We start from the raw sequence: 57,154 nt of genomic DNA, 5'->3' as shown, positions 1-57,154 counted from the left end.
AAAAATCAGAAACATTTACCTCTTGCAGAAAAAAATTCGCTTCCTACAGAAAGTAAGCTGCCTCTTACAGAGAATACTCTGCCTCTTGCAGAAAAAAATTCGCCTTTAGCAGAGCAGAACGTGTCCTACACGCAGCGAAATCTGCTTCCGATAGAGGAAAAGAAGCAGGAAATCAATGAGGAAGAGTTTGAGGGTATCCTCTATGTGGCGCAGTATTTGCTGCCGGGTGGTGTGAGCCGCAGCCATATTCAGAAGTTTGAGTATATGGTGGAGTATTTGGGGATGAGTTCAGAGCTCATCGAGTTCTTACTGGATTATTGTGCAAGCATTGATAAGACGAGCCCTCGCTATATCGAGAGTGTTGCGCTGGACTGGCATGAGAAGCGCATTCAGACAGTAAAGCAGGCAAAGAGCCTGATAGAGCAATTTGATTTAACGAAGAAAAGCAGGAAGCAAAATGCGCGGCAGGATGCGGGAAAGCCGGAAGAGAAGAAGAACCGCTTTGTGAATTTCAAGCAGGATGAGGTGGACTACGATTCTCTGGCAAAGGAAAAGGCCTTACAGCTACTGAGGCAGGGAGGTAGTACGGAATGGCATTAACTGCGGAGCAATTTCATGAGATTCAGGAGATTCTTTCCGAAAGACGTTTTCGGGCGGAGAAAGAAGCTCTGGAGAAGCAGAGAGAGGTACTGGAGAAGGTGTCGGGCTACGCGGATTTGGACGAGAAGTTGCGTACGCTTTCCATTTCCGCAATAGAGAAGGCGCAGGAGGGAGATGCGGAAGCCATTCGCGCACTGCGCCCCGCGATACAGAAGATTCGGGAGGAGAAGCGTGTGCTCCTGGAGAAGGCAGGTTTTTCCCCGGAGGACTTGGAGGCGCATTACAGCTGTACTCTTTGCCGGGACAGCGGTATCTTTGAGGGAAAGAAGTGTCGCTGTTTTTTGAAGTTGCAGGGGGAGATTCTCTACAAGCAGTCCAAGATGGGAGAAATTTTGGAACGGGAGAATTTTTCCCGTTTTCAGCTGGAACGCTTTGACAATACGGAGAGGAAGGCACAGACCGGCAATAAGACGGTTAGGGAATATATGAAGGACATCCGGGATTATTTTTACGGCTACTGCCAAAATTATCCCGAGAATCAGGGAAACTTTATTTTCACGGGAGGAACCGGAACGGGAAAGACCTTTTTCCTCCACTGCATTGCAAAGGCACTGCTGGATCGGGGCGTAAGCGTGCTGTATTTCACCGCGGAAGGGCTGTTCAATCATTTTTCCAGGCTGATGCGGGAAGGGATAGAGGATGAGTTTGTGGAAGAAGTGGATGTTTTGCTCCTGGATGATTTGGGGACGGAATTTTCGAATTCCTTTACGGCATCCCGTTTCTTTAATCTCTTAAACCAGCGGATTTTGACCAGAAAAACGATGATGATTTCCACCAATTTGAATTTTAAAGACCTCCGGGAGCTTTACTCGGATCGTGTGGTTTCCCGAATGATGTCGGACTATGAGATTATTCCCTTATATGGCAGGGATTTAAGGCTCGGATAGGGAGAAAGGCATGGACATTTCCGTATCTTTCCTGTATTTTTAAGGAGTATGCCGCATAGGCAGGATGGAACCGTGTAGGAAGCATAGAATATAGTGTTGTGAATTATCATGGATAGGGAGGATTAGCATGGCAGATTCTAGAACGTCTCAGTTTATTGAGCGGATTCCGGTGGGACCCTTGGCATTGATGCCGCTTCAGTCTATTGCACCGCTTGGAAAGAAGGTAAACGATTATCTGGTTTCCTGGCGTACGAAGAGGGAGAGTGAGCACAAGCAGACGCTGGCCTTTTCCGGTTATCAGAAGTCGGATTATATCGTACCGACCAAGATTTCCCGTTTTGGAACGGGAGAGGCAAAGGGCGAGATTTTAGAGACGGTTCGCGGTGTGGATATTTATTTACTGGTGGATGTGATGAACTATTCCATCACTTATTCCATCTTCGGTCATGTGAATCACATGTCTCCTGATGACCACTATGCGGATTTGAAACGCTTGATTGCCGCTACGACGGGAAAGGCAAAGCGTATCAACGTCATCATGCCCTTTATGTACGAGTCCAGACAGCACAAGCGTTCCGGAAGAGAATCCCTGGACTGCGCGATGATGCTGCAGGAGCTTCATGAGATGGGCGTGGAGAACTTCCTCACCTTCGATGCACATGATCCGAGAGTCATGAATGCGATTCCGAGAGATTCTTTTGACAATGTTTCCTGTACCTATCAGTTTATCAAAGCTCTTCTTTTGAATGTGAGAGATTTGGATATTGATAAGGATCATATGATGGTGATTTCCCCGGATGAGGGCGGAATGAACCGTGCGATTTATTATGCAAATGTTCTCGGCGTAGATATGGGTATGTTCTACAAGAGAAGAGATTATACACAGGTTGTGAACGGCAGAAACCCGATTGTGGCACACGAATTCCTGGGAACCGACGTAGAGGGGAAGGATGTTATCATCATTGACGATATGATTTCCTCCGGAGAGTCCCTGATTGATACCGCAAAGGCGCTGAAGGACAGAAAGGCAAAGAGAGTGTACGCCTGCTGTACCTTCGGGCTTTTTACAAACGGCCTGAACAAGTTCGATGAAGCCTATGCTGCGGGCGTTTTGGAAGGGGTTTTAACCACGAATCTGATTTACCAGTCGGAAGAGCTCTTGAAGAGAGAATGGTATATTTCCGTAGATATGTCGAAGTATATTGCGCTTCTAATCGACAATATGAATCACGACATTTCCATTTCTTCCATCCTTGATCCGGTAGGAAGAATCAATGCGCGTGTCAATGAATACAAGGCACACAGGGGGACTACGGGAAATGCACAGTTTACAATCGAGTTTGACGATATGTAAGAATCGGTCGGAGAGTGCACTTGGGCGGTCAGGTTCGCTTAGGTAATAAGATACTCTTGGACAATAAGATACTCTTGGGCAATGAGGCCCTCTTGAGCAGTAAGGATATAACGCTTAGAAAAAGGGGTAGTGATGGAGAGCACGAAGGAAAAAGGCGGTCGTTCCGCTAATGCGGAAGGAGAGGAGAGACGCTTACTTTCTTCTGCCCATCCCTACTTTTCCTTTCTGCCGTCCTACACCCTTTTTTTGTCTGTTCTGGTCATTTTTGTGCATAGCACACACTTTTCTCTTGCGTCTCTGCAGGCTGTTCCGCATTCGGGCTTTTTTTCCACTTCTTTTTTGATCAAGATAGAGTTTTTCTTTTCGGAATTCTTGGGGCAGGTTGCTGTACCGGGCTTTTTTTTCTTAAGCGGCTTTCTCTTTTTCCGAGGTTTGGACGATGTGAAAAGCTGGGGCAGAAAATTAAAGTCGAGAGTATTTTCCTATGTCCTTCCTTATCTCCTTTGGAGCAGTGTCATGACGCTCCTCTACCTTTCCTTCGGAAAGGCGGAGTGGAGCCTGAAAAACCTGTGGGAAGGAATCTTCCTCTACCGCTTTAATCCGGTGTTTTGGTATTTCTATCAGCTGATACTGCTCAGTTTCTGCCTTCCGTTTATGGCAATTTTAGTGATCCTTATAAGGGGGAATACCGCTATAAACAGAGCGGGTACCGAAAGTGCTATGTCTCCGCTCTTTCTATGTTTTCCGCTCCTTTTTCTCCTTCTGGTGTATTTTCAAGTGGATGTTCCTTTCTTAAACGAAGATGCGGCTTTTTACTATTTTCTGGGAGGAAGTCTCGCCCTTTTATGGGACGGAAGAAAGCTCTTTTTGCCTTCCTTTCCGCTCCTCGTCTTCGCCCTATTTTGCTACGCGCAGACACTCCTGCCTCATGCCATCGGCATTTTGCTGCTGGCAACCGTCTTCTATCGCCTCGGTATGGCACTTTTTTTCTTAAGTCTCTTTATGAAGAAGGAGGGAGGCATCCTGCCTATGAAGAGGGGGAAAAGCATTCTGCAGACCCTCAGTGACATGAGCTTTTATATCTATGCTTCACATTATCTCTTTCTCCGCCTGTGGTTCTTTCTGCAAGGCTTTTTGGAGACGAGGACGGCAGCATTTACAGGAGACGCGGGGAGGGACGCATTTAAACTTTTCTTTTATCTCTTGAGCCCGGTCTACTGCCTCTTCCTTGCCTATTTTACAGGAAAGGGAATGAAGGGACTGTCTCCGGGGCTATGGAAGCTATTGAATGGGGGAAGAGGATAGAGGAAGCTTACAATGTAAGTGTGGAAAAAGATTATGCAAAGTTTTTTAGACAGTCCTATAAAAACCTTATCCGAATATGGAGTATAGGCCTAAGCGCTATTCTTTGGTAAAATGAATCCTAAGAAAAGTACTTAGGTCTTTTTCGTTTTTAGTTTTCACTTTTATTCTTTATTCTATGTTCTTTCTTTTTTCATTGTTCTATGAACTAAATTCTCAAATCTTTTTTTTCAAAGGAGGCAGTACATGAGTGCTACCGGAGTACATACAAAAAGACGAAAAAATTGGAAACAGAAGCTTATTCCCAGACTGATTCTCATGGATGACGCTTTTATACGAGTGGTTTTACTGGATGTAAAATGTACCGAGTACATTTTACAAACCATACTCGGAAAGCCGGATCTAAAAGTAAAAAAGCAATCCTTGCAAATGGATTTGAAAAATTTGCAGGGGAGATCGTTAATCCTGGATTGCTTTTGCACGGATAAAAATGGCACAGTATACAACATAGAATTGCAGAATGGGGCTAAGGGAGCAAGTCCCAAACGGGCACGTTACCATTCCGGACTCATTGACATGAACCTTTTAAAAGCAGGAAAAAAGTTTGAGAATTTGCCAGAAAGCTATGTTATATTTATCTGTGAGAAAGATGTCCTAAAAGAAAACAGGCAAATCTATCATATTTCCCGAAGGATAGAAGAAAGCGGTAATTCCTTTCCGGATAAAACGCATATTATTTATCTGAATACGGGAAAAACGAGTCAGGATGAATTGGGAGAGCTAATTGAGGATTTTTATGCGGAAGACCCGAGGAAGATGCACTCCCGCATTCTTTCTCAAAGAGTGAAGGAACTAAAGGAGACAAACTATATAGAGGAAGGAGAAGGGAATACGATGAGCAGTTATCTTGAACGGTTAAAAAGACAATGGAAGAAAGAAGCGGTGGCAGAAGGACATGCGGAAGGGCGTGTAGAAGGCCGTGCAGAAGGTCGAGCGGAGAGTGAAGCCAGAATGGCGAAGCTGATGGGGATTCTGGCAGAAGAGGGGCGGATTGCGGATATTAAAAAGGCTTCCGAAAGTGAAGCTTATCGGAAGTCTTTACTGCAGGAATTTCAATTGATTTAAGGCCGCAACGGAACCGGCTCTTCCCGGATGAACTTTCCTTTTAAACGATAAATTGTCTTATGAACGGCAGGAATCAGTAAGACAGCGATGGTCACAGCCGCTTCGATACTGATATAGCTGATGTTGTAGAGGAAAGAGTACCATGCCGGATTCATGCCTTCCGGAGCATATGCGGCGAAGAAGAGCAGGCCGGACAGGAAGGCGAAGAAGAAACGTCCAAGGCAGGCTACGATATAGCCGATATACAAACCGTGTTTCTTACGACTGAACAGGCCGGAAAGACCGAGCGCGGAAAAAGCAAAAATATAGTCTACAACGAACTGTGCGGGACTGTAGAATTCCGGCTTTAAGAAGAAGCTGATTAGACCGTAGGCGAAGCCCGAAAGCAGACCATAGCCCGTTCCGAAAAAGAAGCCGGGCAGAGTGGCAAAGAGCATGGAGCAGGCGGTCACGGATCCGCCCATGGGAAGGGAAAATACCTTAACCATTCCAAGAACCATGGACAGGGCGATGCACACCCCTGAAAATGCGAGTTTCTCTGTACTTTGTTTCATAAAAAAAACCTCCTTTATGCCAAAATGGCTGGGAGGGGCAAAGAGTATAGCTTCCCTACGCCGGCATTATCCGGGTCAGGTTAAAGGGTCGGTTTTCACCTCTCAGCATACAGCGCCCCTAGCGACCTTTTCATAGTAGGACGAATTCCCGTTTTCGTCAAGGGACACCGGATAAGAAAAATAAAGGGAGGCCATAAGATAAAAAAATGAGGTATCAGGCAAGTTCTGCCGATACCTCAAGAACTGTTTTCATTCTTAACAAGTGACGCAGGCGAAGCCTAAGACATCTTGCTCATAACGAGTATTGCGCGCAAAGCATACGATATCTCGTTTAGCTGATGTCCGTAACGGCGGGGGAGAGCAATTCTACCGTGTCCAAGCCTTCATCCAGGGTGATCACACCGCTGGCATTAACGGACCACTTGCTTCCGTCTGCATCTCTATACTTGGTTCTGGACTTCATAATCCTTCCGGACTCGTTAATGACATAGCTCCGGTTCTGCCCGGGAAGCGTAATCTTCTGATAATGTGTTCCTTTTTCCGCCTTCTGCAGACGTCCGTTATAGTAAACGTAATCCTGCTTGACACCGGTTACGCCTTTACCGCTATTTTCAAAATAGCAGGTAATGACTTCGCCTTCTCCATCTACCAGATTCATTTTGCCGGTCTTCACGGAACTGTCGTCTTTATTTTTTCCGCAATAGTAGAAGGCTTCAGCGGCATTGGAAGAGGTCTTTCCCTTCTGAATGCCGTATACGGGATTGCCTTTCTCGTTAAAGAGATAACGCTTGTCTCCGATACGCTGTACTTCATACACGGAACCGTTTCCTGCAGCAGGGTGGCCGTTATTTTTAAAATAGAACCATTCTACATTGCCGGTGGAAAGGCTTGCACTGTCTCCTTCGGGACCGACGGTGGCATACCAGCTTGCAGAGATGCGCTGGCCGAGCTTTAAGTTTCCTTCCGTCTTATCCGCAAAATAGGAATAGCCTGCGATTTCGGGATTTCCGTCGGCGGTCTGTGCCCAACCGATGACCATGATACCATTTTCATCGAAGCCGTAGGAAGCAGTACCGATGGTCTTAATGACCACGCGTTCATCTCTCGCGTAGAGCTTTTCGCCGGTACTTTCATTAAAATAGAACCAGTAGTTGTTGTTGATACTCTTTCGGCCTTCTGCAGCGCTTACCCCTTCGGGAAGGGGGAGCAACTTCCAACCGGTCACCATTCTCCCGCTTGACGGGTCACAGTAATATTTATCGTCCTGTACCCAGCCGGTCTGCATCATCCCGTTTCCGTCAAAATAATAATAGCTGTCTCCGATTTTCTGCCAACCGTCCTGTTTCAAGCTTCCGTTTGCGGTAGCGTAATACCACTCGGTGCGTCCGTTCTGGTTCATCTTAATCCAGGTATTCGTGGCAACGGAGCCGTTGTCATTTTGATAAACCTGCTGTCCGCGCTCGTTGACAGTCCATCCGGCCGCAACCGCCGTTCCGGAAAATACGGAGGCTGCGGTCAAACTAAATAAAAGAGCTTTAAATCCCTTGTGCATGAATTGAATCCTTTCTTTCGCCGAACTGATCAGTTCGCCGCTTATATTTTTATAGGAAAATAGCTTTCCGATAAAGCCACGTCCCCTCATACTTGATACTCTTAATACTATCCGCTCTTATAGGGAAAAACAATAAAGTTTTTCTGACAAAGAACGCCAAATGCCTTACGATTCAGCTTTTTCCCACCTTGCCGCACAACCGCAGGGAAGCACCAGACCGTTTTCCGCTACGGGGAGTCCGATTTCATCGGAAGAAACTTTTCCGTTTCTCCCTTTTCCGATGAGCTCTTCCAGCATATACTGCATGACACCTGCCTGCAAGCCGGTTGTGTAGGAGTTTAGCAGGAAGAAGAGGGCATCCTTCTTCAGGATTTTCTCGCTAAGCTTTAGGAAGGGATAGATGCTGTCCTCGATTTTCCAGATTTCACCCTTCGGGCCTCTGCCGTAAGAGGGAGGATCCATAATGATGCCGTCGTAGAGATTTCCCCTTCGGATTTCTCGCTCGACGAACTTCATGCAGTCGTCGACAAGATAACGAATGGGAGCGCCGGCAAGTCCTGAGCTCTCCGCATTTTCCTTTGCCCAGGAAACCATGCCCTTCGATGCATCCACATGGGTAAGCTCCGCACCGGCTTTTGCAGCGGCAAGGGTGGCCCCTCCGGTATAGGCAAAGAGATTTAAGACCTTAATCGGGCTTTTGTCTCCGCTTTTTTCTCGTCTTTCCTTTTCCTTTTTAATTAAGCGGTAAAACCATTCCCAGTTTACGGCCTGCTCCGGAAAGATGCCGGTGTGCTTAAAAGCAAAGGGCTTTAAATGAAAGTTCAGCCTGTCTTCTCCATTTTCTCCCAAGGGATAGGAAATCTGCCACTGCTTGGGAAGGGAGAAAAACTCCCAGTCCCCGCCGCCTGCCTTGGAGCGGTGATAATGGCCGTTCAGCTTCTTCCAGAGGGGATTCTTCTTTTCGCTCTGCCAGATGACCTGAGGATCCGGGCGACAAAGGATATACTTTCCCCAGCGCTCGAGTTTTTCGCCCCTAGAGCAGTCGATGACCTCATAGTCTTTCCAGTTTTTTGCAACGAACATGAAAGCCCTCCTAAATATCTTTAATCAGTTGATTAATGCGCCTGAGAGTTTTCTTGTCTTCTGTTTGCCAAGAAATATACTCCTCCAGCGCATTTTCTGTAAAAGTTACCATCATTTGGCCATGTCCTCAAGCTCTTCCATGCTTTTTGTGACCGTTCTTCCCTGATTTACTTGTTCTATAGAAGCATCAATTTTTGCTAGATATTCGCTATTTTTTCGAATTCTTTCCAACTCATTATATTCCTTTTCGCTCAAGATAACCAGATTTTCATTACGAGGGCGAGAAATCAAGACTTTTTCACCGGTATGTACCATATCGCTTACTTTTTTAAATTCATTACGAATGTCGGCAGTTTTTAAGGCAACCATTTTTGCTCCTTTCTGTTTAAAATTTAGATGGGCTAAAACACTTATGCAAGAAAAATATATAAAAATAAGCAAAGAAGATTTTTGTACTTATTTTTGTACGAATTTTCATACTCATAGATATATTAATATGAATTTTCCAATTTTTCAAGAAAAAGAAAAAATGAAGCGGTAAAGAATAAATTAGATAAAACTGCTATGTAGAAAAAACTTGAGTAAATCTATAAGTGGGGGGCTTTAGATGCTCTAAAATTTCCTCCAGGGCTCTTCGTCCCTGTCCTGAATTGCAAAATGCAGTTCTTCTCCGCTTTTTGGATCCGGGAAGGAGAGGGTATAGCAATGCAGGGCAACATTCCCCTTCTGACGGGAACCGTATTTTCCGTCTCCGAAGAGGGGAAAGCCGTGTGCGGAGAATTGCGCGCGAATCTGGTGGAAACGCCCGGTTTCGAGTTCCACATCCACAAGGGCGAGGCCGTCTTTTTCTTTTAGAACCTGATAATGGAGGACAGCTTCTTTCACCCCCTTACGGAGCTTTTTTACAGGAAACATCTTCTGCTTCTTCACATCTTTATAAAGATAGTCGGAGAAAGAGCCTTCTTTCGGAAGCTGCTTAGCTTCGGAAGAGCCTTCTTTCGGAAGCCGCTTAGCTTCGGAAGAGTCTTCTTTCGGAAGTCGCTTAGCCGTGGAAGAGCCTGTATTCTTCGTGCTGTTTGTTTTGACGGACAGAGCTTCGTCATCTTCTTTGGAAGTATCGCCGGCACTTTCCACAATAATATGGTATCTCTTTTTGATTTTCCCCTCTTGGAGGGATTCGGAAAGCTTTTTTGCACTGCGCGGATTTTTGGCATAAAGAAGAAGCCCGCTTGCGACCTTGTCCAGACGATGCACAGGAAAAAAGCCCTCGCCCGGTGCGCGCTCCGAATCCATTCCGACCGGCTTATTTACGAGGGCGAAGTCTTCATTTTCCGAGATAATAAAATCCTTTGCAGTAAAATCCATGCTATTCTTCCCTTAAAACGTACTACTCTTTCCTTTAAGCGCTTATGAACGAATATCCTTTATAAGAGCAATACTCTGGTCTTCTCCGATTGGCATCTTATAGATTGTTCTTCCAATTTCTTTTTCATAATCTTCAATGGCATCCTTTACCCCGGGTAATCCGATATTGTAGTAATCGTGAATCAGAATGACGCTTCCCTCAATCATTTTGGGATAAAAGAACCGCAGGCCTTCCAGGATCGGAAGGTACAAATCGAAGTCTAAATGTACGAAACAAAACTGCTCATCAATTCCTTCTGCGGTTTCCGGAAAGAAGCCTTTTCGGAGGATGACATTTTCGGGATGCTCCATTTTGGACATCACCAAATCGATGGAAGTATTGGAAAATTCATGGGCATTCAAGCCGAAGGAATAATTTTTCGACTCATATTCCACATCCCGGCTATCAAAGCCTTCAAAGGTATCAAATAAGTAGAGCTTGGAATCAGGGAAGGCCTTGTTGATGAATTTGGCAAATTCTCCTCGGAACACACCGCCTTCCGCGACGGATACAGTAGTGCCCTTATATAGCTTTGCATAGGAGGCCAACCAGGTATTCCGAATATCCGAAATGGGATCTTCCGGGAGATCGATTACAATCTTGTCCTCCGAAACACCGCTGTCCAGCAGGGCCTTCCGGATATTTTTCCAAAAAAGAGAGCCGATATAAATACAATCATAGTCCAGTTCTGAAAGGCTCTCCACCCCTCCGAAACAGAGTAATCCATCCGTAACAGTCTGTCCCTTTTTCTCAGGGTTTCCATCTAAAAAACCGATGACTTGGACATCATTTTTGATATTTTTATAGATTTGCCTTCCTGTAAGGCCAACTCCGTAAATCAGTACCTTCATAAGCATCCTTTCTTTGAGCCTTTCGATTTCCTATCTCCCTTGGAATAATCGACAGGAAGATTCTATAGCATTAGCTTCAGGCTTTGGAAGAATGCAGCGGGGGAAATGTTTATTTTCTGACCTTCCAGCTGACCGCCTCTTTTCTTTCCTGAATGAAATCCCTGTACAGGCCGTCTTCCTTAAGCAGCTCTTCATGGGTTCCTCTTTGCACGATTTTACCGTGATCGAGGACCAGAATCTGATCCGCCTTGGAAACGGTTTTTAAGCGGTGGGCAATCAGAATCACGGTCTTCTCTTTCGTGAGAGAGGAAATGGCGTGCATCAGCTCGTTCTCATTTTCCGGATCTACGTTCGCGGTGGCTTCGTCCAGGAAAATGACGGGCGAGTCCTTCATCATGGCGCGGGCAATGGAAATTCTCTGCTTTTCTCCGCCGGAAAGAGAGGCGCCGCCTTCTCCGATTACGGTGTCATAGCCGTCAGGGAGCGCAGTGATAAAGTCGTGGCAGCAGGCCTTCTTGGAAACCTCGATCACTTCCTCTAAAGATGCTTCCGGACGGGCAAAGCGGATATTGTTCAAGATGCTGTCGTGGAAGAGATAGACATTTTGGAAGACGAAACTGAAATTCGCCATAAGGCTGTCCATGTCGTAGTCCTTGACGTTTCGCGCGCCGAGCAGAACTTTTCCCTTTTCCGGATCCCAGAAGCGCGCAAGTAGACTGACTAAAGTGGTTTTTCCGCTGCCGCTCGGTCCGACAATGGCTGTGGTCGTGTGTTCCGGAATTGCGAGAGATATTCCATCTATAATTAAACGCTGATCGTAGGAAAAGGCAAGCGCTTCCGCAGAAAGTTCTCTTTTTTTCGGCTGGATGTCCTCTCCCGAAATACTCATTTGCGGGGTGCGGAGAATTTCTTCCGCTCTATCCACACTTATATCCACGATACGGAGGAGGGCGGAATAGCTTCCGGCACTTTCCAGACTCGCATTTACAATAAAAGCGGAGATGACCATGACAATGGCATTTAAGGTGGTCATACTGCCGCTGCAGTAGAAAAGGCAGGAAAAGAGCACCATGGCGACGCCGCTGAGCTTTGCAATAAGGCTTTGCAGAGCCATTATCGGAATAAAGGAGAGCTCCATTTCCGTGTTGATCCGCACATTTTCATGAATGGCCTCGTTTAGCTCCCGGCTCTTTTCTCCGCTTAAATGGTAAGCCTTGACCTCCGCCATCCCTTGGAGGTACTCGAGCACCTTTTCCACAAGAGTGGATTCGGCTTCGATTTTCCGTCCGGAAAGCTTCCCGGCTGTCCTTTGCAAAGCGCTGTTACAGAAGAGGAAGAGGACAAAGCCGACAAGCAGAACGAGAGCGATACGGTAGTCAAAGAAAAAGAGCATAAGAATGATAAGACTTGTGGTGAGCAAGCCTTCCGAAACCTGCATAATCACGCGGGTAGCCACATTTTCCAGCATCTGCATGGTATTCGTTGTGACAGAGCTGATTTGCCCGAGGGAATTCTGATTGAAATAGCCCATGGGAAGGTAACGGAGGTGCTCCGCGATTTCCACTCTTTTTCTTGCGCAGGTATCATAGCCCGCTTCGGTTTGCAACATCATGCTTTTCGACTTGATAAGACTGATACCGAGGATGCTGAGGAGCATGATGCCGAGGCTTAGGAAAATGTCCTCCATGCGGATTTCGGAAGCGAGAAGAGCCTTTAACATCACGGCAATAGCGGGAATTTTTAAAGCGTTGAAAAAAGCGTCACCAACTCCGAGAAAAAGGGAAAGGGTAAATTTCCTGCGGTTTTCCACTCCGCAAAATTGAAAGAAATGACGAATGATACTAAGCATTGTCCTTCACCTCCTCATGCGCTTTCCACATCGCGCTGTACAGTCCTCCTCGAGATAAGAGTTCTTCATGGGTTCCGGAGTCATTGATTCTTCCGTCCTCTATAACGAAGATTTTATCTGCATCAACGATGGTGCTTAGGCGGTGCGCAATGACAATCAAGGTCTTTCCCTCGGTGAGCTTGGAGACAGAACGCTGAATCAGGGCTTCATTTTCCGGGTCGGTATAGGCGGTCGCCTCGTCAAGAATCACAATGGGAGCGGCTTTTAACATGGCTCTTGCTATGGAAATTCTCTGGCGCTCGCCGCCCGAAAGATGGCCGCCTGCGTTTCCTACGAGCGTATCATAGCCCTTCTCCAGAGAGAGGATAAAATCATGGCAGCCGGCCTTCCTCGCAACTTCTTCCACCTCACTGTCCGTTGCGGCGGGATTTCCCAGTCGGATATTTTCCCGCACGCTCCTATTAAACAGAAAGTTATCCTGAGAGACAAAGGCGAACTTTTCGGCGTAGACCTCCTGCGGAATCTCCCGGATATCCTTTCCTCCTAGGAAAATACCGCCTTTCTCTACATCCCAAAGCGAGGCAATCAGCCTTGCAATCGTGCTCTTTCCGCTACCGCTCGGGCCAACCAGGGCAACGAAGCTTCCTTCCGGAATCTCCATGGAAATGCCGTGCAATACCTCTTTTTCTTTGTAGGAAAAATGGACATCGCGAAGCGCCAGGTCGTTTTTCTCCGGAGAATCTCCCTCTTTCGGGCGCTCCATTTCCGGGGCATTCAGAAGAGCTCTTACCTCGCCCATAATGGTTCCCATGGTTTGGAAATCATCGCCATAGCTCATCAAAGTGATAAGAGGGGTAACAAGTCCTACGGAAAGAATGAGAATCATCACAAAGTGATTGCTGCTAAGCGTTCCGCTACGAACCAAAATTCCCCCAATCGGAAGAACGGGGAGGAGGGTTGCCGGCATGACGGCAAGAGAAAAGGTCATAGGGAGAATATAGTATCGCATCCAGGAAATATAGCTGTTTGCCGCTTCATAGGCGTCTCTTACAAAGCGTGCGTAACTGGACTTTGTTTTTCCGAAGACTTTGATGACTTGAATCCCTCCGATATATTCCACGGAGGTATTGTTCAAGGTTTTCGTGGCTTCCACGGCATGCTCATAAAACTTCTGACTGCCGCCCATCATGACGGCAAAGCTTACGAGTCCGACAGGAAGAGTAAGGAGCTCGGCAAGCCCCATTCTCCAATCCAGACTAAAAATGTATAGGAGAATGCAAAGGGGAATCAGAAGGTTCGCCGTGAATTCGGGCACAATATGCGCGAGCGTGGTTTCCATACTGTCAATCCGCTCGATGATTGTACTTTTTAAGGCTCCGGAACTTTGTTCCTGTACGGCACCCAGGGGCATACGGATGAGTTTTTCCGTACAACGTTTTCGAATCTCCCCGAGAACCGCAAAGGTCGCCGCATGGCTTTTCCCTGTGGAAAGGGAATGGAAAAGGACCCTCCCTATCCAAAGGAGTGCTGTAATAAGACATTTTCCAAGGTAGAAGGAGAAGTCCCGATTGCCGCTCATCAGGCCATCTACTATTTCTACAATGACAAAATACGGGGCAAGGGAAAAGGCCACGCCGATGACGGCAAAAAGTACACTTTTTATATATTCCCCTTTGTGAGAGCCGGTCTGAGACAGAGCCCAAAGAATCGGAGAAGGGTTTTTTTCCTGATGAGAACAGTTCTTAGCAAGACACTCATGGTCCTTTTTTTTCTTCATGATATCGCCTTTCTCTCAAATAAGTTAGTTTAAACTAATATAATCCTAGTACTAGGCTTCTTCGCTGTCAAGAAATTTGCATGAGGATACAGGGGTATTTTAAACAAAAAATAAAACATCTATTATTTATTTTTATTAAAAATGCACACAATCTACTTCTCTTTATTTGTTGAGCTTTACATAATTTGTATAAAATAACAAAGAAAATAGGCTTTCTTTGTGTTTATAATCAATACAATTCGGAACTTGATTTTGTTAAAATTAAAACAAGTTGAGCGGGATAAGCGTGCGACTTATCCCATAGTTACCGACATCATGAAGGAGGAGAATTTATGGATCATGTAAAAATTTCCAATCTTCCGATATTCTGGCTTCTGGCGGGCTTTACCGTGTTTATTTCCGCCCTCCAGACATTCCTCTATATCCGGGAAGCAAAAAAGGCAACCAAGGTTTGTAACGTGGATCCGGAGATTCCGAAGAAGGCGTTTAAAATCGGCTTGATTTCCGCTATTGGACCGGCACTCGGAGTATTCATCATCATGGTAGGACTGATGTCCGTTATCGGCGGACCGATGTCTTGGCTTCGCCTTTCGATTATTGGTGCGGCTCCGACCGAGCTCACTGCGGCAACCTACGGTGCACAGGCTTGCGGCTTGGAGAAAGGACTTTCCGACCCCGGCTACAACATAGAAGTGCTTGCGGTTTCCTGGTTTGCCATGGCTTTAAACGGTGCAGGTTGGCTTCTTTTCACCGGAGTTGCCACACCGGGACTTGAGAAAATCAGAGAAAAGATGTCCGGTGGTGATATGAAGTGGCTTGCCGCAATGTCCACAGCCTGCTCCATCGGTATTTTTGCCTACCTTTTTGCAAATCTCATTATCGGAAAAGGCGGCCTTAGCGACTTGAACATCGGAAACGCCTATGCTTGCTTTGGCGGTGCGATATTTATGATTCTTCTCGGAAAATTCGTTGTGCCTAAGGTTCCGAAGCTTGCGGAGTATTCTTTGGGAATCGCTATGATTCTGGGGATTGCGGTTGCCATCCTCTTCGGGAAATAAGGGAAAGGAGACAAAGTTATGGATAGCAAAGAATATATGCCGATTTGGAGAAAGAAAAGTATCTTAATAGGAAGCCCTACGAATATTTTGGCGGCAATTACCGCGTTTATCCCGGTGCTTTACCTCTGTATTCGTTATAACTGTTGGCCTAATCCGAAGTTCGTTCTTGAAGCCTGGGGAATGCTTCTGATTTCCTTCGGAGCCTTCTATGTAGTAGAGCCGGTTTCTTATTATGCGGCACTCGGCATGTCCGGAACTTACCTTAGCTTCCTTTCCGGAAATATCGGAAATATGCGTGTTCCCTGCGCGGCTCTTGCACAGGATGTGACGAAGAGTGAGCCCGGAACCATTCAGGCGGAGGTGGTTTCCACCATGGCAATCTGCGGCTCCATCATCACGAACCTCATTGCCACTACGGCGGCGGCCTTTGTGGGAGCAGCAGTAGTTACCGTTTTGCCTGCAGTTGTAAGTGAAGGCTTAAAATCCTATGCTTCCGCAGCTATTTTCGGTGCAACACTCGGAAATTTCGGAATAAAGAACCCGAAGCTCGCGCTGATTGGTTTGGCAATTCCCATTTGCTGCAAGGCTGTCGGCGGACTTCCGGCTTGGCTCATTATCCTCTTATCGGTATTCGGAACGGTTATTTTTTCCAGAATTTTCTATGTCATGGATAAGAAGAAGGCACAGGCGGCATAAAGGATGGAGAAAGAAATAAGAATAGAACTGCATAGATAAAAGGAGGAAAATATGTGGTGGAAAGAGTGTAAAGATTTGCAAGAGGAAATTGTGGCTATGCGAAGAGAATTGCATAAGATTCCGGAGCTGGGCTTTAACTTACCGAAGACTCGTGAGTTTGTTGTGAAGAAGCTGGATGAAATCGGCATTCCCTATACACTTTCCGAGAAGGACAGCAGCGTTATTGCGACTATGAAGTGTGGAAAACCGGGAAAGGTTCTTGCTCTTCGCGCGGACATGGATGCTCTTCCGATTACGGAAGATACGGGTCTTTCCTTTAGCTCGACGCATCCGGGATGCATGCATGCCTGCGGACATGATACGCACGCGGCTATGCTGCTCGGGGCAATCAAGGTGCTCTACCCGCATAGAGAAGAGCTTTCCGGCGAGATTCGTTTCTTCTTCCAGACCGCAGAGGAGCTGGCTAAGGGATCCGCTATTGTGATTGAGAACGGCGGAATGGAAGGCGTGGATGCGGTTTTCGGAATCCACATCGGAAGCATCTTGGATAAGACGATTCCCTGCGGAACCATCGCTTGTATTCCGGGACCGATTATGGCCTCCTATGATCGTTTTGTACTGGATGTAAAGGGCGTGGGCTGTCACGCTTCCACACCGGAAAAAGGAGTTGATCCGATTAATATTGCATCCCACATCGTCCTCGCATTGCAGACCATCAATGCCAGAGAGATTGCTGCAACGGATGCGGGGGTAATCACCATGGGCATGATCCGCGGAGGAGAGCAGTACAATGCCATTCCGTCAACCGTGCATATTGAGGGAACAACCCGTGCTTTAAAAGAAGACATCAGGCAGAAGCTGGCAAAACGAATCGGTGAAATCGCAAAAACCACTGCGGAGGCTTTCGGCGGCAGTGTAGACTATACCATGGACTGGGGTGCACCTCCCGTTATCAATGATAAGGATATGGCGCTCTTTGCCCAGGATGCCATCCGGGATATCTTCGGAGAGCATATGGTTACTTATAGAGAGAGCCCGAACATGGGCGGAGAGGATTTTGCTCTCTACCTGCAGAAAGCGCCGGGAGCATTTATGTTCTTAAGCTCCACGAATCCGGCCAAGAAGACCGATTATCCGCATCATAATCCGAAGTTTGACGTGGATGAGGATGTATTCTGGATGGGTAGCGCAAGCTTCGTAGCGATTGCGGAGAAATTTCTGAAGTAAAATACAGAGAAATTTCTACAGTTAAAAGAGCTGAATCCTCGAAATACAGGTGATAACGCTTGTTTCCTCCACGTTTTCGAATGGGGAGGAGGCTCGCGTTTCCATAAATTCCTGCCTCTGTAAAAGTGGCTTTCGTTTAGGGCTTTGTCCCTTTCGGGAGTCACTTTTACTTCGTTCGGTTCGCTGTATTGGTCGGCTCATACTTTGTTATATTGTCGCATCCGTGCTGCAGCGTATTGCACTGTATCACTGTATTTGCAGTGTATTGTCTCATGCAATCCTACATCGTATTTGACAATCCTCTTTCGCGCTTCGTATAATGAAAGTCACGGTTTGTATCGCTTGCAGAAAATAGGACTTATTATGAAGATACAGGATGTTTTAAAGGACAAAAGATTTTCCGAATTTTCTCTGATTGCCGGCTTGTCCGGTGCAGGAAATGCCATCAGCACGGTGACGGTCATTGACACGCCGGACGGTGCCAAATGGCTTTCGGGCGGAGAGTTCGTCATTACGACCGCTTATATGTTAAAAGACGACGAAGAGGCGCTTCTTGCCTTTATTCATACCCTGCATCGGCGAAAGGCCAGTGCGCTCGGGATAAAGCAAGGGCGTTATATCGAGAACATTCCGGATTCTGCAGTTTCACTTGCCGATAACCTCGGTCTTCCTCTTCTTTTGATTCCGCAGAAGTTTCCCTATGCGGATATTATCAATCCTATTTTAAGTGAACTGGTGAATCAGCAAACGAACCGTCTGATTCAGGCGAATCTTATTCATACCAAGTTCACGGAACTGGCCGTGAGCGACGCCAGTATCCCCGATATCCTTGCGACTTTCATGTCGATAGTGGGGGTTCCAGCAGCGTTTTTGGATTTTGAAACGGTGCAAATCTGGTATTCGGATTCGGACAGCAGCCTTGCACAGCACTTGCAGGCGGAAAGAATTCTTTCTCATCGAGATCTTGACCGGACACGGTATGATCTTCATCTGATTGCCAACCAAAGTCGAAGCTTCGGCGTACTTATTTTTGAAAAAGGGGTCTTGGAACGGGAGACGGAAGAGGAAAGTGCTAATGCATTATTGATGCAGGAAAAAGATCCGGGTTTTAAGATTGCACTGGAAAATACAACCACAAATATTATCTTGCGAGAGCAAACCATCATCTCCAACCGGCAGGTTGCGGAACGCTATAAAGGGCTTCTGATTCAGGATATTTTGATTCACAATATTAAGAGCGAAACCGAAATTCATAATCGTGCGGAAATCTTCGGCTGGGATTTTCATCATGGCGGAATCGTCTTGGAAGTGGATATCAACAACATTAAGCAACGCTTCAAAAGGAATTTCAGCAACAACACAAGTAAGATGCTGGAGGAAATGAGTACGGAAATCTTTGACATTTCCATTCGGGAGATTTTGAAACTCTACCCGAATGCCCACTATGTGAAGCTGAGCGACATCATTATTTTTGTTCTGAGCATTCGGCCGAAGGAACGGAAGCTGATGGAGAAGAATATCGCCGAAGCCTTTTCTCGGATTCAGAGATGCATTATAAATATCCCCTTTACCATTTCTTTCGGAATCGGCAGATATTACGAGAATATAGAGCAAATTCATTTGAGCTATCAGGAGGCCCGTGAAGTCATTCGCTTAAGCTATATTTTTTCCTGGTTTAACCGTATTTTGTATTATGAAAAAATGGATTTATTCCGGATTTTTCTTCCGATTTTGGACAATCAGGAAGCTTTGGAGGCCTGTAGAAATTGTTTGCAACCTCTACTCGACTATGACCGGAAAAACGGGAAAAACATGCTGGAGACTTTGCAGGTTGTTTCGGAGTGTGACTGGAATCTGAAGCTTGCCGCGGAGAGGATGTTTCTTCACCCGAATTCGGTGAAGTATCGAATGGAGCAAATCGGAAAATTAATCCATAGGAATTTCCGGGAGCATAGCGACAGGCTCTTCCTGGAAATTGCCATTCTGACCTATACCATGAGTAAGAAGCTGCCGGATTGGACGGAATAAAAAGGTTGTTTGCAAGCCAGAATGGTATAATATTGTTAAAAAATTACCTTGTCAAGTTAGGAGAAAAGCGGGAATGAAGAACGGGGAAATGGCGGTGAAAAGAAAGGCAAAAAGGCCGGGACAGCAAAAAAGGAAAACAGATTCTGCAGTGTCGGGAAGGGAGCAGACGGAAAGACAGGCGACGCAACAGGCGGAAAGACAGACGGTGCAGCAGGCGGATAAGCAGCGCTTACGGCAGCAGGGAAGAGAGTCTATACATGCGGATTATCGCACAGAGGCCTGCATGGAGAGCTTCTCCTGCGCGAATTGCGGAAAGGAGATTCATCCGGATGGGGCCGGCTCCAACCACAGAAATCATTGCCCGTATTGTCTCTACAGTCTCCATGTGGATGAAGAACCCGGGGACCGGAAGGCATCCTGTCACGGGAAAATGGAGCCGATTGCGGTTGTTTCCAGAGAGGACGGAGACTGGAGCATTCTTCACCGCTGCAACCGTTGCGGAAAACTGAATTTAAACAGAGCGCTTGCCGATGACAACCCCATTCTTCTGATGCAGCTCGCGGTAAAGCCTCTTGCTTCACCGCCTTTTCCGCTCAGTTATTTAGAGCATTTTCTGCAAGAAAATGCCGGATCGGAAAAACAGTAGGCGGGATGAATTTTCAGAAAAGCAAATCTGTGCTAAAATGAAAGGTAGATTAAGAAGGAAAGAAGGAACCGGTTATGCCGAAAAAGACGAAAGTCATCCACAAAGAAGACCAAAAGAATAGTGTCGGAAGACTGCTTTTTGTGGTGTTTGCCGTTCTTCTGCAGATTGCCTGGTTCTACCTTATACTGGTTCACCTTGTTGATAATTATATCTTTATTTCAATCGGTTTTAGGATTCTTTCCGTTCTTTCCATTTTTTCCATCATCGGAAAGAGAACGAATGCTTCCATCAAGATGACTTGGGTTGTTTTTATTATGGCGGCACCGATTTTGGGATGGGTACTTTATATTTTGGTATACGGCACCAATTTCAGAAGAACCATGCAAAAGCGTTTTGAGCTCGCGGACGGAATGCTTTTTCCCTACCTGGATCAGAGTCACGGTGTTTTAGAAGCGCTACGGAGAGAGAGCCGGGTAGCAAGAAATCAGTTTGCTATGCTGGAGCAATATGCGGGCTTTCCGGTTTACAGAAATACGGAGGTAGTCTTTTATAAGGAGGCTACTCTGGGCTTTGAAGCGCAGATAGAAGCGCTTCGGGGAGCCAAAAAGTTTATTTTCATGGAGTATCACGCCATAGAAGACCGGGAAAGCTTCGGAGAAATGAAGGAAGTCCTTCTTGCAAAGGCGAAGGAGGGCGTAGAAGTGCGTCTCTTCTATGATGATGTGGGGTCTGTCGGTTTTGTGAATCCGCGCTTCGTGCAGGAGCTGGAAGACGGCGGCATTCAGTGCCGCATCTTTAATCCCATTGTGCCGATTGTGAATCTTTTTATGAACAACCGGGACCACCGGAAAATCACCGTTATAGATGGGCAGATCGGATTTACGGGGGGATACAATCTTGCGGATGAGTATTTTAATATCCATTCTCCCTACGGCTATTGGAAAGACACGGGCATTCGGTTACGGGGCGAGGCTGTCGGAACGCTGACCTTGCTTTTTCTGGAGATGTGGCATGCGATGGACGACAGTCTGGTGCGCGGGATTTACAATTACCTCCCGAGACACTGGGATCGTTTTCCGGGGGAGGGATACTGTGCCCCCTACGGGGATTCTCCTATTGACAATAAGGCGATCGGGGAAGACGTTTATCTTAATCTGATCGCTTCTGCGGAAGACTGCATTTATATCACGACACCCTATCTCATTATCACCGACGAGATGAGCCGTGCGCTTACGAATGCGGCAAGGCGCGGAGTGGATGTTCGCATTGTTTTACCGGGAATCCCGGACAAAAAACTGATTTATGCAATCAGTCGCTCTTATTATGCGCAGCTTCTTCGGGCCGGGGTGCGCATCTATGAATATACACCGGGCTTTATCCACTCCAAGCAGGTCCTGGTGGATCATCGCATTGCCACAGTGGGGACAATCAACTTTGACTACCGTTCCCTCTACCATCATTTTGAAAATGGAGTGCTGATTTATGAAAGTCCCTGCATTTTTGACATTGCGGATGATTTCTATGAAGTCTTCCGTGTTTCCCGGGAAGTCAGCCCGGAATGGGGAAAGAAAAGAAGCCTCTTGAAAAGAAGCGTTCAGGGCTTTCTGCGTTTTATGGCACCGCTGCTCTAGCGGTGCTTTTTCTATGGGTTCTCCGCATAGACGGAGGACTTTTTCTTCATAACGAGTATCGCTCGCAAAGCGTGCAATATCCCGTTGGTTCTTAATCGGTAGAAATTTTCTTAAAATATTTATAAATTTGAAATAAATTATGTCCTATGTTATGCTACCATGAGATTGTTTTAGGCAGCTTAGTGTTCATCATCAGATGAGTTAGGGGAGGAATATATGAAAAAATGTCCTAATTGTGGAGAAGATTTACAGGATCAGGATGTATTTTGCACGTATTGCGGAGAAAAGGTGGAGTCCGAAACAGCGCCGACGCCCGTGACGATTGAACCCGCCGCGGAGCCTAAGGCTGCGGAGCAGACAGTGGACGAGAGTCCGGCGGCAGTAGCGGCGGCACCTGCGGCAGCAGAACCGACAGCGGAAGCAACAGCGGCAGTAGCGGAGCAGACACCCCCTGCAGTAGAGCCGACACCTGCGGCAGCAGAACTGAGAGCGGAAGCAACGGCAGCAGTAGCGGAGCCGATACCTCCTGCAGCGGAGCCAACGCCGGTTGCAGCGGAGCAGGCACCGGAATATGCAAGATATACGGTAGAAGAAAAGAAGAAAAAAGGAGTTTCACCGCTTATCTTTATCGGTCTGTTCCTTTTGCTTGCCATTGTTGTGGCGGCTGTCTTTTCCTTCGGCAAGAATTTATTTTCCGGCGGATTGAACTTGAGCCCGGAACAGAAATTCTTAAACTACCAGTATGATTACCTCGAGAACAAGTTTAAAGCCTTGGAGGATCTCGGTTTCCTTAGTACGGAAGAGAATCAGGAAGCAACACTGGTTCTGACCGGAGAAGTGGAAGGGAACGAAGAGATTAATCAATATCTGGAGGATACAGCGCTGACTCTGGAAACGAAAACCGATCTGGATAAGGGCAGTCTGCAGATGAACATGGGCTTAAAGCTCATGGGAAGTGATATCCTGGATGCCTATGGTGAGTATGTTGACGGAAAAATCGGCTTTTCCGTTCCGACGATAGACGAGAACTTTTATAAGGGTGATTATAAGAAAATTTATGAGAATCTGACCGGTGAAAAAGCGGATGAAACGCCCGATTTAAAGCAGGTTAAGGAGAATAAGAAAACGCTGGAAAAGCTGAGAAAGAAGTACGGCGCTCTGCTCTCCACACTGATTACCAAGGATAATCTTACAGTGGAGAAAACGAAGTTTACCCTGGACTCCGTCAAAAAGGACTATAAAGGAGAGGTTTATACCTTTAAGCCAAAAGCAAAAGACATACAAGCCTTCATGGAAAAGCTTGCGACGATGGTGGAGAAGGATAAGGATTTAGAGACCCTCTTGGAGCAGGGAAGCTATGGTAACGGATTCGAGGCGGCTATGGGGCTCGGAGAAGAACCGGATGCAAAGGAGCAGCTTGCAAAGTTTGCGGAGAATCTCCGGGACAATGCGGAAGAGATGGGGAAGACAATCGAAGAAGCAAACTTCACTTGGGAGATTGCCGTAGAAGGAAAAGAGCTTCGCCAAATTAAGATTTCCTCGGATCAGGGAGTCTACAGCCTGGAGAGCGGAAAAGACGGCGCAAAGACCGTGGAACAGCTGAATGCACAGCCTGCCGACAGTGAAAACTATTATCTTACCAACACCTACACAAAGAAGGGTAAGACATTGAAGGGAAGTATTTCCGGCGGAAACGGTATCATTAATATTCAGGGACTGGAATATTCCATTGAAACGGATAAGAAGTCTGTTCTGATGCCTTACGGTACCTATTCCGTAAAGGATCCGACCGGAATGGGAGGAGAGGCAAATTTGACCGTTAAAGAGGGGAAAAACGGCAGTACGGATCATGAACTGGTTATCAGCGGGCTGCAATCCTATTACCTGGGATTTGATTCCCTGAAAATCAACTTGAACAGCTCGGACAAGACAAAACTTTCCGCACCGAAGGGAAAGGCCGTGGATATCTCCGATTACTCCGAAGAGGAATTGTCGGAGCTTGCTGAAAAATTCGGGCAGGGCTTCGAGCATATTTTTGAGAGTTTGGAAGATGTAGTGAAGTAAAAAATAGGATTCCGAAAGAAAGGGATTAAGAAAGGGAGAGAGTCGTTTGAAGGCTCTCTCCTTTTATGTTATGCTACAAGAACAGGAGAAAAACAAAATAACGCGGTACGTTTACTGTTTGAAGGGAGAAAGTACATGAGAAACTGTCCTAATTGCGGAAATGCGGTACAAGACGGCTGTTTGTTTTGCACGCATTGCGGAGAGAAGCTGGAGGAGCATCCCGTAGGAGAGGGAATGCCGGTGCAGGAGGCCGTGGGAGGTGAAGAGCCGGTGCAGAATAGTGTGAATGCGGCGCAGGCGGCTTCGGCTGGCGCTACTTTGCAGGAAAATAAGGAGAAAAAGGGAGGGAAACCCTATTTTCTCATTGGCGTAGCGGCTGTTTTCATTGCGGTTCTGGTCGGTGTTTTGGTCTTGGGAAAGACGGTTCTTTCCATGGGACTTTTCTTAAGTCCGAAGCAGAAATTTCTAAAGTATCAGGCGGATTACTTTAATGAAAAGCTTAACGATCTCGATAAACTGGAAATCTTCCCGCTAACGAAAAAAAATATCACTTTTACCATAAACGGAGAGGTGAGGGGAAACAAAGAGGTAGCCAAATATCTGGAAGACTCTTCCATCGTGGTGAAGACCAAGACCAATCCGGAAAAGGGAAGTTATCAAGCGAGCCTGCTCTTTAATATCATGGGAGAAGATGTGCTGGATGCCTATGGCGAATATGCGGACGGAAAACTCGGCTTGGCGTTTCCCTCTCTGGAAAAGAAGTTTTATCAGGGAGAGCTTCAGTCCATCCTGAGTAATTCATACGATAAAGAGATAGAACTTCCGAACTTCAATAAGAAGAAGGAAAACCGAAAGCTTGCCGAAAAGTTATTCAAGAAATACGGAAGTCTGCTTTCCGAGTTTTTCACCGAAGAGAATTTTACGGTAGAAAAGGGAAGCTTTACGATGTCGATTTATGGGGAGGACTTCAAAGAGAAAGAATTTGAGGGTACAATTTACAGATTTAAGCCAAGCGCGGAAGATCTGGAGAGGATCGTAGAGAAATTCGCCGATAAGCTGGAAAAGGATGAAGACTGTGCAAAACTGCTGATACAAAGTGGACTCGGTATCATGATTTCAAACCAAATAGATTATTATGGATTTATAGATGAGAGTCGCTTGTCAGACTTTGCCGATTGGCTTCGTGAGAATGCGGAAGAACTCGCAGAAGAGCTTGAAGAGAAGCATATTATGTGGGTACTTACCATGGAGGGGAAGGAAGTCCGGAAAATTCAAATAGGAACTGATCTAGAGGATGATGGCGAATTTAACTTGGAATCTGGAGATAGAACATTCTTTGAATGCATTAGTGGGAGGTATAAAAAAATAAGAGCAGAGCTTTTCGGCTTCGGCGATGTCCAAGGAGACCAAATTGGTTTTGATATTTGGAACGTATATAAGGATAACGGGAAAACGCTGGATGGAGATTGTCATCTTTACGTAAGAGGTTTTAGGTACTATGCAGGTGTGGAATATTCTGTGGAAAAAGGGAAGAAGGATAAAATCTTAGCTTTACCGTACGGTGAGTATGATTTTAGCGATGCTTTAGGCTATGATGGGCCTCGAGGTAAGATGACGGTAACAGCCGGAAAGAAGAACAGTACGGACTATGAAATAAAAATTAGTGGATTAGAAGAGGATTATTTACCCGGAATCAAAACCCTCAGCATCCATGTCAATGCGAAGGAAGGGGCGGATCTTTCCAGACCGAAGGGAAAGACGGTAGATATTTCCGACTACACTTTGTATGAGGTGAAGGAGCTGGGAGAGGCATTCTCGGAGGAGCTTTCGAATGTTGGAGAGGAAATATTCGGTAACTAAAGCTCGGAAAGTCTATCGAATCAATAAAGTAAATAGAAGGTGATGCACAAAGAAGTGTACAGAAAAAGGGGAATTAATAGGTATTGACGGAGTGAACCACATGCATTATGCTATATATAGCATAAAGGAGATGCGATTTGTTTAGTGTGAATTTTTATCGAGAAGAAGATGGAAGTAAACCGGTTGGTGATTTTATTCGAACGCTTGACGTGAAGATGAGATTATTATTGCGACAAATGGTTTTGTCAAGAAGCAGCAGAAAACGCCGCAAAGTGAGATCCAGCTAGCAAAGCAGAGGAGAGCGATTTACTTGAGAAGGAAGGAGAGCATACGATGAGCGATTTACAGGAATTGACTAACGAACTCATGCAGGATGCTGCGTTTAGAAAGGAATATGAAGCTCTTCAGCCGGAGAGAGACATCACGATGTCTTTGATTCGAGCGAGAAAGGAAGCAGGACTTACGCAGGCGGAGTTATCTGAGAAAACCGGAATCAGTCAGGCAGATATCAGCAGATTGGAGAATGGCACAAGGAATCCCAGTTTGGCCTTACTGAATCGTATCGCCGAAGCGGTGAATTCGACGCTGAGAATAGAGTTTGTACCGAACCAGCACCTAGCAAAATAGTGCGAAATCGGAAACTCTGATAACATCTCGTGATAACAAATATTGAGCGAGTTTCACATGCGATACTTATTTCTCAATGAACAATTAGGTGAGAAATAATAGTAAGCCTTCCATCATTTCGATGGGGGGCTTTTCTGGAAAATAGAAAATGGTAGATTAGAAGTTGTGGAGTATGAATGAATATAAGAATTAGAAAAATGACAGTCAGTGATTTGGAACCGCTTTACAAACTTTTGTCGAATTCGAAAGTAATGCAATATCTCGAAGCACCCTACACAAAAGAGCAGACCGAGCAATTCCTCTTTCGATCCGGTCTTTCTGAGACACCATTGATATACGCAGTTGAAAAAGATAACGACTTCATCGGATATGTGATTTATCATGATTACGATTCAGAGAGTGTCGAGATTGGATGGGTTTTAGAACCTTTCTTTTGGGGGCTAGGGATTGCATCATGCTTGACATCAGGTATGATAGCAAAAGCTAGAAACTCAGGTAAACAGGTAGTGATTGAATGTGTACCTGAACAAAAAAGTAGTATTCGGATAGCTGAAAAATATGGATTTCAAAAGTGTGGTATTATCGATGGACTGATGATATATCGTTTGTAGAGGTAAATCCCTGTCTGTCGGGATAGGTAAATTAGAAGCTTAGATTAAGTGGTAACAAAGTGTTTTGGCTGTAAAACTATTGAAAGTACAGTAATTTAATGGCTTGAGAAAAATATATTCTGAGAGATACAATACTTTTTTGATAGTACAAGTAAACGAAGTGGGGTAAAATATGAAGATGAAAAATAGAATTCTAATTGCTTTGGCTGTTGGATTTGTTATTGCGATGCTGCTTATGAGCGTCAAAATCTATTTTGGTTTTACTAATGCATATAGTACAAATATAAATGTACTAACCGTCAAAATACTTGGAATACCTATCTATGAACTTACAAAGTCCGGATCAGAGTATTTTGGTAAATCAATAGGAACTCATATGGGGGCAATATGTGGTATTTGTATGGCGCTGAGTGTTATTATTGAAGAGATTTTCTTTAAAGTAAGACAAAAATAGAAGAGGCGATAAAATATGCTCCCGGCAGTTCCTGAAGAAGACGGTATACCGAGTTCATGTGCAGAGTCGGAACAAGAGACTCAAGTTCCGGGAACAGGATGTTTACAAGCCTAGATACTGAAGTTTTCAGTTTCGCACGTTCTTTGACAAGCTCAAAACGATAGCCATTTGAAGGCTCTCTCCTTTTATGTTATGCTACAAAAATAGGAGAAAAACAAAATAACGCGGTACGTTTACTGTTTGAAGGGGGAAAGTACATGAGAAACTGTCCTAATTGCGGAAATGCGGTACAAGACGGCTGTTTGTTTTGCACGCATTGCGGAGAGAAGCTGGAGGAGCACCCTGTAGGAGAGGGAACGCCGGTGCAGGAGGCCGTGGGAGGCGAAGCCCCGGTGCAGAATAGTGTGAATCCGGTGCATGTGGCTTCGGGTGGCGCTGCTTCACAAGAAACGAAGGAGAAAAAGGGAGGGAAACCCTATTTTCTCATTGGCGTAGCGGCTGTTTTCATTGCGGTTCTGGTCGGTGTTTTGCTTTTGGGAAAGACCGTTCTTTCCATGGGACTTTTTTTAAGTCCGAAGCAGAAATTCCTAAAGTATCAGGCGGATTACTTTAATGAAAAGCTAAAGAACGTAGAGGCCTTGGAAATCTTTCCGCTAACGAAAAAAAATATCACCTTTACCATAAGCGGAGAGGTGAGGGGAAACAAAGAGGTGGCAAAATATCTGGAAGACTCTTCCATCGTGATGAAGACCAAGACGAATCCGGAAAAGGGAAGTTATCAGGCGAGCCTGCTCTTTAATCTTATGGGAGAAGATGTGCTGGATGCCTATGGTGAATATGCGGACGGAAAACTCGGCTTGGCTTTTCCCTCTCTGGAAAAGAAGTTTTATCAGGGAGAACTTCAATCCATCCTGAATCATTCATCGGATGAAGAGATAGAACTTCCGAACTTCAACAAAATGAAGGAAAACCGAAAGCTTGCCGAAAAGTTATTCAAGAAATACGGAAGTCTGCTTTCCGAATTTTTCACCGAAGAGAATTTCACGGTAGAAAAGGGAAGATTTACGATGCCGATTTATGGGAAGGGCTTCGAAGAGGAAGAATTTGAGGGTACCATTTACAGATTTAAGCCAAGCGCGGAAGATCTGGAGGGAATCTTGGAGAAAATCGCCGATAAGCTGGAAAAGGATGAGGACTGCGCAAAATTTCTGATACAAAGCGGACTCGGTATAATGATTTCAGAGCACATAGCTTATTATGAATTTATAGATGAGAGCCGCTTAGCAGACTTTGCCGATTGGCTTCGCGAGAACGCGGAAGAACTTGCAGAAGAGCTCGAAGAGAAGCATATTATGTGGGTACTTACCATGGAGGGGAAGGAAGTCCGGAAAATTCAAATAGGAACAGATATAGAGGATGACGATGAATTTAAGTGGGAAGATGGAGATAGGATCTTCTTTAACTGCATTAGCGGGAGGCATGAAAAAATCAGAGCAGATCTTTTCGGCTTTGGCCTAAGGGAGGACGCGAAGGCTTTTTTCATTAAAAATGTATATACGGATAAGGGTAAAACGCTGGATGGGAATTTTTATCTCCTTAGCCCTATTTTTCCTGTATCACCGTTTAGACACATTGAATATTCTGTGGAAAAAGGGAAGAAGGATAAGATGTTAGCTTTACCGTACGGTGAGTATGATTTTAGCGATGCTTTAGGCGATGGGCTTCGAGGTAAGATGACAGTAAAAGACGGAAAAAAGAACAGTACAGACTATGAAATAAAAATCAGCGGCTTAGAAGAGGATTATTTACCCGAAATCAAAACCCTCAGCATCCAGGTCAATGCGAAGGAAGGGGCGGATCTTTCCAGACCGAAGGGAAAGACGGTAGACATTTCCGACTACACTTTGTATGAGGTGAAGGAGCTGGGAGAGGCATTCTCGGAGGAACTTTCGAATATTGGAGAGGAAATATTCGGTAACTAAAGCTCGGAAAGTCTATCGAAAAAGTGTGAAGAAGACAATGCACAGAGCATTTCACAGAAAAAAGGGGATAGCCATTTGAAGGCTTTCCCCTTTTATGTTATGCTACAGCTTATAAGACAGGAGAAAAGGCCGGCAATGTCCGTGCCTGCTTGAAGGGAGAAAAGACATGGCAAAATGTCCGAATTGTGGAAAAGAAGTTAGTGAAGGATTCCGGTTCTGCACAAACTGTGGAGAAAAGCTGGAGCCGGTAGAGCCTGTGCAGAGTGTCGAGCCTGCTGCGGAGACAGTAGAGGAAGCACCCGTGACCGAGCCTAACGCAGATACAGTAGAGGAAGCCCCCGTGACCGAGCCTGCTGCTGAAGCGGTAACGGAGCCGGCAAAGGAAGAGCCCGCCTCCGAAGTGCCGGTATCTGTAGCAAACGAAGTGCCGGTATCGGAGGCAGTGAATGAAGTGCCGGTATCGGAACCGGCTGTAGAAGTGCCGGAGGAGATTCAGGCTGCGGAGCCTGCTCCGGAACCGGTTTCCGAAGTACTGATTGCGCCGATGATGGAAGAGGCGGTATATAGAGAGCCTGCCGGAGCGCCGGGGGATAACGGGCAGAGTCGGGAGACTCCGGAAGAAAAGAAGAAACAGCCCCCATATTTTCTGATTGGGGTTGCGGCCGTTGTATTGATTGTAATCATCGGTTTTGTGGCATTGGGAAAAGTATTCGGCGGCTTCAATCCGATGCAGCTTTTGGGAGGCGGAACTCCGGGACAAAAGTTCCTTGGCTATCAGACGGATTATTTTAACGGCAAACTGAAAGCCATGGAGGACCTTGGACTGCTTCGCATGGAAGACAATCGGGCTTTGACTTTCACTGTGACCGGAGAAGTAAAAGGCAATAAAGAGGTTGCGGAGTATCTGGAAGACAGTTCTCTGGTTCTTAAGACAAAGACCAATCTGGATAAGGGAAATCTCCAGGCAAGCTTGCTGGTCAAACTGACGGGAAACTCGGTACTGGATGCTTACGGTGAATATGATAATGGAAACTTTTCTTTTGCCTTCCCGTCCATCGATAAGAAGCTTTATACAGCGGATGTAAAGACCTTGCTCGAAAATAATACGGGAGAAGAGGTGCAGATTCCGGATTTGAAGAAATCAAAGGAAAATCGGAAACTCGGAAAGAAGCTTTTAGCGAAGTACGGGGTACTCCTTTCCAAGTCGATGAACAAGAAGAATCTCACTACGGAGAAGGGAACCTTCACAATAGAGCATCTGGATGAGGATTTGAAAGATACAAAATATAAGGGGACAAGGTATACCTTTAAGCCTAAGGCGGAAGAAATTGAGAAATTTGTAGAGAAGCTCGCCGATATGATGGAAAAGGACAAGGACCTCGAGAAGTTTATTGAACAGGGCGCTTACGGGAAGTATCTTGAGTTAATCTCCGGATACGGAAGAAATGAATCCACTGCCGAGCAGCTTTCCGACCTTGCCGAAAGGCTCCGTGATAATGCGGAAGACATAGGGGAGGAGCTGGAAGACAATAACCTTACCTGGGTAGTGGGAGTAGAGGGAAAGACCCTGCACGAAATCTATCTTTTCGCTGACAACGATGACAACGGAGAACTGGACACGGAGGAAGAATCCTACTTTGTGCTGGCATCGGGGAAAGACAAAGAGGAAGTGGCGGAATTCTTTAATATTTCTCCGGACGGTTATTCTTCGGTGGTCTATCTTTGGAATACGTATAAGAAAAAAGGGAAAACACTGGATGGAACGATTACCGGAATGTTGGACACTCTCTATTTAAATAAAACGGACTATACTATCGAGACGGGAAAGAAGTATCAGATTCTTCCTTATGGAGAGTATAAGTTTAGAGACATTGAAGGGGATAACGGAAAGGTAACCCTTACCGTAAAGGCCGGAAAAAAGAACAGTACGGACTGTGAGTTGAAAATGAGCGGGCTGTATGACTTAGACTACAATGATATCCGCTCGATGACTCTACATATTAACGTGAAGGAAGGCGCGGATATATCCAAGCCCAAGGGAAAGACGGAGGACATTACCGATTATTCCACCGACGAGCTCTATGACTTGATGAGCGAGTTTTCTTCTGAAATCCGGAATATTGGGGAGGAAGTTTTTGGCGGATAGTAATGGAGGAAAATCATAGATGGAAGAGCAGATTTGCGAGATAAGGAATCTGGGACTTCACTACCAAAGAGGGGGGAGAGCGGTTTTGAAAGGGCTCTCCCTTTCTTTCCATAAAGGGGAGATCCTGGGCATAAGGGGAGAAAACGGAGCCGGAAAGAGTACGCTTTTAAAGGCTCTAGCAGGGCTTCTTCCTTATGGAGAGGGAGAGATTCGCTTTGCGCCGAAGGTCCAAAAAGAGCTTTCCTATCTGCCGCAGGACCTTTCTCTTTATGAGAGTCTTACGGCCATGGAGAATCTGTATTTTTACGGAAAGATACAGGGGCTTCCGAAGAAGGTGATTTTTACAAGGGCAACTTGGCTTCTTAGGGAACTGGGGTTGGAAGAGAAAGCCGGAGAGCGCCTCTCCACCCTGTCCGGCGGAATGAAGAGAAGAGTGCACTTAGCCTCTGCGCTCATGAAAAGACCGGCTATTCTCCTTCTGGATGAGCCGACTGTAGGGTGCGACAACGAATCTTATGAGAGGATTTTGTCTCTTCTTCGGAAAATGAAAGCACAGGGCACGGCCATGCTTCTCATCAGCCACGGTAGAGGAGAATTGGAGGAAATGGCGGATCGAATCGTGTATTTAGAGGATGGGAAGATAAGAGAATGAATGGCTTTCTGGCAGCCTTAAAAAAGGATATGTGTTTGTTCTTTCGAAAAGGGGGACTCTTCTCCCTTCTATTTCCGCTTCTCTTACTTCCCCTCTTTCTCTTTTTCTTCCGGGGAAACTCCGGCGGTCTGCAAGCTTTCCCGGTCTCGGTGATTGACGAGGATGAAACCCTGATGTCGAAAACCCTCATTCGGCAAATGGAAGAGGTGGAGCTTTTTTCGGAAGTGCATAAAATCAGTCGAGAGGACATTTCGGAAGAATTGGAAAAGGGAAGTGTCGGCGTTCTGCGCATTCCGAAGGATTTCTTTTATACGGCTTATCGTTTTCAGGGAGAGCCCGTGGAGCTGATTTTAAACGAAAGAAGAGCTACGGAAAGCGCTATTCTGGAATCGGTTTTCACCTCCATTATGAAAATCATGGAAAAAGAACAGGAGATGAGTCTTGCTGTTTTTCATACGGCTTACGGGGAGAAGCTCTCCGCTTCGGAAGAGGAAGAACTCTATCACAGGGCTTCGGAACGATTGCTTAATTCGGTTTTAAAGAGGCAGCTTATTTTTCAGAATGAGGAAGTTGGGGCAAATGTAGCGTTTGCGCTGGTTATGCGGATTGCCTCCGCCCTGCTTTTCCTTTTTCTATCCTTTATCAGCCTGTCTATGGTGTCCGCCGTTCCGGAGGAGGAAAAGAAGGGCATTGTTTCCCGCTTCAGGCAAATGGGAGGAAGGGGCTTTTACCTCTCAAAATTCCTGCTTCTGTTGCTTCTTGCCCTTCCGGTTCTCGCGTTATCGCTTCTTTTTCTTTACAAGGCTTTTGCCTTGTCACCGGAATTGCTTCTCTTTTTTGCCCTGTATTACAACCTTTCCTTACTCAGCTTTTATCTCTTCTTTTGGGGGCTTTTCAGTCTTGTAAGAGAGGAACGACTGGCGAAAAACTTCTCTGTTTGTCTGATTTTCTTGCTCCTGCTCTTTACGGGGAGGCTGTTTAGCGCGGGAAGGCTGCCTTTTTCTCTGGCGCGTTTCTCCCCGATCAGCATCAATGCCGTCCTTTTGGAAGGCCTGCGGCGCGGATACAGTCCGGTGCGTTTAATGCCTTTCGTCCTGCCGCTCGGGCTGTTCCTCCTTTTGGGAATTCTGCTTCGCTTTATGCACAGCTTTACGGAGAAGAGAAGTTCGCTAGAAAAGGAAAGAGTGCCGGAGAAGAGAGGCCTACTCGAAAAGGAAACGGTGTTTCCTAAGAGAAGGGGTTTTGAAGAAGACAGAATCCGGGGAAAACAATTCCTGATGCACTGCCTTCCTTTCCCTTTGTGGAGAGGCTATATTCTGCTGGGTAGAACGGTCGGAGTGCTTCTTTTTCTTCTGTTTTTCCTCTGTCTTGGAAGATATGCCGGGGATAAGACGCAGGAAAAAATAGCGTTTTATCTTGTGAATGAGGACGGTGGAGAGTGGAGTCGGGAACTGCTTAGAGACCTGGACGCGGAAAAGAGCCTGGAGATCCGGCTCATTCCGGAAAGGGAAAAGGAGGAAAAGCTCCTCTATGGCGATAAGGAAGGTGTACTGACGATTCGGAAAGGCTATACCGGAGATAAGGAAGAAAAGGGAAAGCTCCTCTATGAGAGCGGTAGCGCCTCCCTTTCGGAAATGGGGCTAAGAGAAATCGTAGCGGCTGTCGTGGCCGGCGAGAAGATTGAAAGAGGGGCGAACGACTATCTCTCCTCTCTTTTGGGGCGGGAAATCCGTGCGGATGAACAAGACTTGCTTACGAAAAATCAAAAACAATATAAAAGAACGAGTCCGTTATATACGGTGAGAAAACAAAACGGTGCAACGCGGGAAGAGCTCTTCTCTCCGCGAAGAGAGGCGGTTTATGCCTTTTTGCTCTATTTCTTTCTGTTCTCCCTGGCTTCCGTTGCCGGAGAAGGAGAAGAAAAAAGAGTCGGCGCCCGACTGCAAAGTATAGCCGGTGCAAGCAGAAGATATCTGATCGGGCTCTTTCTCGTCTTTCTGGGCATCAGTCTTTGCTTTTTCTTTGCCCTCCGGCTCGACTTCAGTTTTAATGCGTTGCTGTCCCTTCTTTCTTACACGCTCTTCCTCTTCGGCTTCTCCCGCTTTCTTTCCGTAAGAGTGCTCGGAGAGGGAGCGGAGACCGGACTCAGCTTGAATCTGGGCCTGTTTTTCTGCCTTTCGGGAGGCGCTTTTATGGATTTTAGTGCCCTAAGCGGATGGGTAAAGTACCTGCCTTATCTCTCTCCCGTCGGCTTATTCTTAAAAGGCACGGAAGGAGATCTTGTGGCACCTGCCATCCTTCTGGCAATCGGCTTATGTACCTGCCGTTCTTCTTATGACAGGCCTATGCGCTCGCCTTTCTTCTTATGACAGACCTATGCGCCTGCCTTTCGGGAGTCCGTCCAAATCTCCCATAAGCCCGTGAGTAGCAGATTTTCATCTACGATAATGGAATGTCTGCAGTAGGGACAAATCAGATGGGAAAGCCCGCCGGTTGCAAGAAGGGTGGCTTCTTGTCCGAGTTCCTTTAAGAAGCGGTCGATGAGGCCGTCCAAGGAGCCTGCCGTACCGTAAATAATACCGGAACGCATGGCATCGACGGTATTTAAGGAAATCAGCTTCTTCGCGGGAGCAACGTCAATAGAAGGAAGGAGCGAGGTTTCTTTTGCCAAAGCATTCATGGAAATACCTACGCCGGGGAGGATGACGCCTCCCATAAATACCCCTTCCCGATTCACTACAGTCAGGGTGCTGGCGGTACCCATATCGATGATGATGGCGGGAAGCGGATAGCGTTTCTTGGCCGCAACAGCGGAAACAATCAGGTCCGGGCCGACGTCCGCGTAGGATGCGGCGGAAAAGGAAACGGCGGAAACATTTTCCCGGTTTACAATGAAGCACTCACGAATGCCTAAAATCTCGGCGGCTTCCTGAAAAGAGCCGGTGAGCTCCGGTACAACGGAGGACAGCACCATGGCCTGGAAGTCGTGGGCGGAAATCTTAAGAAGAGTACAGATTTCATCGATGTCCGCCGCATACTCGTAGCTGGTCTTTTTGCGATTACTTTCCATGCAGAAAATCTGTGCAATTTCTCCGCTTTCCCGGATGCATCCGAAATTGGTGTGGGTATTTCCGCAGTCAATGGCTAAAATCATGGCTTCTCCCTTACTGAATTTGCGAAGAAAGTTCTATTTTGCTGAATATTTTCGACTTCTTTTCGCTAAATACTTTTGCTTTTTTGCTAAATACTTTTGCTTTTTTTGCTAAATATTTTCTACTTCTTCTTTGGTGAAACGGATTCCCTGTAAGATGCGCACAATGACGGGGGAGACAAGCAGATTCACCAAGAGTTCAATCAGGAAGTTCACGCCCAAAATGCTGAAAACTAAGAAGTGTACGACGGCGTCCTGCCCGTTCGCCCAAAGAGCAAGCGTCTCTTGAAAGAAGAGCACTAAGCCCAGAATAAATATCCCGGTGTTTACAACGGGGGCAAGGACAGCCGGCAGAAGAATCCGGAGAAGCTTTTGCTTCGTGCAGTGCACACTAAGCCCCGCGAGGTACCCTGCAAGGGTGCTTTTCAAAAGACAGAGCAGAAGGGTGATCAGCGGCCTTTGTGAAAATAAAATATAGCCGCCCGCATCATTTCCCGAAACAACGGAAAAACAGACCATGATTCCGAAAACGGCACCGAGAAACGCAGCACTCAAGGAACCGTATAAAATTGCCGCCAGGATAATGGGGATGAGTGTAAAAGTGATGTTGAAAGGGCCGAGTTTGATGCTGCCCAGAATAAGCTGAAGACTGATTACGACGGCGGCCAGTATGGCGGTACCGACGAGCTTTTGAATAAATAATTTGTTTTTCATAAAAACTCCTTATTCCATGAAAAAAATAATTCTGTTTTTCTGATACTACAAGGAAGTTTCCGAACTGTCAATCGAAAGCAAATCGTCTTAAATATTTAAGTATTGAGAGGATGTGACACTTGCAAAGAAGGCGGGGATTTTGTAAAATAAAAAGAAGCTTTATGGTAATTTTTAAGTTTTTTTAAATAAAGGGGTCCGCTTTTGGCGTGGCATTTAATACGGATATAGAATCGAGACGATAAGATATGGTAGAGAAAGTTATACAGGAAATGGGGCTGCCCTTACTTTTTACAGTCCTATTGCTGTATTACGCAATAAAGTTAATGGTTTTTCAAGATGTGGAGAGCATTCGTCCGAAGGGGCGGGCTCCCGTTCAAGATAAGAAGGGATATGGCAGGGAAGCCGGAATATTGGTTCTTATTTTTGCAGCTATTTCGTTAGTAGCATCTTTTTGTATGCTTATTCATCCATTTTTAGGGATATCGCTCATTTTGCTGGGATTTATTCTGGTCGCTATGCAATTTCGGCGTTTGGAGGAAAAGTATAGTGGGGATAGAAAATGAAGAAATATTCCGTACTCTTGGTCGATGACGAAGAGGATGTAGTAAAAGCAATCATGCAGAAGATTGATTGGGACGGCCTCGGCTATTCGCTTTTGGGCTATGCCAAAAACGGCTTGGAGGCGCTGGAAATTGCCGAAGAAAAGCAGGTGGATGTCGTCCTTACCGATATTAAAATGCCGTATATGGACGGGCTGACTCTGTCACACAAATTGAAGGAGCTGTATCCTTCCATTAAGATTGTTATCTTCTCGGGATTTGATGAATTTGAATATGCCAAAGAGGCGATTCGACTCGAAGCGGAAGAATATGTATTAAAGCCGGTAGACAGCGGAGAACTTTCCCGCATTTTTCGTACGGTACACGAGAGACTGGACAAGGAATTCGACGAAAAACAGAATATTAATCACTTAAAGAATTACTATTTGGAGAGCCTGCCCATTTTGCAGGAGAGTTTTTACACCTCCCTGATTGAGGGAAATGTCCGGCAAGAGGATTTGACGCGGGCGATGTTGGACTACCAGATTGACTTGACGGGAAAGTTCTATTCCGTGGTGATTTTGCATAACTCCATAAGCCTTTCGCCGGAAGGCATCAATCCGGTCTTAATCAGTATGTCTATTCGCAAGCTTGCGGAAGAGCGGATGCAAAAGGGATGGAGAGCCTGCTTTTTCACCTATCTCGGAAACACGGTCATCCTTACACAGTTAAAAAGAGAAGAAGAACATTACCGTTTGACGGATGAGATGGAAACGCTCTGCCGGATGGCGAAGTATGTCTGTAATGCCACGATTACGGCGGGTATCGGAAAAACGGTAAGCTCCTTATTGGATTTACCGCTCTCTTATCTGGGGGCACGCGACGCGGTAGCGTATCGTGTTCTCTACGGGCGCGGAAAGGCCATTGCGGTTTCCGACATCAACCCGGAGGAACGGGAGAATCCGTCTTTAAATCGGGAACTTCTGGATGAGGAAAGGCTTCTGGACGTTTATCGAAGCATCAGGATGGCATCCAAGGAAGAGCTTTTCAAGGACATCGATCTCTATATCCAGAACAGCCGCCTGGAGAAGCCTTCCCTGCAGGAGTATCAGTTTTTCCTGATGGAACTTGTGACCAATATTCATAAGTTCCTTTTGTCCAATCAGGTGGATGCGACGCTTATTTTTCCGAAGGACGAGGATGTGTACCAGAAGGTGCAGCAGTTCAGTTTGGAAGAACTTTCGGCTTGGATGAAGCGGATTTGCGAAAGGATTCAGGGCATTATTCAGGAAAAGAGAAGTGACAAGACGAAGTCTTTTGTTAAAAAGGCGGTGGAGCATGTACACAGTCATTACATGGATAAAAACCTTTCCGTAGAGGGACTTTCCATGGAGCTCCATGTTTCGGCGGCTTATTTTTCGACGGTGTTTAAGAAGGAAACGGGAAAGAGCTTTATCAATTACCTTACGGATTATCGCATGGAGAAGGCTTTGCGTCTTCTCATTGAAGAGGAGGAAAAGACCTATATTATCGCAGAGTCGGTTGGCTATGCGGATCCGAATTACTTCAGCTACGCTTTTAAGAAAAAATTCGGGATGTCTCCCTCCAAATATAAAACCAGCGGGATGAAGCAAGAGGGTGTATGATGAGGATATCGGAAAAAGAAGAGAAGAAGCACTTCCTACAGGACATCTTTTTTAAGAAAGGTGCTTTCCTGCCCCTTTCTTTAAGGAGCCCATTTCGCTCTTTTCACAATATGATTCTCATGAGCTTTATGCTCTTATCGATTATCATTATTCTCTTCTTATCCTCGGTTCTGTATCTGCAGTTTTCCGCACGGCTGAAGGAAGAACGGGAAACACAGGCGGAACAGCTCTTAAAACAGGGCGGAAATCGCCTGGAAGAATACCTGATCAGCATGCGACAGATTTCGGATGCGATGTATTATGATGTGATTAAGGGTTCCAATCTGAATTTATTGAAAGTGAATACCGAAATGAACCTCTTATATGAGGCGCATAAGGAAAGTCTTGTTTCTGTTGCCATTTTTTCGGGAGGAGGAAAGCTTCTAACGGCGGTTCCGAACTCAACGGAGAAGAAGAATCGAAAGGTGGTGGAACAGGACTTTTTTACGTCTGCCGTGCAGCAGGTGGAGAATCTGCATTTTTCCCTTCCGCATGTGCAGAATCTTTTTGATGACCCCTCTTTTAGGACACACTGGGTCGTTTCTCTCAGCCGCGTTGTGGAACTGAGTGAAAATGGAGCCAGCAGCAACGGCGTTCTGCTTGTTGACATGAATTTTAATACCATTGAGAGAATGATGGAGAAGCTGAACGGGGAAGATCAATATCGTTACTTTTACCTTTGTGATAAAAAGGGCAATCTGATTTACCATCCCAGGATGCGGGAAATTTTACGAAATGATTTTCAGGAGAATACGGAGGTGCTTTCCGAGCTGGATGACGGGATCCATCATATCAAGGCGGGGAGTAACAGTAGGGCAATCATCGTGGATACGATAGGTTATACCGGGTGGAAGATGGTTGCCGTTCTGGAGGAAGGCAATCGGATTTTTGCCTCCGGCGGAATGTTATATTATGTCTTCATTCTGATTTCGTTAACTTTATTAATCTCGCTTTTGTTTAACCAGCTGGTATCGCTACGCCTGTCCTATCCGATTCGTAAGTTGAATGAGGATTTGGAGAAAATGGGGGAGCGGCGACTTTCTATGGAAGATATCGCCCACTACGGCAGCACGGAGATCATTCACCTGGGAAAAACCCTGGTGCAGTCTTTCCGGCAGATAGACAGACTGACGGAAGAGAAGATAGAGCAGCAGGAAGAGAAAAGACAGACCGAGATGGATGCCCTGCAATCCCAGATTAATCCCCATTTCCTCTATAATACCTTGGAGTCCGTGGTCTGGATGATTGAGAGCGGCAAGAAGGATGATGCGGTATTTATGGTAACCGAGCTGGGAAGCTTTTTCCGCATCAGTCTTTCCGGCGGGAAAAATATCATCCCTCTTTCTCAGGAACTGCAGCACGCCAAGAACTATATGAATATCCAGCAAATCCGTTTTAAAGATAAGTTCAAGGTGGATTTTACGGTGAGCGAGGAAGTCTTACGTTGTCTGACCGTAAAGCTTATTCTGCAGCCCATCCTGGAAAATGCCATCTATCACGGTATGGCGGGCGTGGATGAGGATGGGGAAATCCATGTCAGAGGTGAAATGATTAAGGGAGAAAACACTTCCATGGTCCTTTTGTCCGTGGAAGACAACGGCTTCGGCATGACAGAGGAAAAGGCGGAGTCCCTGCTCGATACGGAGGCGGAGATTTCCGATTTCTCCGACCGGAAGAAACGAGGTTCCGGTGTGGGACTGATTAATGTACACAGAAGAATTCAGTTGCGTTTTGGAACTCGTTTCGGCCTCAGGATCCACAGCGAACCGGATGAGGGAACCAGAGTGGAAGTTCGACTTCCCGCGATAGAGTATACGGAAGAAACACAGAAAAGTCTGGAGCACGGTAATATGCACAGCAGTACAGACGGATTTCACGGAGGGGGCAAAGACAATGAAGGAAAATCGGATATTCACGGTGGCGGTGGCAGTCATAGCGATGATTCTTCTGCTGCTCTCTCTGGGAAGATTCCTGGGGGAGAATAAACCCGAAAAATATAAGATCTCCATCGTGGTGGACCGGAGCAGTTCGGCATCCTGGGACAGCTTTCGGAGAGGCTTAAATGCAGCAGTCAAACAATACAACATGGAATATAATTTTGTGACGACAAGCCGCTTCAGTTCCATTCAGCAGGAATATGCAAGTCTTACCCGGGAAGTCAAGAACGGAACGGACGGCATTATTACGGAATTACGCGCGACGGAGGGGACGGGAGAAATTTTGGATGAGCTTGGGAAGCAGGTGAAGATCGCCCTGGTGGAAAGCGAGCGGGAAAACGTGAGACCCGACCTTTTCATTCCGACCTTTTCCGTGGATGAAGAGGCGCTCGGAACGGCGCTTGGAACGGAGGTTTTACAAAGCTCCTTACAGGCAGAAAAACTGAGTATCGGGATTCTCGCCGGAAATCAGAGCAAGGGCAATATGAAGAAACGCCTGGATGCCCTAAAGAAGGTTTTGGAGAGCGGAGAGCAGGAAATTGCCTGGGTGATTGAGGACCGCGGACAGTATCGAAAGGACCTTGATGAGGAAAGCCATAGGAAGAGTGTGGATGTCATCATTGCTCTGGATAACGACAGCCTGGAAGCGGCTGCACACTATACACAGGAAACCGGAAGAAGCTTTATCGAGCTCTACGGGGTAGGAGATTCCGAGGAAGTCATTTATGATTTGGATACGGGCGTGATTCGGAGCCTGATTGTTATCGACCATTATGATATGGCCTATTCCGCGGTGGAAGCCTTGTGGAAACAATTGTCCGGGGGGCAAAAAACCGGAGAAACCCACCTTGTGGATTTTTATGTCGTGAAGGCCGGCAATATGTACAGTAAAAAAATGGAACGGATTCTGTTTCCGACAGATTAATAAGCCGACGGCCGCTTTCCCCTCCGGGAAGAGCGGGAAATTTTCGGAGCAGCTTTCGAAAAGAGAGGACTTGAAAGAGGGACCGTTCAAGCCGAAGGAAAGGAGAAAAGAGATGCGTGTGAATAGGAGAAGTTTTCTGACTTGGATTTCGGTTGTTCTTCTGCTTTTTTCTTTATCTGCCTGTAAAACGAGTGAGAAGAGAAGGGAAAAGAAGAAAATAAAAATCGGCATCACCCTGTATGACAGTCATGATACCTTTATCACCGGCTATATGAGCGCCTTTGACAAGGAAGTGGCGGAGAAGCGTGGAGAAGGCTATGAGGTGGATGTTCTCCGTTTCAATGCGGAGGGAAGTCAGTCCGTGCAAAATGAGCAGGTAGAGGAAATGTTGCAAAATTCCTGTGATGTGCTTTGCATCAATTTGGTGGATCGGACTGCACCGTCTGAGATTATTGACATGGCTAAGAAGAAAAATACACCGGTTATTTTCTTTAACAGAGAACTTGTGGAAGAGGATTTGTACCGCTGGAATCAACTCTATTATGTCGGGGCGGATGCTAAGCAGTCCGGGATATTACAGGGAGAATTGGTAGCGGAGGATATATTGGCGGAGGCGGAGAAAGAAGCTTCCGGAAGAGAAGAAGGAAAGGAAGGAGAGCTTTCGGCAGAGCCGGAGTCGAAAGAAGAGTCGATTTCTTCTGCGGAAGAACCGGGAGAGGCAGAAACGACAAGGAAGCCGGAAGAAGAAACGAATCCGGAAGAACCGGCGCCGGAAGGCGTTACAGAGTCGGAAGACATTACGGAGTCGGAAACGGAATGGGCAGGAGAACTTGGCGGGAGACTCTTAGGGGAAGAATTCGATACGACAGTACAGTCGAAAACAGAGTCGAGAGAGTCTGTAGCGTTGCCTCGAAGTGTAGACAAAAACGGAGACGGTAAGCTGCAGTATGTCCTCTTTGAGGGAGAGGCGGGACATCAGGACGCCATCATGCGGACCGAGTATGTGGTCAGTACTTTGCAAAAGAAGGGGATTCCTCTGGAAAGACTGGGATACGGCATTGCAAACTGGAGCAGAGCGGAAGCGCAGAGTAGGATGATGCAGCTTTATTCGGAATTAGAGGATAAGATTGAATTAATTCTTTCTAACAATGATGATATGGCTCTTGGCGTATTGGATGCGTATGATAAAATAGGGGTGCAAAAGGATGCGCGCCCATGGATATACGGCATTGACGGAACCATGGCAGGCATCAATGCTGTTAAAAAAGGAGCAATGAAGGCGACGGTGTATAATGATGAGATGGCACAGGCCAAGGCTCTTTTCAACATTGCCTTTCAGCTTGCGACAGAGGATGGAGGAAAGGAAGGGGATAGGGATATCCAGAAGATTACCAAAATTCCCTACAGGAAGGTAACCGGTGAAAATTATGCAGAATTCAGAGCAGAAGAGTAATAGCGAAAAAGAGAGATTGGATTTTGGTATCAGCGGGATTCCCCTTTTGGCGATTCTCCTGATGTGCTTTTTCTTTTTCCGTTTTCCGGAGAATTCGAATCGGGGTTTATCCGCGATTCGCAGCTTTTTGGGTTCGGAATTTGCCGTATATTACCTGGGCTTGGGGCTCTTTATCTTTCTTCTCTCTTTGTTTATTGCCTTTTCTCCCTATGGAACGATTGTTTTGGGAAAGCCGGACGAGAAGCCGGCCTATTCTTTTTTTACCTGGGGAAGTATGATGTTCACTGCGGGGCTCGCGGCGGATATCTTGTTTTACTCTCTCTGTGAATGGATTTTGTATGTGAGAGAGCCTTATATTCAAAGCCTCGGTAATGCGGAAGAGTGGGCGACCGTTTACACCCTGTTTCACTGGGGCTTTATTCCCTGGGGCTTTTATCTGGTTCTTGCGGCGGCTTTCGGGTTCATGCTTCATGTTCGGAAACGGAAGAGGCAGCGTTATTCGGAAGCTTGCAGATCGATTCTCAAAGAAAAGACGGACGGAATACTGGGACGCGGAATAGACCTTTTGGCTGTTTTTGCATTACTTGCGGGGACCGCCACGACCTTTTCCGTAGCGACGCCGCTCATGGCCGAAATTATCAGAAAGGTTCTGCCGGGCTTTTCCACAGTGAGCTTGACCATTTTGATTCTGGTTATTACCTGCGTGGTTTATACCTACTCCCTCTTAAAGGGCATGGCGGGGATTTCTCTTTTGGCAAAAACCTGCACATGGCTTTTTTACTCGCTGTTATTTTATGTCTTCTTTTTCGGAGGGGCCGGCAATTTTATTTTGAAGCACGGCTTTTCTGCCTTTGGGAAAATGGTGGAACACTTCCCGAGCATGGCGACCTATACGGATGCACTCGGGGAGAATCATTTTCCGGAGAATTGGACAATCTTTTACTGGGCCTACTGGATGGTTTGGTGTGTGGCATCTCCCTTTTTTATCGGAAGTATCAGTAAGGGGAGAACGATACGGCAAACCATATTGGGAGGCTATGTCTTCGGAGTGGGCAGTACTTTTGTGAGCTTCCTGGTTTTAGGAAATTACAGCCTGTCTCTGGAACTCTTCCACAGAGTCCCGATTCTTTCGATTTATGAAAAGACACAGTCTCTTTATGAGGTGATCGTACAAGCCCTGGAGGCCCTTCCGCTGGCACCTTTGGTACTGGCTCTGCTCTTCCTTACCATGCTTGCTTTTTATGCCACATCCTTTGATTCGATTGCTTTGGTGGCATCGCAGTACAGCTATAAGAATTTGGAGGAAGGAGAAGAACCGAATAAGAAGGTGCAGGGATTCTGGGCGGTTCTCTTGATCCTTTTACCGCTTGCTCTGGTTTTTTCGGAAAGCTCTATGGCAAACCTGCAATCGGTTTCAATTATTGCCGCTTTTCCGATCGGATTTATTATCCTCTTAATCAGCTTCAGCTTTCTGAAAGATGCCAAGGCGTATTTGAAGGAGCTGGAAAAGAGGAAAACGGGAAATAGCGAGGAAGAAGCGGGAAAGGAATAAAACGAAATGTTACAAGGCTTTTTTAATTATGACAACGATATATGGCGTTTTGTGGGCAGACTTGCGGACATCATGGTACTGAACTTACTTTGGATTGTCTGCTCGCTTCCGATTGTGACTTTCGGGATTTCCACGACTGCCCTGTACTATTGCACTTTGAAAATCGTGAAAGATGAGGATGACGGAAATTTTCGTATGTTTTTCCGTTCTTTTAAAAGGAATTGGAAGGAAGGGCTGATTATCTGGCTGATTCTTCTTCCCGTCCTGGGCATTTTGCTTTTGGATCATCGATTCTTCACCGTGCTTTTTCAGAATCATGCCGTCCTACGCTTTCTTCTGCAAGGAATTACCGATGCACTGATTTTGCTTTGGATTTTCGTATTTCTGTATGTATGGCCGCTTCTCTCCCGCTTTGAAAACAGTTGGCAGAAGGTGATGCTCCATGCCTTACTGATGTCCATTCACCACCTTCCCTATACCTTGGGAATTCTGGCTTTGGACTTTGCATCGGTCATTCTGATTTTCTTTTTACTGAGACTTGTTCCGATGTTTGTTCCCGTCTTCTTTATTTTGGGATTTCCGCTGCTGGCTTGGATGAATTCCGCTTTTTTCAGGAGGATTTTTGCCCGCTACGAGAAAAAGAAGCCGGAAGAGCAAGAGCCCGAAGAGGAAAATGTACAAAGTGAGAAATAAAAAAACTCCCATAAAAGGGAGGAGGCAGGGGCAACACCAAGGTTACTCCTGCCAAGTATTATGAAAAAAATCTATTTAATGAATAACGTTTATTTCGTTATCTGCATGCAGTATAAAAAAGAGGCATGAATAAACTATGTTTATGCTGTAAACAATGTGATAACAAAATATGAATGAATCATGAACTGAGAGGGAATATGCTGTTTAGAGAGGATTTAGCGGAAGAAAAAGATCCGTTTTCGGATTGGCCGGAGAGCTTCTATGAAGAGAGGAATCCGGAAAAAAGGGAAAAGCTTATTTTAGAAAAAATAAGACGCTTGCAGGGAGATGCGCCGGAAGAGCAGAGTGAAAAAGAGAAACGGGAAGAAGAGCAGCCGGAAGAGCAGAGTGAAAACGGGAAACAGGAAGAAGCGCAGCCGGAAGAGCAGAGTGAAAACGGGAAGCGGGAAGAAGAGAAGCGAGAAGAAGAAAAACGGCTAAGTGTGCTTTATGAACGCTATCCGAGTCTGCAGGATCGTCCGCTCCGGGAAAGCAAAGCGTTTCAAAAGAATCCCGTCATTGTGGACCGGTACATGTACAGCTGGATGAATATTCTGATTGCAGGCAGAACCGGGATTCACTTTTGGAATCGAAGGGCGGTAAAAAAAGAGCTTGATAAGCTCCTCGATATTTTTGTTTCGGACGGGAAAATGGAAGGACAAACGGAAGGCGGAGCGGATGCGCTTTCGGCTTTGCGACAGAAAGAGATAGAGTGCTTTGCCTTACTTTGGCTGGAAAACTGTGTAAAGGATAAAAGCTATGGCTCTACAGTCTTTGGGATGATTCGCATGAGCGATGAGTCCCTGTCCAGAAAGATGGCGGAGGAAATAGGAGAGGTTTTGCTGTTTATTCCTGCGGCGGTAGGCCTGGAAGAAAAGGCAAGGCCTGTGAAAGAAGTATTTTTGGAGCTTTATTTCCGGAAGATAAACGGGGGAGAAGAGCAATGGAAGACGGTAATGGAGGAAAGGGGTCTGAATGGAAATGGAAGCAGTGATTTTTGATGTGGACGGAACGATTTGGGACAGTGCGAAGGAAGTAGCGGAGTCTTGGACGGAGGCGTTTCAGAACTACCCTGAGAGCAAGGGGAGAGTTCTTACGGCTGCGGATTTGGAACCGTATATGGGGCTCACGATGGAAGCCATCGGAGAGGGGCTGCTTCCCGGATTGGAGAAGGAGAGAAGAGAAGAAATCATGTGCTATGCCATGGAGTATGAAAATATTTACCTGGCAAAACATCCCGGCAGGTTTTTTCCGGATTTTGTTTCTACGGTGAAAAGCTTGGAGAAAGCCGGGAAAAAACTTTTTATCGTCTCCAACTGTCAGTCGGGCTATATAGAAGCCATGCTTACTGCGGCAGGCTTAGCCTTCGGGGAAGGGCAGCTTATCCGGGATATCGAGTGCTTCGGGAATACCGGAAAATCCAAGGCGGAGAACATCCGTCTTGTTATGGAAAGAAACGGTCTGAGCCGGGAAAAGACGGTTTACCTTGGCGATACCGCATTGGACCGTGCTTCCGCAAAGGAATGCGGGATTCCCTTTATTTTCGCTTCATACGGTTTTGGGAATCCGGAGAGCTTTGAAGAGAAAATCACTTGTCTTAAGGAACTTCCGGAAGCGCTGGAACGGCTTGCAAAGAGGGGATAGAGCTCGTTTCCTTTTGCCGAAAATTTGTAAAAAAGTCCATTTTGTGCTAGGATATGATTTTGCAGAAAGATACAAAGAGGTATTTTTATGGGGTCATATACGGTATTACAATGGACTACTTTTTTTATGCTCTATTGTATGTTCGGATGGTGTTTTGAATCAACTTACTGCTCCATCAAGTCGGGGCACCTGCAAAACAGAGGATTTTGCCATGGACCTTGGCTTCCGATTTACGGCGTAGGAGCATCTCTCTTACTTCTGTTTACACAGGGGCATGAGGGAAATCGACTGTATTTGTTCTTGGTCGGTTTTTTCGGCGGTACTTGCTTGGAGCTCGTTACCGGATTTTTAATGAACAAAATCTTCCATATGCGTTGGTGGGATTATTCGCAGAATCCCCTGAATTTTCACGGCTACATTTGCTTACCGGCATCCATTGGCTGGGGGCTTGCCGCCATTTTTGTGATCCGGGTAGTGCATCCTCGAATTGCCAGTATTCCGGAGACCTGGTCGTACATCACCTTTGTTGTGATGAATACCATTTTTTATACTTTATTTGTGGAAGATGTGATTTTCTCCGTGATTGCCGCACTGGAACTGAAGGAAAGAGTTACACGTCTGGCGGCGAATTCGGAGGAGATCCAGCTTTTGAGAAAATCCATTGCCGAAGTCTATGAGAAACTTGCAGATACCAAAGCGGAATGGGAACAGTCCGCGGAAGAAATCCGGGAAGTCCAGAAGACGGAAGGCAATGTAGCGGCGGCAAAGCTGGTAGCGAGCTCCGTAAAGGATTCCACTGTAGCGGTAGCGAGTACTGTAAAGGATTCCACCGTAGCGGTAGCGAGTACCGTAAAAGATTCTACCGTGGCCATGGCGAGTTCCATGAAGGACTCCACCGTGGCGGTAGCCAGCAGCCTGAAGAACTCTGTCGTAGCAGTAGCAGGCAATGTCAAGGATTCCGCGGAAGCCATCTTCTCTGGGCAGAAAACGCTCGTTGAGTTGGAAAAAGACAAGACCCGTTTGGAAGAGCGACTTTCTCTTCTGGAAGACGGCGGAAATGAAAACAGCGGAAAGATGCCTTGGTGGGTAAAAACGATGCTTCGGAACAATCCGGAGGCGGTGTCCGAGGCAAGTGGATTTGACGATTTAAAGAAAGCGGCTCTAAAGCCCTTAAAGGATACAAATCAGCATGGAAGCCTTTAGAAAAAAGAAGCTGAATCAAGCTCTTTAGGAGGAGGAAATGAGTTTAGCACGCACGATGGAAGGTCTCATGGCGGGGAATTCCGTCATTCGGAAAATGTTTGAAATGGGACAGGAAATGGCGAAAAATTATGGAAAAGATCAGGTCTATGATTTCAGCCTGGGAAATCCCGTTGCGCCGGTACCCTATGAGGTGAAGAATGCCATTATCAGTCTTTTGGAAAATCAGGATCCGCATGAGATTCACGGTTATATGAAAAATGCCGGTTTCGATGATGTTCGAACACAGGTTGCGGAGCATTTGAACTCCCGTTTCGGGCAAAACTACCATAAGGACAATATTTTACTTTGTGCAGGTGCTGCAGGGGGACTGAATATCCTTATGCGCTGCCTTTTGGACGAGGAGGATGAGGTCCTTTGCTTTGCCCCGTATTTTACGGAATACAAGTCCTATGTTTCCCATTATAAGGGAAAACTGGCTGTAGTTCCGATGAGGGCGGACGATTTCTCTCTGAATTTGGACGCTGCAGAGCGGATGATCAGACAGAGAACCAAGGCGGTGATTCTCAATAACCCGAATAACCCCAGCGGCATCATTTACTCCGAAGAAGAACTGCTTCTTTTAACGAAGATGCTGAAGGAGGCGGAAGAAAGAGTAGGGCATCCGATTTATCTGATTTGTGATGAACCGTATCGTGAACTGGCCTACGACGGACGGGAGGTTCCGTATTTACCGAATCTGTATCGAAACAGCATCTATCTCTATTCCTTTTCCAAGACACTTTCCATTCCGGGTGAGCGTATCGGCTATATGGCAATTTCCGATGCAGTGGAGGACGGAGAGCTGCTTATGCAGGCGGCAATCATTACCGGGCGGACACTCGGCTTTGTCAATGCCCCTTCCTTATTCCAAAAGGTAATCGGGCAGTGCCTGGATGTGAAAATTGATTTGGGCTTCTATGACAGAAACCGTAAATTACTCTACACGGAGCTTACCGAAATGGGCTTTACCTGTGTACCGCCTCAGGGCGCCTTTTATCTTCTTGTGAAGTCCCCTCTGGAAGACACGGAAAGCTTTGTGAAGCTTGCGGAAAAGCAGCATATTATTTTGGTTCCGACGGACGGATTCGGACTTCCCGGTTATTTCCGTTTAGCCTATTGTGTGCCTTATGAGAAGATAGAAGCGTCTCTTCCGGCCTTTCGTGCTTTGGCAGAGGATTGCAGAAATTGGGAGAGCGAAAAGGAGGCGGAAGAGGAGAGATAGACTCTCTCCGGGGTATAAGTACGATTAAAATGAGGGGCACGGGATTTGCCCTTGCGTGACTCCGGTTTCTAAGAAGATAGCAAAAGAGCAAGGCGTGCGCCTTGCTCTTTTGCTATCATTTTGAAGGGGGACTCCGAAACCTGTATTTACAGGAGAAGGTTCCGGAGTTGAGTATGAAAAGCTTTTTTATTAGTTACATCTTATGTAACTGTGTATAGGATAATCGGAAACTGTGATTAAAATATGTTTTATGACTTAAAGAAAAATAAAAAAGATAAAGAAAAACAGTAGAAAAGAAGGAAAGGATGAAAGAAATCTTACAAAGCTGCAAGAATTGCGAGGGAGGACACGTAAGAGAAGTAAAAAGAGAGGAATCTGTTCCTTCGGACTAAAAAGCACTGGACAAAGTTAGATGGAACTAATATAATCCTCATTATGGTTAGTTAATATAAACTAACTAATAGAGGGGTAATTATGGAGAAGGGCAGAGTATTCTTTAAAAAAAACAAGACAGCAGAAGATTTGGTAAAAGAACATCTCTGTCTGAATGCACCGGTTATTGTCGGTTTAAAGCCGGCGGCAATCTTTACAGTCACGAAGGAAGAAAAGAAATTATTGGAAAGAGTGCTGCTCCAAAGAAGAAATGCGGGAGCAGAGAAGGGAACGGAAAGCGAGCTTTCCATTTTGACTTTATATTCAGCAGAGAAGGAAAGCATTTTACTATACCGAAAAGAAACCTTACTTCGCCATTTGGCGGATAAAAGGGTACAGCGTTTTTTGTATTCCTTACATCTGGGATATGAGGAAGGAGAAGACTGGATTCTACGTTTTAAGGAGCGCTTCCAAAACTATAAAGGGGCGGGAGACGTATTTCCTCACGAGGTCGGTATTTTCTTGGGCTATCCTCTTTGGGACATTCGTGCATTTATCGAGAATCCCAGGCAAAAGGCGAAGCTGACGGGGTACTGGAAGGTTTACTTTGATGTAGAGGGGGCATTGAGACGTTTTCAACTTTTTGACGAATGTATAGCCCGCTTTACAGCACTTGCCGAGCGTTGTGAGAATTTGGCTGTGATGGCCGAGTACTGCTGTGAGAAGGCCATGGCGGCATAACCGAGAGCTATTGTAAGAAGGCCATGGCGGCATAACCGAGAGCTATTGTAAGAAGGCTAGGGCGGCATAACCGAGAGCTGCTGTGAGAAAGCCATGGCGGCATAGCCGGAAAGATTCCCTAAGGGGGGATTCATTTATTCGTGTTCCATCTATTGGAAAGGAAAGCTTATTGCAAACAGGACAAAGAACTGTTGCAATAGCAACAAGTAATTCCCGGTAAAATAGTATGATATAGACAAAGGAGCAAATGTATTTTTTACAAAGGAGGACAAACGATGATTAAGGTTGTATTTTGGAGCCAGACAGGAAATACAGAGGCTATGGCCGATGCGGTAGTAGAGGGCATTCAGGCTGCAGGCGGAGAGGGAAAGGCAATCAGCGTATCCGATATTTCCGCAGCCGATTTGGCAGGAGAATCCGTTTTTGCTTTAGGATGTCCCGCAATGGGAGATGAGGTTCTGGATGAGGGCGAGATGGAACCTTTCGTAGAAGAGTTGCTTCCGTCCGTTTCGGGAAAGAAGATTGCTCTTTTCGGATCCTATGACTGGGGTGATGGAGAGTGGATGCGTACCTGGGAAGGAAGAATGAAAGAGGCCGGAGCGGTTTTAGTGGCGGAGCCCGTTATCTGCAACCTGACACCGGATGAAGAAGGACTTGCAAACTGTAAGGCTTTAGGAGAGGCTTTGGCTAAGGCTTAAGGAAAAAAGGAGATATCGCAGGCTTTGCGAGCGATACTCGTTATGAACAGGATGTCTCAGGCTTTGCCCGCGTCACTTGTTAAGAATAGGAAGAGGTTCTGCATACGCAGGGCCTCTTTTTTGCTGTGAGAGGACGGCACGCCTCCTACTCGATTCTTAACAAATAAAACACGGAAGATACGGTTAATATTTCAAAATATTTAATAAATACACAAGAAAGAATGTATAAAAATGACTTTACGGCTATTTTCAAAAGATTTAAGATAGAGCAATCAAATAATTAAAAATATTGAATCATATGAACTCGCTTTTTCATATAGGAATTCCCTTTTTCATCACGGAAAGGATACGGAAAATGAATCAGTTGAAAAATTGCTTGGAAAACAGAGGTTTGGAGATTCCCTTAATACAGGGAGGAATGGGAGTAGGCGTTTCCCTTTCCGGCTTAGCGGGGGCTGTGGCAAGAACAGGTGCTATGGGCTGTATCAGCACCGCGGACTGCGGCTACCGTGAGGAGGATTTTCGCCGTTCTCCTGAGGAGGCGAATCTGCGGGCCTTGCGGAAGGAGATCCGAAGGGCAAGGGAACGCAGTGAGGGAAGAGGACTGCTTTCCATTAACGCTATGGTTGCCACAAGACAGTGGGAGGATGCTATAAAAGTTGCCGTGGAAGAGGGAATCGATGCCGTGATTTCCGGAGCAGGCCTGCCCTTAAGTCTGCCGGAACTGGTGCCGGAGGGAAAGGCGCTTATTGCGCCCATTGTTTCCAGCGGCAGGGCGGCCAAGGTTTTACTCAAAACATGGAGCCAAAAGTATCAAAGGACTGCCGATTTTGTGGTTTTGGAAGGTCCCCTGGCAGGAGGGCACCTGGGCTTTAAGGCCGTAGAAGTGGAGGAAGGGAAGGCTAAATCGCTGGAGGAATTGATTCCGGAAGTTTTGACCGTATTGCAAAGCTTTGAAGAAGAATTCGGCCGGAAGATTCCGCTTTTTGCAGCGGGAGGAATCTGGAGCAGGGAAGACATTGTAAGAGTACAAGAGGCGGGAGCTTACGGTGTACAGATGGCTACCCGTTTTATCGGCACCGAGGAATGTGACGCGAGTACCGCCTATAAAGAATATCTTATTTCCAAGGGTGAAAAGGACCTTGCTATCATCCATAGTCCGGTAGGAATGCCGGGAAGGGCGGTGAAGAGCCCTATGCTGGAAAAGCTGGGAGAAACAGGACGTATTCCTCCGAAACATTGCTCCCGCTGTATTCACAGTTGCGATCCGGGAAGCGTGAAATATTGTATTACCCATGCACTCATTTCCGCAGTAGAGGGAAATGTGGGGGAGGGTCTCTTCTTCTCGGGAGCCAATCTGGGAAAGCTTCGGGAAATTGTATCGGTGCGCGAAATAGTGGAGGAATTGTTCCCGGGGAAAGAAAAAACCCCCGCCCCAAAAGGGACGGAGGACATTTTGAAAGTGTAAAGGGAGGAGAACCGCTTTTACGCCAGTTTCTCTTTCAGCCACTCCAGTAAGACCACAGCTTGATTCATTTTTTCCTCCTTGGAAGCAAAGAGGAGACTGACATTTTCCTTTTCCAGATGTTCTTTTACGAGTTGAATCAGGCTTTCTTTATCAGGATTATTTTCCAATTCCTCCCGATAGAGCTCGCGAAAACGAGGAAAAAGCTCTTCCTTGTGGTCAAACCACTTTCTCAGGTGGGTGGAAGGACTGAAATCCTTTGCCCAGTAGTCAATTGCCGCTTTTTCTTTTGCCACGCCTCGTGGCCATAATCGGTCTGTTAATATTCGAAAACCGTCCGTTTCAGCCTGCGCAAGATAAATTCGTTTCGTTTGTAACCGACACATATTGCACTCACTTTCTCCCCAAGAGGAAATCTGCAGTGTTGCATAGAAAACGGGAGTACCGGCGTGAATCCCGGAAAACTCATTTTCCTAAGAACTACACTACCAAATCGAGCCTATTACGATATTCGTTTTATTGTATAGATAAATATAGCATATGCGAATAGCAGTTTCCAGTGAATTTCAAAAAGAGATTGCCCCCTTTAGAGCAATCTCTTTTTATGATCCTTAACGAGTATCGCTCGCGCAGCGTGCAGTATCTCGTTTCTCTTTATGCTGTTTCCGGGAAGAAAATCTTCATGTCATCTTCTACGGTTCCGATTCCGGCAATACCGAAGTTCTCTACAAGAACCTTGGCTACGTTCGGAGAAAGGAAGGCGGGAAGGGTTGGTCCAAGGTGAATGTTCTTTACTCCTAAGTAGAGAAGGGCAAGAAGAACAATAACAGCCTTCTGCTCATACCAAGCAATGTTGTATGCGAGTGGTAACTTGTTTACATCATCCAAGCCGAATACTTCCTTCAGCTTCAGAGCGATTAAGGCTAAGGAGTAGGAGTCGTTACACTGTCCGGCATCGAGAACTCTTGGAATTCCGCCGATATCGCCAAGATCCAGCTTATTGTACTTATACTTTGCACATCCTGCGGTTAAGATTATGGCATCCTTTGGAAGTGCCTTGGCAAACTCTGTGTAGTAATCTCTCTTCTTCTGTCTTCCGTCACAACCTGCCATAACCACGAACTTCTTGATGGCGCCGGACTTTACAGCTTCTACCACCTTATCCGCGAGGGCAAATACCTGCTCATGCGCAAATCCGCCCACGATGGTTCCGGTCTCGATTTCTGTTGGAGCGGGGCAGGACTTAGCCTGTTCAATGATGGCAGAGAAATCCTTGATTTCGCCATACTTTCCGCCGATGTGCTTGCATCCGGGGAAACCTGCAGCACCGGTAGTCCAAAGTCTGTCCTTATAGCTATCCTTTGGCGGAACGATACAGTTTGTGGTCATCAGGATTGGTCCGTTAAACGGCTCGAACTCTTCCTTCTGCTTCCACCAGGCATTTCCGTAGTTTCCTGCGAAGTGCTTATACTTCTTAAAGAAGGGGTAGTAGTGGGCAGGGAGCATCTCGGAGTGGGTGTAAACATCTACGCCTGTGCCCTCTGTCTGGTCCAGAAGCATTTCAAGGTCCCTAAGATCGTGTCCGGAAACGAGAATTCCCGGGTTATTTCGAACACCGATATTTACGGTCGTGATTTCAGGATTTCCGTAGGTGGAAGTATTTGCGCTGTCAAGAAGGGCCATACCCTCTACACCGGCCTTACCGGTCTCTAAGGTAAGAGCTACCAAATCGTCTACGGAGAGGCTGTCATCCAATGTTTTTGTAAGAGCCTTCTGGATGAAAGCGTCAACATTGGCATCATCCTTTAAAAGTGCGTTTGCATGCTTGGAATAAGCGGCAAGACCCTTTAATCCGTAAGTGATTAACTCTCTTAAAGAACGGATATCTTCATTTTCCGTAGCTAAAACACCGATGCTCTGTGCAAAGATCTCGTAATCCTTCTCTGCGACTTCCACGGTTGCGGCCTTTGGAAGCTTTGCGCTGTCGGAAAGTGTTGCTCTAACCGCATCTCTAAGCGCGAAGGTTTCCTTAATATTTTCCACGATAGCATCCTTATCAAAGTTTGCATTGGTAATGGTGATGAAAAGGTTCATCGTTACGCGGTGATTCAACTCCGGAGAAACTTCTTTTCCCTCGGCTCTTAACTCTTCAGCCACAGCGGATAAGCCCTTAGTGGCATAGACCAAAAGGTCCTGCATAGCCGCGACATCCGGTTTCTTTCCGCAAACACCGGATACGGTACATCCGGAACAGTTTGCCGTTTCCTGACATTGATAACAAAACATCTTATTCTCCATTTTTCCCTCCTAAGAAAAAACCTGACTCATTCTTACTTTGCGAAGAGGCGTTTACGCCCGGAACAATCTCGGAAGAACGCTCCCCGCCGCTCGATGTTCTCCATTTTGCAATAAAAGGGAAGAAAAATATGTTGCGCGCGCAACAAAATAAGATTAGACTGTGCATTAATTAAATACAAAGAGGATGGAGTACTTATGATAGAAGAAAAGAAGGCTTGCTGCAGTTGCGGATGCAGTACCACGGAAGAGCGGAAAAAGCTGAATAAGGAGGAGGTTCTTCGTTATTCGGATATGGAAATTTTTAAGGGCATTGAGAAAGAAAATCTGAATGCCTTGCTTTACTGTATGAAAAGCTATGTACGCTCTTATAAAAAGGGAGAAATGATTCACCTGGAGGAAAATCATGAAAAGCATGTAGGGGTAGTGCTTTACGGCAGCATTCACATGATTAAAACGGATGTCTGGGGAAAGGAAACCCTGCTTACCTATATGGGGGAGGGGGAAATCTTCGGAGAAACCTTCGGAAACAGTGCTTCCGAGGATGAGTATGTCTCTTTTCTTTCCGCTGCAAAGACGGAGGTGCTTTTCCTTTCTTTCGAAAAGGCCATCCATGTTTGTAAAAACCAGTGCGGCTTTCACTTCCGTTTAATTGAGAATCTCTTTGATTTAATCAGCAAAAAAAATATTCAGCTGATGGAGAAGATAGAGGTCACTTCCCGGAGCAGCCTGCGGGAGAAAATTCTGGCCTATTTATCGCTGCAGGCACAAAAACAGAAGTCGAAGTATATAGAACTCGGCTTAAGCCGCACGGATATGGCGCAGTTCCTCTGCACAAACCGTTCCGCGATGACGAGGGAACTCTCCGCTTTAAAAGAGGAGGGGGTGATTGACTTTGATCGAAACACCTTCATCTTGAAAGCACAGGCGGCACTGTAAGAAAAATACTTTATAAAATAAAGGAAAAGACGGGAAAGCCTGTTCATTATGGAAGCACAAAAATACCGCGCGGTTCACGCGCGGTATTTTTTTAATCTATCCAGGCAAATTGCTGTTAACCGGTTGCAATATATAAAAACACTCTATACGGAATTCCATTATAGCGAAATACGGAAGAGAATACCAGTAAAAAATCTATAAACAATAGGAATGGAAACCAAGCTCCCATTCCGTGATTTCTTCCGGAAAGAAGCCTACAGCTGATACTTCTTCTCTAAAGAGCCAAGGGCGGTCAGGTAATGTTCCTGAATCCCTTCTTTTTTCTTTTCCGCCTCGTAAGTCTCACTTTTTTCGTTGATATCCCGAAAATCTTCTTCGCTTAAGCCTCGTTCCGCAAAAGGATAGACGACACTGTTTTCTTTTTCGATATGCAGCTGTAAAAGATGGGCATAGGCCATCGCGTAGGAAAGGATGTCCAGCTTTAACTCCGGAATAGGGTTCTTCCGGTATTCGTTTAAGGCGGTCTCCAGGGCAAGCACATCCGCTCTTCCGAGGTCGTGCTCTACCAGCATGCCGTGTGTAACCAGTTTGTCCGCTACAGGCCCCATTTTGGCAACCATAGCGGGGAAAAGAAACTTTTCTTCCTTTCCGTGGTGGTGTTTATCGGCATAGTTTCTGATAAAATCAATAATTTGCCGAAAATCGTCATCCGGAACTTCGGCGCCCTGCATCATTTGCAAGCAGATTGTACGAACGACTGCGAGAGCCCGATTGATATTACTGTGTTCTTCCTCCATGATGGCAATACTTACATTCATTGTTTTCCTCTTTCTTAGTTAACGTAATCCGGAAAGCCGCCTTTAAAGCGCTACTTATAGAGGCTGTAGTGTCCCTCTTCGCTGCAGTCCAGGTGAAGCTCCGTTCCGAAGAGCATTCCCTCCATGATTTTCGTTCTTAATCGGTAGTAAACTGTCGGATCTCCATCTACAGCAATCCAGAACGGGGCATGGATATCTTCTTCCTGTACCCAGGAGGTTCGTTCCGGATCCTGCTCCGTAATGACATTTACCCTGTCACAGGGCATGCCGTTTAAGAGAGAATCATCCATTTTTCTGTAAGCGTCCGAAGCATCGGAAGAAGCATCGAGCGCGCGTTCTTTTCCAAATTGGAAGGCCAGTTTTTCCAGCTCGGGCAACCGATCCGGATCTTCCTTTAAAACAGAACTGACCAGAAGTGCATAACGCGCTTCCGCATCCTGCACTCTCTCCTGCAGCCATCCGTGAATGTTCATCACGTCAATCAACTCATTTAAGGGGCGAAGCTCCTTGTTTACCGTTTCTTTTTCCAAATGCTTCTCGGAAAAAACGGGCCAGCCGGCCTTCTCGCCGTACTCCGCCATTTTCCGAATCAACTCTTCCTGCAGCTGAATCTTATTGTAAAGCCAATAGTGAATCGGTCCTAAAAATGCACTCATTATTCGGAAACCTCACTTAACTTTTCATTTAAAATGCCGAGAACCGCATTCGGATTTAAACCGTGTACCATGCAAGCGTCCTCTAAGGACTCCATCTGGGAGCTGGGGCAACCCAGGCAGTGCATACCGACCTCAAGTAAGGTATCAATCAACTCCGGGTGCTCATTCACAATCTGTCCTACCAACATATCACTGGAAATCTTTGCCATTTTATATTCCTCCTGATTTTTCTGCTTTTATTTTACTCCCGCGTTTGGAAAGGGAGCAAAATCATCGATGTATAACGAGTATCT

At 46.2% G+C, this 57,154-nt stretch carries 52 protein-coding genes, 1 pseudogene and 1 riboswitch (1 of these 54 only partly in view); of the genes and pseudogenes, 36 read left to right on the top strand and 17 right to left on the bottom strand.

Annotated features, from left to right (window positions below; genetic code table 11):
- The 5 genes from HMPREF9624_RS07710 to HMPREF9624_RS07690 form a co-directional block, all read left to right on the top strand.
- Positions 1–600: the 3' portion of a DnaD domain-containing protein gene (locus HMPREF9624_RS07710; RefSeq protein ID WP_195891137.1), read on the top strand. The gene continues 384 nt to the left of window position 1, outside the view; the window shows 600 of its 984 coding nt (coding positions 385–984); its start codon lies off the left edge, out of view; it ends in the stop codon at positions 598–600.
- Positions 591–1,547, top strand: coding sequence for an ATP-binding protein (locus tag HMPREF9624_RS07705; RefSeq protein WP_009537281.1), 957 nt, complete (start codon positions 591–593; stop codon positions 1,545–1,547). The genes HMPREF9624_RS07710 and HMPREF9624_RS07705 overlap by 10 nt, the downstream gene beginning before the upstream one ends.
- 127 nt (positions 1,548–1,674) lie before the next feature.
- Entirely contained in the window at positions 1,675–2,901 is a 1,227-nt protein-coding gene (locus HMPREF9624_RS07700) for a ribose-phosphate pyrophosphokinase (protein WP_009537280.1), read from the top strand.
- A 132-nt stretch (positions 2,902–3,033) separates the two neighbouring features.
- The gene (locus HMPREF9624_RS07695; RefSeq protein WP_009537279.1) at positions 3,034–4,206 is read left to right on the top strand and encodes an acyltransferase family protein; all 1,173 of its coding nucleotides are present in this window, start codon (positions 3,034–3,036) and stop codon (positions 4,204–4,206) included.
- Positions 4,207–4,449: 243 nt separating this feature from the next.
- Positions 4,450–5,328 carry an Rpn family recombination-promoting nuclease/putative transposase gene (locus HMPREF9624_RS07690; protein ID WP_009537278.1) on the top strand — a complete coding sequence of 293 codons (879 nt, stop codon included), beginning with the start codon at positions 4,450–4,452 and terminating at the stop codon, positions 5,326–5,328.
- Here the strand turns inward: HMPREF9624_RS07690 and HMPREF9624_RS07685 are convergent.
- The 9 genes from HMPREF9624_RS07685 to HMPREF9624_RS07650 form a co-directional block, all read right to left on the bottom strand.
- The gene (locus HMPREF9624_RS07685; protein ID WP_009537277.1) at positions 5,325–5,882 is read right to left on the bottom strand and encodes an energy-coupled thiamine transporter ThiT; all 558 of its coding nucleotides are present in this window, start codon (positions 5,880–5,882) and stop codon (positions 5,325–5,327) included. The two genes, HMPREF9624_RS07690 and HMPREF9624_RS07685, sit on opposite strands and share 4 nt — an antisense overlap.
- Before the next feature lie 35 nt (positions 5,883–5,917).
- Positions 5,918–6,012: riboswitch (TPP riboswitch) on the bottom strand.
- Positions 6,013–6,213: 201 nt separating this feature from the next.
- Positions 6,214–7,524 carry a hypothetical protein gene (locus tag HMPREF9624_RS07680; protein ID WP_009537276.1) on the bottom strand — a complete coding sequence of 437 codons (1,311 nt, stop codon included), beginning with the start codon at positions 7,522–7,524 and terminating at the stop codon, positions 6,214–6,216.
- Between the two features lie 75 nt (positions 7,525–7,599).
- Positions 7,600–8,517, bottom strand: a complete 918-nt coding sequence (locus HMPREF9624_RS07675) for a class I SAM-dependent methyltransferase (RefSeq protein ID WP_009537275.1) — start codon at positions 8,515–8,517, stop codon at positions 7,600–7,602.
- A gap of 10 nt (positions 8,518–8,527) precedes the next feature.
- Positions 8,528–8,629, bottom strand: coding sequence for a type II toxin-antitoxin system YoeB family toxin (locus HMPREF9624_RS11560; RefSeq protein ID WP_081465291.1), 102 nt, complete (start codon positions 8,627–8,629; stop codon positions 8,528–8,530).
- The gene (locus HMPREF9624_RS07670) at positions 8,629–8,886 is read right to left on the bottom strand and encodes a type II toxin-antitoxin system Phd/YefM family antitoxin (protein WP_009537273.1); all 258 of its coding nucleotides are present in this window, start codon (positions 8,884–8,886) and stop codon (positions 8,629–8,631) included. Before HMPREF9624_RS07670 ends, HMPREF9624_RS11560 begins: the two co-directional genes overlap by 1 nt.
- Positions 8,887–9,129: 243 nt before the next feature.
- Positions 9,130–9,882 carry an RluA family pseudouridine synthase gene (locus HMPREF9624_RS07665; protein WP_009537272.1) on the bottom strand — a complete coding sequence of 251 codons (753 nt, stop codon included), beginning with the start codon at positions 9,880–9,882 and terminating at the stop codon, positions 9,130–9,132.
- Positions 9,883–9,924: 42 nt separating this feature from the next.
- On the bottom strand, positions 9,925–10,773 hold the full coding sequence (locus tag HMPREF9624_RS07660) for a TylF/MycF/NovP-related O-methyltransferase (protein WP_009537271.1): 849 nt from the start codon (positions 10,771–10,773) through the stop codon (positions 9,925–9,927).
- A 109-nt stretch (positions 10,774–10,882) separates the two neighbouring features.
- A complete protein-coding gene (locus tag HMPREF9624_RS07655) occupies positions 10,883–12,622 on the bottom strand; it encodes an ABC transporter ATP-binding protein (protein WP_009537270.1) in 1,740 nt (579 codons plus the stop codon).
- Positions 12,615–14,399 (bottom strand): ABC transporter ATP-binding protein, encoded by a 1,785-nt coding sequence (locus HMPREF9624_RS07650; RefSeq protein WP_009537269.1) that lies wholly within the window; start codon positions 14,397–14,399, stop codon positions 12,615–12,617. The genes HMPREF9624_RS07655 and HMPREF9624_RS07650 overlap by 8 nt, the downstream gene beginning before the upstream one ends.
- A 332-nt stretch (positions 14,400–14,731) precedes the next feature.
- Between HMPREF9624_RS07650 and HMPREF9624_RS07645 the strand changes: the two genes are divergently transcribed.
- From HMPREF9624_RS07645 to HMPREF9624_RS07595, 12 genes are all read left to right on the top strand, one after another.
- Complete coding sequence (locus HMPREF9624_RS07645) at positions 14,732–15,457, top strand: DUF5058 family protein (RefSeq protein WP_009537268.1); 726 nt, start codon at positions 14,732–14,734, stop codon at positions 15,455–15,457.
- Between the two features lie 18 nt (positions 15,458–15,475).
- Positions 15,476–16,153, top strand: coding sequence for a hypothetical protein (locus HMPREF9624_RS07640; RefSeq protein WP_009537267.1), 678 nt, complete (start codon positions 15,476–15,478; stop codon positions 16,151–16,153).
- Positions 16,154–16,204: 51 nt separating this feature from the next.
- Positions 16,205–17,380 (top strand): M20 metallopeptidase family protein, encoded by a 1,176-nt coding sequence (locus HMPREF9624_RS07635; RefSeq protein WP_009537266.1) that lies wholly within the window; start codon positions 16,205–16,207, stop codon positions 17,378–17,380.
- Between the two features lie 363 nt (positions 17,381–17,743).
- Positions 17,744–19,408 carry a PucR family transcriptional regulator gene (locus HMPREF9624_RS07630; protein ID WP_009537265.1) on the top strand — a complete coding sequence of 555 codons (1,665 nt, stop codon included), beginning with the start codon at positions 17,744–17,746 and terminating at the stop codon, positions 19,406–19,408.
- 73 nt (positions 19,409–19,481) lie between these two features.
- A complete protein-coding gene (locus HMPREF9624_RS07625; protein WP_009537264.1) occupies positions 19,482–20,054 on the top strand; it encodes an RNHCP domain-containing protein in 573 nt (190 codons plus the stop codon).
- A 74-nt stretch (positions 20,055–20,128) separates the two neighbouring features.
- Complete coding sequence (gene cls / locus HMPREF9624_RS07620) at positions 20,129–21,685, top strand: cardiolipin synthase (protein ID WP_009537263.1); 1,557 nt, start codon at positions 20,129–20,131, stop codon at positions 21,683–21,685.
- Between the two features lie 216 nt (positions 21,686–21,901).
- Positions 21,902–23,749 (top strand): zinc ribbon domain-containing protein, encoded by a 1,848-nt coding sequence (locus tag HMPREF9624_RS07615; RefSeq protein WP_009537262.1) that lies wholly within the window; start codon positions 21,902–21,904, stop codon positions 23,747–23,749.
- Positions 23,750–23,884: 135 nt separating this feature from the next.
- Positions 23,885–25,609 carry a zinc ribbon domain-containing protein gene (locus HMPREF9624_RS07610; protein WP_009537261.1) on the top strand — a complete coding sequence of 575 codons (1,725 nt, stop codon included), beginning with the start codon at positions 23,885–23,887 and terminating at the stop codon, positions 25,607–25,609.
- A gap of 220 nt (positions 25,610–25,829) precedes the next feature.
- The gene (locus HMPREF9624_RS12190; RefSeq protein ID WP_330361857.1) at positions 25,830–25,946 is read left to right on the top strand and encodes a type II toxin-antitoxin system RelE/ParE family toxin; all 117 of its coding nucleotides are present in this window, start codon (positions 25,830–25,832) and stop codon (positions 25,944–25,946) included.
- Entirely contained in the window at positions 25,943–26,236 is a 294-nt protein-coding gene (locus HMPREF9624_RS07605; protein ID WP_009537260.1) for a helix-turn-helix domain-containing protein, read from the top strand. The genes HMPREF9624_RS12190 and HMPREF9624_RS07605 overlap by 4 nt, the downstream gene beginning before the upstream one ends.
- A 176-nt stretch (positions 26,237–26,412) precedes the next feature.
- The gene (locus HMPREF9624_RS07600) at positions 26,413–26,847 is read left to right on the top strand and encodes a GNAT family N-acetyltransferase (RefSeq protein WP_009537259.1); all 435 of its coding nucleotides are present in this window, start codon (positions 26,413–26,415) and stop codon (positions 26,845–26,847) included.
- Positions 26,848–27,019: 172 nt separating this feature from the next.
- Positions 27,020–27,301, top strand: coding sequence for a DUF5963 family protein (locus tag HMPREF9624_RS07595; RefSeq protein WP_009537258.1), 282 nt, complete (start codon positions 27,020–27,022; stop codon positions 27,299–27,301).
- On the opposite strand, the pseudogene HMPREF9624_RS12310 reads toward HMPREF9624_RS07595, so the two are convergent.
- Positions 27,300–27,464 (bottom strand): annotated as a pseudogene (locus tag HMPREF9624_RS12310) (IS110 family transposase); the annotation flags it as partial. The gene HMPREF9624_RS07595 and the pseudogene HMPREF9624_RS12310 overlap by 2 nt on opposite strands.
- A gap of 94 nt (positions 27,465–27,558) precedes the next feature.
- Between HMPREF9624_RS12310 and HMPREF9624_RS07590 the strand changes: the two are divergent.
- From HMPREF9624_RS07590 to HMPREF9624_RS07575, 4 genes are all read left to right on the top strand, one after another.
- Positions 27,559–29,283: a zinc ribbon domain-containing protein gene (locus tag HMPREF9624_RS07590; protein ID WP_009537257.1), complete on the top strand. Its 1,725-nt coding sequence runs from the start codon at positions 27,559–27,561 to the stop codon at positions 29,281–29,283.
- Between the two features lie 166 nt (positions 29,284–29,449).
- Positions 29,450–31,429, top strand: a complete 1,980-nt coding sequence (locus HMPREF9624_RS07585) for a zinc ribbon domain-containing protein (RefSeq protein ID WP_009537256.1) — start codon at positions 29,450–29,452, stop codon at positions 31,427–31,429.
- 19 nt (positions 31,430–31,448) lie between these two features.
- Complete coding sequence (locus tag HMPREF9624_RS07580) at positions 31,449–32,081, top strand: ABC transporter ATP-binding protein (RefSeq protein WP_009537255.1); 633 nt, start codon at positions 31,449–31,451, stop codon at positions 32,079–32,081.
- Positions 32,078–34,450: an ABC transporter permease gene (locus HMPREF9624_RS07575; protein ID WP_009537254.1), complete on the top strand. Its 2,373-nt coding sequence runs from the start codon at positions 32,078–32,080 to the stop codon at positions 34,448–34,450. The genes HMPREF9624_RS07580 and HMPREF9624_RS07575 overlap by 4 nt, the downstream gene beginning before the upstream one ends.
- Positions 34,451–34,455: 5 nt before the next feature.
- On the opposite strand, the gene HMPREF9624_RS07570 is transcribed toward HMPREF9624_RS07575, so the two are convergent.
- Together HMPREF9624_RS07570 and HMPREF9624_RS07565 are read right to left on the bottom strand one after the other, a co-directional pair.
- Positions 34,456–35,235, bottom strand: a complete 780-nt coding sequence (locus HMPREF9624_RS07570) for a type III pantothenate kinase (protein WP_009537253.1) — start codon at positions 35,233–35,235, stop codon at positions 34,456–34,458.
- A gap of 108 nt (positions 35,236–35,343) precedes the next feature.
- Positions 35,344–35,946, bottom strand: coding sequence for an ECF transporter S component (locus tag HMPREF9624_RS07565; RefSeq protein ID WP_009537252.1), 603 nt, complete (start codon positions 35,944–35,946; stop codon positions 35,344–35,346).
- A gap of 245 nt (positions 35,947–36,191) precedes the next feature.
- Between HMPREF9624_RS07565 and HMPREF9624_RS07560 the strand changes: the two genes are divergently transcribed.
- From HMPREF9624_RS07560 to HMPREF9624_RS07495, 14 genes are all read left to right on the top strand, one after another.
- Positions 36,192–36,509, top strand: a complete 318-nt coding sequence (locus tag HMPREF9624_RS07560; protein WP_009537251.1) for a hypothetical protein — start codon at positions 36,192–36,194, stop codon at positions 36,507–36,509.
- Positions 36,506–38,131 (top strand): response regulator, encoded by a 1,626-nt coding sequence (locus tag HMPREF9624_RS07555; RefSeq protein ID WP_009537250.1) that lies wholly within the window; start codon positions 36,506–36,508, stop codon positions 38,129–38,131. The genes HMPREF9624_RS07560 and HMPREF9624_RS07555 overlap by 4 nt, the downstream gene beginning before the upstream one ends.
- Entirely contained in the window at positions 38,128–40,155 is a 2,028-nt protein-coding gene (locus HMPREF9624_RS07550) for a cache domain-containing sensor histidine kinase (protein WP_242822634.1), read from the top strand. Before HMPREF9624_RS07555 ends, HMPREF9624_RS07550 begins: the two co-directional genes overlap by 4 nt.
- A complete protein-coding gene (locus HMPREF9624_RS07545; RefSeq protein ID WP_242822633.1) occupies positions 40,064–41,032 on the top strand; it encodes a substrate-binding domain-containing protein in 969 nt (322 codons plus the stop codon). Before HMPREF9624_RS07550 ends, HMPREF9624_RS07545 begins: the two co-directional genes overlap by 92 nt.
- A 112-nt stretch (positions 41,033–41,144) precedes the next feature.
- On the top strand, positions 41,145–42,485 hold the full coding sequence (locus HMPREF9624_RS07540; protein ID WP_009537247.1) for a galactose ABC transporter substrate-binding protein: 1,341 nt from the start codon (positions 41,145–41,147) through the stop codon (positions 42,483–42,485).
- The gene (locus tag HMPREF9624_RS07535) at positions 42,460–44,037 is read left to right on the top strand and encodes a BCCT family transporter (protein ID WP_050801571.1); all 1,578 of its coding nucleotides are present in this window, start codon (positions 42,460–42,462) and stop codon (positions 44,035–44,037) included. Before HMPREF9624_RS07540 ends, HMPREF9624_RS07535 begins: the two co-directional genes overlap by 26 nt.
- A 6-nt stretch (positions 44,038–44,043) precedes the next feature.
- Positions 44,044–44,730, top strand: coding sequence for a YesL family protein (locus HMPREF9624_RS07530; protein ID WP_009537245.1), 687 nt, complete (start codon positions 44,044–44,046; stop codon positions 44,728–44,730).
- A 197-nt stretch (positions 44,731–44,927) separates the two neighbouring features.
- Positions 44,928–45,770 (top strand): DUF6553 family protein, encoded by an 843-nt coding sequence (locus HMPREF9624_RS07525; protein WP_009537244.1) that lies wholly within the window; start codon positions 44,928–44,930, stop codon positions 45,768–45,770.
- Positions 45,745–46,413 carry an HAD family hydrolase gene (locus tag HMPREF9624_RS07520; protein WP_009429239.1) on the top strand — a complete coding sequence of 223 codons (669 nt, stop codon included), beginning with the start codon at positions 45,745–45,747 and terminating at the stop codon, positions 46,411–46,413. The genes HMPREF9624_RS07525 and HMPREF9624_RS07520 overlap by 26 nt, the downstream gene beginning before the upstream one ends.
- Before the next feature lie 87 nt (positions 46,414–46,500).
- Positions 46,501–47,616 (top strand): putative ABC transporter permease, encoded by a 1,116-nt coding sequence (locus HMPREF9624_RS07515; protein ID WP_009537243.1) that lies wholly within the window; start codon positions 46,501–46,503, stop codon positions 47,614–47,616.
- A gap of 37 nt (positions 47,617–47,653) precedes the next feature.
- On the top strand, positions 47,654–48,877 hold the full coding sequence (locus HMPREF9624_RS07510; protein WP_009537242.1) for a pyridoxal phosphate-dependent aminotransferase: 1,224 nt from the start codon (positions 47,654–47,656) through the stop codon (positions 48,875–48,877).
- Positions 48,878–49,351: 474 nt separating this feature from the next.
- Positions 49,352–49,990 (top strand): DUF3793 family protein, encoded by a 639-nt coding sequence (locus HMPREF9624_RS07505; RefSeq protein ID WP_009537241.1) that lies wholly within the window; start codon positions 49,352–49,354, stop codon positions 49,988–49,990.
- 275 nt (positions 49,991–50,265) lie between these two features.
- Positions 50,266–50,688, top strand: coding sequence for a flavodoxin (locus HMPREF9624_RS07500; protein WP_009427658.1), 423 nt, complete (start codon positions 50,266–50,268; stop codon positions 50,686–50,688).
- Positions 50,689–51,043: 355 nt separating this feature from the next.
- Positions 51,044–52,156 carry an NAD(P)H-dependent flavin oxidoreductase gene (locus tag HMPREF9624_RS07495; RefSeq protein WP_009537240.1) on the top strand — a complete coding sequence of 371 codons (1,113 nt, stop codon included), beginning with the start codon at positions 51,044–51,046 and terminating at the stop codon, positions 52,154–52,156.
- Between the two features lie 17 nt (positions 52,157–52,173).
- On the opposite strand, the gene HMPREF9624_RS07490 is transcribed toward HMPREF9624_RS07495, so the two are convergent.
- Together HMPREF9624_RS07490 and hcp are read right to left on the bottom strand one after the other, a co-directional pair.
- On the bottom strand, positions 52,174–52,539 hold the full coding sequence (locus tag HMPREF9624_RS07490; RefSeq protein ID WP_009428608.1) for a DUF488 domain-containing protein: 366 nt from the start codon (positions 52,537–52,539) through the stop codon (positions 52,174–52,176).
- Between the two features lie 268 nt (positions 52,540–52,807).
- Positions 52,808–54,451 carry a hydroxylamine reductase gene (gene hcp, locus HMPREF9624_RS07485; protein ID WP_009537239.1) on the bottom strand — a complete coding sequence of 548 codons (1,644 nt, stop codon included), beginning with the start codon at positions 54,449–54,451 and terminating at the stop codon, positions 52,808–52,810.
- 195 nt (positions 54,452–54,646) lie between these two features.
- Here hcp and HMPREF9624_RS07480 point away from each other — a divergent pair, with 195 nt between their 5' ends.
- Positions 54,647–55,387: a Crp/Fnr family transcriptional regulator gene (locus HMPREF9624_RS07480; protein WP_009537238.1), complete on the top strand. Its 741-nt coding sequence runs from the start codon at positions 54,647–54,649 to the stop codon at positions 55,385–55,387.
- A gap of 254 nt (positions 55,388–55,641) precedes the next feature.
- Here HMPREF9624_RS07480 and HMPREF9624_RS07475 read toward each other — a convergent pair whose 3' ends face one another.
- From HMPREF9624_RS07475 to HMPREF9624_RS07465, 3 genes are read right to left on the bottom strand one after another with little or no spacing between them, the layout of a single operon-like run.
- Positions 55,642–56,205 (bottom strand): hemerythrin domain-containing protein, encoded by a 564-nt coding sequence (locus HMPREF9624_RS07475; RefSeq protein ID WP_009537237.1) that lies wholly within the window; start codon positions 56,203–56,205, stop codon positions 55,642–55,644.
- 50 nt (positions 56,206–56,255) lie between these two features.
- Entirely contained in the window at positions 56,256–56,861 is a 606-nt protein-coding gene (locus HMPREF9624_RS07470) for a hypothetical protein (protein WP_009537236.1), read from the bottom strand.
- Positions 56,861–57,070 carry a DUF1858 domain-containing protein gene (locus HMPREF9624_RS07465; RefSeq protein ID WP_009429475.1) on the bottom strand — a complete coding sequence of 70 codons (210 nt, stop codon included), beginning with the start codon at positions 57,068–57,070 and terminating at the stop codon, positions 56,861–56,863. The genes HMPREF9624_RS07470 and HMPREF9624_RS07465 overlap by 1 nt, the downstream gene beginning before the upstream one ends.
- Positions 57,071–57,154 lie beyond the last annotated feature (84 nt).

Source organism: Oribacterium asaccharolyticum ACB7 (assembly GCF_000238075.1).
Lineage (GTDB): Bacteria > Bacillota > Clostridia > Lachnospirales > Lachnospiraceae > Oribacterium > Oribacterium asaccharolyticum.
Note: the sequence above shows the minus strand (reverse complement) of the source record. Positions and strands in the feature narration are given on the sequence as shown.

Bases quoted from the DNA above. Each gene is read 5' to 3' on its own strand.
- HMPREF9624_RS07700 (WP_009537280.1), top strand. From the start codon at position 1,675: ATGGCAGATTCTAGAACGTCTCAGTTTATTGAGCGGATTCCGGTGGGA.
- HMPREF9624_RS07610 (WP_009537261.1), top strand. From the start codon at position 23,885: ATGAGAAACTGTCCTAATTGCGGAAATGCGGTACAAGACGGCTGTTTG.
- cls (WP_009537263.1), top strand. From the start codon at position 20,129: ATGCCGAAAAAGACGAAAGTCATCCACAAAGAAGACCAAAAGAATAGT.
- HMPREF9624_RS07565 (WP_009537252.1), bottom strand. From the start codon at position 35,946: ATGAAAAACAAATTATTTATTCAAAAGCTCGTCGGTACCGCCATACTG.
- HMPREF9624_RS07515 (WP_009537243.1), top strand. From the start codon at position 46,501: ATGGGGTCATATACGGTATTACAATGGACTACTTTTTTTATGCTCTAT.
- HMPREF9624_RS07695 (WP_009537279.1), top strand. From the start codon at position 3,034: ATGGAGAGCACGAAGGAAAAAGGCGGTCGTTCCGCTAATGCGGAAGGA.
- HMPREF9624_RS07540 (WP_009537247.1), top strand. From the start codon at position 41,145: ATGCGTGTGAATAGGAGAAGTTTTCTGACTTGGATTTCGGTTGTTCTT.
- HMPREF9624_RS07545 (WP_242822633.1), top strand. From the start codon at position 40,064: ATGAAGGAAAATCGGATATTCACGGTGGCGGTGGCAGTCATAGCGATG.
- HMPREF9624_RS07575 (WP_009537254.1), top strand. From the start codon at position 32,078: ATGAATGGCTTTCTGGCAGCCTTAAAAAAGGATATGTGTTTGTTCTTT.
- HMPREF9624_RS07705 (WP_009537281.1), top strand. From the start codon at position 591: ATGGCATTAACTGCGGAGCAATTTCATGAGATTCAGGAGATTCTTTCC.
- HMPREF9624_RS07640 (WP_009537267.1), top strand. From the start codon at position 15,476: ATGGATAGCAAAGAATATATGCCGATTTGGAGAAAGAAAAGTATCTTA.
- HMPREF9624_RS07635 (WP_009537266.1), top strand. From the start codon at position 16,205: ATGTGGTGGAAAGAGTGTAAAGATTTGCAAGAGGAAATTGTGGCTATG.
- HMPREF9624_RS07550 (WP_242822634.1), top strand. From the start codon at position 38,128: ATGATGAGGATATCGGAAAAAGAAGAGAAGAAGCACTTCCTACAGGAC.
- HMPREF9624_RS07675 (WP_009537275.1), bottom strand. From the start codon at position 8,517: ATGTTCGTTGCAAAAAACTGGAAAGACTATGAGGTCATCGACTGCTCT.
- HMPREF9624_RS07625 (WP_009537264.1), top strand. From the start codon at position 19,482: ATGAAGAACGGGGAAATGGCGGTGAAAAGAAAGGCAAAAAGGCCGGGA.
- HMPREF9624_RS07470 (WP_009537236.1), bottom strand. From the start codon at position 56,861: ATGAGTGCATTTTTAGGACCGATTCACTATTGGCTTTACAATAAGATT.
- HMPREF9624_RS07490 (WP_009428608.1), bottom strand. From the start codon at position 52,539: ATGTGTCGGTTACAAACGAAACGAATTTATCTTGCGCAGGCTGAAACG.
- HMPREF9624_RS07665 (WP_009537272.1), bottom strand. From the start codon at position 9,882: ATGGATTTTACTGCAAAGGATTTTATTATCTCGGAAAATGAAGACTTC.
- HMPREF9624_RS07605 (WP_009537260.1), top strand. From the start codon at position 25,943: ATGAGCGATTTACAGGAATTGACTAACGAACTCATGCAGGATGCTGCG.
- HMPREF9624_RS07680 (WP_009537276.1), bottom strand. From the start codon at position 7,524: ATGAGGGGACGTGGCTTTATCGGAAAGCTATTTTCCTATAAAAATATA.
- HMPREF9624_RS07580 (WP_009537255.1), top strand. From the start codon at position 31,449: ATGGAAGAGCAGATTTGCGAGATAAGGAATCTGGGACTTCACTACCAA.
- HMPREF9624_RS07475 (WP_009537237.1), bottom strand. From the start codon at position 56,205: ATGAATGTAAGTATTGCCATCATGGAGGAAGAACACAGTAATATCAAT.
- HMPREF9624_RS07495 (WP_009537240.1), top strand. From the start codon at position 51,044: ATGAATCAGTTGAAAAATTGCTTGGAAAACAGAGGTTTGGAGATTCCC.
- HMPREF9624_RS07560 (WP_009537251.1), top strand. From the start codon at position 36,192: ATGGTAGAGAAAGTTATACAGGAAATGGGGCTGCCCTTACTTTTTACA.
- HMPREF9624_RS07510 (WP_009537242.1), top strand. From the start codon at position 47,654: ATGAGTTTAGCACGCACGATGGAAGGTCTCATGGCGGGGAATTCCGTC.
- HMPREF9624_RS11560 (WP_081465291.1), bottom strand. From the start codon at position 8,629: ATGGTAACTTTTACAGAAAATGCGCTGGAGGAGTATATTTCTTGGCAA.
- HMPREF9624_RS07630 (WP_009537265.1), top strand. From the start codon at position 17,744: ATGAAGATACAGGATGTTTTAAAGGACAAAAGATTTTCCGAATTTTCT.
- HMPREF9624_RS07650 (WP_009537269.1), bottom strand. From the start codon at position 14,399: ATGAAGAAAAAAAAGGACCATGAGTGTCTTGCTAAGAACTGTTCTCAT.
- HMPREF9624_RS07535 (WP_050801571.1), top strand. From the start codon at position 42,460: ATGCAGAATTCAGAGCAGAAGAGTAATAGCGAAAAAGAGAGATTGGAT.
- HMPREF9624_RS07615 (WP_009537262.1), top strand. From the start codon at position 21,902: ATGAAAAAATGTCCTAATTGTGGAGAAGATTTACAGGATCAGGATGTA.
- HMPREF9624_RS07595 (WP_009537258.1), top strand. From the start codon at position 27,020: ATGAAGATGAAAAATAGAATTCTAATTGCTTTGGCTGTTGGATTTGTT.
- HMPREF9624_RS07645 (WP_009537268.1), top strand. From the start codon at position 14,732: ATGGATCATGTAAAAATTTCCAATCTTCCGATATTCTGGCTTCTGGCG.
- HMPREF9624_RS07585 (WP_009537256.1), top strand. From the start codon at position 29,450: ATGGCAAAATGTCCGAATTGTGGAAAAGAAGTTAGTGAAGGATTCCGG.
- HMPREF9624_RS07500 (WP_009427658.1), top strand. From the start codon at position 50,266: ATGATTAAGGTTGTATTTTGGAGCCAGACAGGAAATACAGAGGCTATG.
- HMPREF9624_RS07590 (WP_009537257.1), top strand. From the start codon at position 27,559: ATGAGAAACTGTCCTAATTGCGGAAATGCGGTACAAGACGGCTGTTTG.
- HMPREF9624_RS07685 (WP_009537277.1), bottom strand. From the start codon at position 5,882: ATGAAACAAAGTACAGAGAAACTCGCATTTTCAGGGGTGTGCATCGCC.
- HMPREF9624_RS07505 (WP_009537241.1), top strand. From the start codon at position 49,352: ATGGAGAAGGGCAGAGTATTCTTTAAAAAAAACAAGACAGCAGAAGAT.
- hcp (WP_009537239.1), bottom strand. From the start codon at position 54,451: ATGGAGAATAAGATGTTTTGTTATCAATGTCAGGAAACGGCAAACTGT.
- HMPREF9624_RS07570 (WP_009537253.1), bottom strand. From the start codon at position 35,235: ATGATTTTAGCCATTGACTGCGGAAATACCCACACCAATTTCGGATGC.
- HMPREF9624_RS07600 (WP_009537259.1), top strand. From the start codon at position 26,413: ATGAATATAAGAATTAGAAAAATGACAGTCAGTGATTTGGAACCGCTT.
- HMPREF9624_RS07655 (WP_009537270.1), bottom strand. From the start codon at position 12,622: ATGCTTAGTATCATTCGTCATTTCTTTCAATTTTGCGGAGTGGAAAAC.
- HMPREF9624_RS07480 (WP_009537238.1), top strand. From the start codon at position 54,647: ATGATAGAAGAAAAGAAGGCTTGCTGCAGTTGCGGATGCAGTACCACG.
- HMPREF9624_RS07465 (WP_009429475.1), bottom strand. From the start codon at position 57,070: ATGGCAAAGATTTCCAGTGATATGTTGGTAGGACAGATTGTGAATGAG.
- HMPREF9624_RS07520 (WP_009429239.1), top strand. From the start codon at position 45,745: ATGGAAATGGAAGCAGTGATTTTTGATGTGGACGGAACGATTTGGGAC.
- HMPREF9624_RS07670 (WP_009537273.1), bottom strand. From the start codon at position 8,886: ATGGTTGCCTTAAAAACTGCCGACATTCGTAATGAATTTAAAAAAGTA.
- HMPREF9624_RS07690 (WP_009537278.1), top strand. From the start codon at position 4,450: ATGAGTGCTACCGGAGTACATACAAAAAGACGAAAAAATTGGAAACAG.
- HMPREF9624_RS07660 (WP_009537271.1), bottom strand. From the start codon at position 10,773: ATGAAGGTACTGATTTACGGAGTTGGCCTTACAGGAAGGCAAATCTAT.
- HMPREF9624_RS07530 (WP_009537245.1), top strand. From the start codon at position 44,044: ATGTTACAAGGCTTTTTTAATTATGACAACGATATATGGCGTTTTGTG.
- HMPREF9624_RS07525 (WP_009537244.1), top strand. From the start codon at position 44,928: ATGCTGTTTAGAGAGGATTTAGCGGAAGAAAAAGATCCGTTTTCGGAT.
- HMPREF9624_RS07555 (WP_009537250.1), top strand. From the start codon at position 36,506: ATGAAGAAATATTCCGTACTCTTGGTCGATGACGAAGAGGATGTAGTA.